This window comes from Micromonospora sp. CNZ285 (assembly GCF_004637285.1).
Map to the genome: position 1 here is coordinate 1976934 of NZ_SPQD01000001.1, position 56482 is coordinate 2033415.

Below are 56482 nucleotides of genomic sequence, written 5' to 3' on the forward strand. Positions count from 1 at the left end.
AGCTGGTCGTCGCGCTCGGCGTGCCGGCCGAGCCGCGGTGGCTCCGGGAGGCCCGCCACGCCTGGGCCGCGCTGCCCGCGCCGGGACGCGTCCGCACCGCCGTGGTGCCGGTGTGGCGGCGCCCGTGGGTGGTGCTGGGGCGGGACACGTTCGCCGGGGACGTGCTGGCCCGGCTCGGTGTGCGCAACGGCTGGGCCGGGGACGCGGAACGCTATCCCCGGCCCAGCCTGGACGAGCTGCGCACCCGGGCGCCGGAGCTGGTGGTGCTGCCCGACGAGCCGTACCGGTTCACCGCCGACGACGGGCCGGAGGCGTTCCCCGGTGTGCCGGCGGCGCTGGTGTCCGGCCGGCACCTCACCTGGTACGGCCCGTCGCTGGCCGAGGCCCCGGCGCTGCTGGCCGCCCAGCTCGCCACCGCGGGCCCCACCTGACCGGTGAGGCCCGGGTGCCGGTGCTCAGGCGACAGGGGTGGCGTGCACCGGGTCCAGCTCCATCAGCGTGGTGTCGTCCACGTCGTACCCGATCGCGTTGTGCACCGCGACCACGCCCGCGACCTGCGCGGCGAGACGGCCCGCCAGCTCGACGGCGCTGCGCCGGTCCAGCCGCCCGTCCATGGTGACCTCGCCGCCGCGGACCTGGACCGTGACCAGGCCGTCGCGCACCGACAGCACCCGGCGCAGCACCTCGTGCACGACCTCCTCGCGGATCTCCGCGTCGGTACGCAGGTGCACGCGCAGCAGGTCACCGCGGGTGACGATGCCGGCGAGCCGGCCCAGGTCGTCCAGCACCGGGAGCCGCTTGACGGCCTCGTGGTCCATCAGCCGGGCGGTCGCCGCGAGCGACGCCCGCTCGTGGGTGGTGACCGCGGGCGCGGTCATCAGGTCCCGGGCGACGAGCGCGCCCGCCTTCTCCCGCGCGGTACGGCGGCGCCGTCCCTCGAAGACCCGCCGCTCGTCCGGGTGACCGGACCGCTCCACCTTGTGCAGCAGGTCCGCCTCGGAGATCACCCCGAGCACCCGGCGGAACGAGTCCACCACCGGCACACCGCTGATCCGCTGCCGCACCAGCACGTCGACGACCTCGCGGTACGGGGTCTCCTCCGTCACCGTGGCGACGTCCCTGGTCATCACGTCGGTAACCTGCCACGTCCTCATCACGACCTCCTCGTGCCGGGTCTCCACCTGCGACGGTAGGCCGCCGGCGTACGGCCTGGTCAGGGGCGGCGGACCGGCCGCGAGGGGCCGACCGGACCGGGTACGGACGGGACCAATGACCCGGTCACGAGGGCACCTCTCGGCCCTGCTCCCGGACGCCGCGCGGCGGTGGAATGAATGTGCCACCGGGAAGCGCGGTGCGAGGCACAGGAAGGGACGTGGACACCATGACCGCGACAATCGAGCGGACCCCCGCCGTCAAGCGGACCCCCGCCGCCACCATCGCTCCGGCGGCGCACACCGAGACCACCCGCCAGAAGGCCACCCGGTACGTCTGGGCCGGGCTGCGGCTCGCCCTGGGCTGGGTGTTCCTCTGGGCCTTCCTCGACAAGATGTTCGGCCTCGGCCACGAGACCCCGGCGAAGAACGCCTGGATCAACGGCGGCAGCCCCACCAAGGGCTTCCTCGGGCACGCCGTCGAGGGACCGTTCGCGGGCATCTACCAGAACCTGGCCGGCGCGGCCTGGGCGGACTGGCTGTTCATGGTCGGCCTGCTCGGCATCGGTGTCGCCCTGATGCTCGGCATCGGCATCCGGGTCGCCGCCGTCGCGGGCGGTCTGCTCCTGGTCCTGATGTGGACGGCCGTGCTGCCCCCGGCGAACAACCCCTTCATGGACGACCACCTCATCTACGCGGGCCTGCTGGCCGGCCTGGCCCTGGTGGGCGCCGGCAACACCCTCGGCCTCGGCCGGGCCTGGGCGAGGCTCCCCCTGGTCCAGCGTCTCCCCTGGCTGAAGTGACCAGCTCGCCCCGGGGCGGGCGTCGCCGACAGGCGACGCCCGCCTCTTTCGTGTCCCCGCCACGCCGGTGTGCGGGGACCGGCGCGTATCGGCCGGTCGCGATCCGGCAGGATCGACGGTGACCACACCGTCAGCACCGAGGAGACCCGCTCATGGACAAGCCCCAGATCGGCCCGATCGAGGGCGCGCCGCCCGCCGATCTGGTCGTCGAGGACATCACCGTCGGCGACGGCCCGGAGGCCCGCGCGGGCCAGCTGGTGAGCGTGCACTACGTGGGCGTGGCCCACTCGAACGGCCGCGAGTTCGACGCCTCGTGGAACCGGGGTGAGACGTTCGAGTTCCCGCTCGGCGGCGGCCAGGTCATCGCCGGCTGGGACCAGGGCGTCGTGGGCATGAAGGTCGGCGGCCGGCGCAAGCTCACCATCCCGCCGCACCTGGGCTACGGCGCCCGGGGCGCGGGCGGCGTCATCAAGCCGAACGAGACGCTCGTCTTCGTGGTGGACCTGCTCGGCGTGCGCTGAGCGCGACACCTTCCCGTCGGGCCGCCGGCTTCCGGGCCGGCGGCCCGGCGCATGTCCGGGGCCGCCCGACTTTCGCCCGGGCCGGCGTGTGCTTCTGACCTGCCACGTGCGCCCCGCCTGCAGCGTGCACCCGGGCCGCCGCCTGTTCAGGCCGCGCAGGCCACCAGCTCGCGAGGGCGGCCGGGGAGATCCTGGGCGCGGCCGGGCAGGTCCGCCGCGCGGTCGGGGAGGTTCTGGGCGCGGTCGGTGCAGCGCACCGGGAGCACCCGGTGCAGGCCGGTCACCCGCAGCACCCGGGCCACCACCGGGTCGGGGTCGGTGAGCACCAGCTCGCCACCGCGGGAGCGGACCCGCAGGTGGGTGGCGACCAGCGCGCGGACGCCAGCGGCGGAGAGCAGCCGGACACCGGACAGGTCGACCCGCAGCACCGGCCGGGCCGGCGCCGCCCAGAGCGCGGCCCGGAACGCCGTCACGGTGGCGATGTCGATCTCGCCGACCGGTCGCAGCTCGACCGCCTGGTCGTGCACGTCCATCGCCACGAAGAAGCGCTCACCGCTGTGTACCATGCGGCCAAACCTACCCGCGCCCACCGACATTTCCGGACCTCACGGCGGGGGTTCCGGGTAGTGTCCGGGAACCGACCCCGAGCCGTCTCAGGGTCATCCCGCAGCCGCGCCGCCACGCCGCGCGGGAAGCGGCGAAACGCCGTCGGGGACTGCCCTGCGCGACGCCACGGGGCCACAATGAGCCGATGGTCGTCCCCCGCCCACGTGCCCCACTGCTGATCCGGCCGGTCCGCGAGCCGGCGACGGTGCCGCCGCCGCTCACCGGCCCCTGGTCGCCCGCTGACACCCGCCTCGACCGGGCCGACCTGCTGCCGCTGCCGGCCGGCGGGCACGGCCCGGAGGACGTCGTGGTCGACGGCGACGGCCGGGTGGTCAGCGGCGACGAGGACGGCCGGCTCTGGTGGTGGCCGGCCGACTCCCCGCCCGGCACGCCGCCGACGCTGCTGGCCGAGACCGGCGGGCGGCCGCTGGGCATCGAACGCGATCCGGTCGACGGCGGGCTGCTGGTCTGCGACGCGTACCGGGGGCTGCTGCGGGTCGACCCGGCCGGCCGGGTGCACGAGCTGACCGGGACCGCGCCGCCGGTGCACCTGGCCGACAACGCGGCGGTGGCGCGTGACGGCACCGTCTACTTCACCGACTCGTCCGACCGGTTCCCGCTCTCGCACTGGAAACGCGACCTGCTGGAGCACCGGCCCAACGGGCGGGTCCTCGCGTACGACAGGCGCACCGGGCGCACCGACGTGGTCGCGGAGGGGCTTTACTTCCCCAACGGGCTCGCGCTGACCCCGGACGAGTCGGCGCTGATGCTCGCCGAGACCGCCACCCACCGGCTGCTCCGGGTGGACCTGCCGAGCGGGCGGACCACGGTGCTCACCGACCTGCCCGCGTACCCGGACAACATCTCCGCGGTCGGCGACGGCACCTACTGGGTCGCGTTGCCCAGCCCTCGGCTGCGCGCCATGGAACGGCTGCTGCCACACCCCCGGGTGCGGCAGATCGTGGCCCTGCTGCCCGGCGCGGTGCAGCCGCAGCCGCGCCGCTACGGGCTGGTCGCGCTGGTCGACGGCACCGGCCGGGTGCTGCGCACGCTGCACGGCCCGAGCGGGGCGTACCCGATGGTCACCGGCGTGCGGCAGCACGGCCGCCACCTCTGGCTGGGCAGCCTGACCGCGACCGGGGTGGCCCGGGTCGGCCTGGACTGAGCACGACGCGGGGCCGGCCCGCGCGGACGCGGGCCGGCCCCGTGGCCGTTCCTCCCCAGGTTCAGCCGCCGCTGTTGCTCCGCGAGGGGGCCGGGGCCGGTGACGACCCGCCGGCCACCGCGCCCGGGTGCGGCGTGGCGCTCTGCGTGGGCTTCAGCCCTGCCGGTACGGGCAGCGCGCTGCCCTTGGCGAACTCGTCCCAGCCGACGTTCCAGGCGGTGAAGCCGTTGCCCTGGTCGAGCTTCACCTCGGTGCCCTTGACCGTCACCAGGTCACCGACCTGCGTGAAGCCCATCAGCCAGTCCGCGGCGGTGGCCGAGACGTTGGTGCAGCCGTGCGAGACGTTCGTGCTCCCCTGGTCGCCCTCCGACCACGGCGCCGAGTGGATGAACTCGCCGCCCCAGGTCAGCCGCTGGGCGTCGTCCACGTCGACCACGTAGCCGCCGTTCGGTTCACCCCGGGTGTCGAAGGTGGTGTGCTCGTGCTTCTCCATGATCACCATGGTGCCGCTGGACGTCGGCGTGCTCGCCTTGCCCAGACTCACCGGGATCTTCTTGAGCACCTTGCCGTCCTGGTAGACGGTCATCTGCTTGGTCCCGTTGTCGATATCGAGCGTCACCTGGCGGCCGACCTTGGCGCTCGCGACCCGGTCGGAGTCGCCGATCGCGTCCTTGCCGATGGGCAGCCCCTGCAACGCGCTGCGCACGCTGATCTTCGTGCCCGGCTTCCACCGGTCCGGCGCCCGGAACTCGGCCTGCTTGCCGTCGGCCACCCAGGACCAGGTGCCCGGCTGCGGCGGGTCGGTCTTCACGAACAGCCGGCGCTGGACGTCCGCGCGGGCCTCCTTCGGAATCGGCGGGTCGAATCCGAGCACGACCGGCATCGCCGTCCCGTACGTCTGATTCGGCCGGAAATACAATTCGCTGGTGACGGCCGGTTTGGTGGATTTGGCCATCGTCGTGAACGTCGTCTTCTGCGTGGCGGTCCTGCCGGAATCGCCGGTCGCGGTCACCTCCGCGGTGTACGTCCGGGAATTGGCGAGCGGCCGGTCCGGCACCCAGCCGGAGCCGTCCTCACGCGGCTGGGCCGGCACCGCGTTTCCCTTGTCGTCGGTCAGCTTGACGGCTGTCACCTTGCCGTTGCTGACCTTCGTCCCCACCTCCGCGCTGATCGGCACGTCCCGGGTACGGTCGGCCGGCGACACGGAGACCGACGGCGGCGCAGCCTCGGCCCGCTTCGCCACCGACTTCGGGCCGGCGGTACACGCGCCGACCGCCAGCGGCGCGGCTGCGACGGTCATCGCGAAAAGCGTCAGTCGGCGCCTCGCAAACATATTTCGCCCCCCATTTCCGAACCCTCTCGCCCACATTCTGTAGGCCCGGGATCGCGCCGTGGCACCTTCGGCGGAATTGCTCGGAAACAGCTGCGCGAATTGTGCCCGCCAGGTAATTCCCGTCCCCGCCTGCGCCACACGCGCCCTCCGCCCGGTCCCGCCCTCTCCCGGTCGATCATGAAGTTGGCGGCGCATGGCGTCCGGTTCGTCCCCGCCAACCTCATGATCGACGGGGGTGGGTACGGGCGGCGCGGGCCACCCGTCACCCGCCCCACTGGCGCGATCTTGCAGTTGCGGCCCTCAGGAAGGGTGCGAATCGAGCATATCGAGGGCAGTAAGTGCAAGATCGCGAGCGAGAGGCAAGGGTGGTGGGGTGGGGACGCGCGCGGCCCCGGCCCCTGGAGGGGGCCGGGGCCGCGGGGCGGGCGGGTCAGACGTTGGCTACCAGGAGAGCGGGCTGCTCGACGCAGTCCGCCACGTGGCGCAGGAAGCCGCCGGCCACGCCGCCGTCGCAGACGCGGTGGTCGAACGTGAGGCTGATCTGGGTCACCTTGCGGACGGCTAGCTGCCCGTCCACCACCCACGGCTTGTCCACGATCCGGCCGACGCCGAGCAGCGCCGCCTCCGGGTGGTTGATGATCGGCGTGGAGCCGTCCACGCCGAACACGCCGTAGTTGTTGAGTGTGAACGTCCCACCGGTCAGCCGCGCCGGCGGCAGCGTGCCGGCCCGGGCCGCCGCAGTGGTCTCGGCGAGCGCGGCGGCCAGCTCCCGGGTGGTCAGTCGCTGCGCGTCGCGCAGCACCGGCACGACCAGGCCCCGGTCGGTCTGCGCGGCGATGCCCAGGTGTACGCCCGCGGACTGGATGATCCGCTGGCCCTCGGTGTCGACGTGCGCGTTGAGCTGCGGGTACCTCCGCAGGCCGCTGAGGCAGATCCGGGCCAGCAGCGCCAGGATGCTCACCGGCGTGTCGGGGGTGGCCGCGTTGATCGCGGCGCGCGTCTCCAGCAGGCCGGTGGCGTCCACGTCGACCCAGATGGTCACCTCGGGGATCTCCCGCCGGCTGCGGGAGAGCTTGTCGGCGATCACCTTGCGGATGCCGGTGAGCGGGATGACCGTGTCCCCGTCGCCGGCCGGGGCGAGCCCGACGTGCGCGGGCGGGGCGTCCGGCACCGCGGCCAGCCGGGCCGCCGGAGCGGGGGCGGCCATGGCGGCGTCCAGGTCGGCCCGGCGGATCACGCCACCCGGCCCGGTGCCGTGCAGCGACGCCAGGTCGATGCTGTGCTCCTTGGCCAGCCGCCGCACGATCGGCGAGATGACCAGCGGCGCCGACTGCGTGCCGGTCTGCGCCGGCTCCGCCGTGCGGTCCGCCGAGGCGGCCGTGCCGTTCGGAGCCGACAAGCCGGCCGAATCCGGGCCCGCCGGACGCGACGAGCCGGCCGGAACCGGAACCGCCGGAGCGGGAGAGCCCGCCGGGGCCGGAGAGCCGGCCGCCGGACCGGATGCGGGGTCCGCCGCGACCGGCGTACCGGGCTCGGGAGCCAGCGCCAGCCGGGGCCGGCGCCGCCGCCGGCCCGAGCCGCCGTGGCCGGTGCCGTACCCGATCAGGACGTTGCCGGACCCGGCCCGCTCCTCCTCGCGGTAGGTGGCGTGCGGGTCGGGGGCGTCGTCGAGCGGGGCGATGGTGATCAGCGGCTGGCCGACCGGGCGCACCTCACCGGCCGCGCCGTGCAGGGCCACGACCCGTCCGGCGTACGGGCACGGCACGTCGACGACGGCCTTGGCGGTCTCCACCTCGACCACCGTCTGGTCCACGGTGACCACGTCGCCGACGGCGACCCGCCACTCGACGATCTCCGCCTCGCTCAGTCCCTCGCCCAGGTCGGGGAGAAGGAAGTCGCGGGTCCCCACAGCCGTGCTCATGCCGCCACCCACCGCGTGTCGGGCTGGTCGTCCCACTGGAGCCGGGCCACGGTGTCCAGCACCCGGTCGACCGAGGGCAGATGGGTGTGCTCCAGCATCGGCGCCGGGTACGGGATGTCCAGGCCGGACACCCGCAGCACCGGGGCGTGCAGCGCGTGGAAGCAGCGCTCCTGCACCCGGGCGGCGATCTCCGCGCCGACGCCGGCGAAGCCCTGCGCCTCCTGGATCACCACGCACCGGCCGGTACGGCGGACCGAGGCGGTGACGGTGGCGTCGTCGAACGGCACGATGCTGCGGACGTCGACGACCTCCAGGTCCCAGCCCTCCTCGCGGGCGGCCTCGGCGGCGGCCAGCGCCACCGGCACGGCCGGCCCGTACGCGATCAGCGTCGCGTCGGTGCCGGGACGGCGCACCACGGCGCTGCCGATCGGCGCGGTACGGGCCGGCAGGTCCGCCTCGGCGCTGGTGAAGTAGAGCTTCTTGGGCTCCAGGAACACCACCGGGTCGGGGTCGTCGATGGCGGCGCGCAGCAGCGAGTACGCGTCGTCCACGGTCGCGGGCGTGACCACCTTCAGGCCGGGGGTGTGCGCGTAGTACGCCTCGGACGAGTCGCAGTGGTGCTCCACGCCGCCGATGCCGCCGGCGTACGGCACGCGGATGACGATCGGCACGCTCAACGCGCCGCGGGTGCGGTTGCGCAGCTTCGCCACGTGCGAGGCGATCTGCTCGAACGCCGGGTACGCGAACGCGTCGAACTGCATCTCGACGACCGGCCGCAGCCCGGACATGGCCAGGCCGACGGCGAACCCGACGATGCCGGCCTCGGCGAGCGGGGTGTCGAAGCAGCGCTTGTCGCCGAACCGGGCCTGAAGCCCGTCGGTGATCCGGAAGACGCCGCCGAGCTGGCCGACGTCCTCACCGAAGACGAGCACGCGGTCGTCGTCGAGCATCGCGTCGGCGAGCGCCGCGTTGAGCGCCTTCGCCATGGTCATGGCGGCCATCAGGCGTCCCCCTCCGCGTCGGCGGCCAGCTCGGCCCGGACCATCTCGCGCTGCTCGACGAGTTGCGGCGTCGGCTCGGCGTACACGTGGTCGAACAGGCTCAGCGGGTCCACTGTCGGCTGGACGTCCATCCGGCGGCGCAGCGTCGCGGCGTACTCCTCGGCCTCGTCGGCGACAGCCGCGACGGCGGCGTCGTCGAGGACGCCCTTGGCCCGCAGGTACGCCTCGAGCCGGGCGATCGGGTCGCGGTCGCGCCACGCCTCGACCTCGTCGGCGTCGCGGTAGCGGGTCTGGTCGTCGGCGTTTGTGTGCGGCTCCATCCGGTACGTGTGGGCCTCGATCAGGTAGGGGCCCTTGCCGGCGCGGGCGTGCGCGACGGCGCGCTCCAGCACCGCGAGGACGGCCACCGGGTCGTTGCCGTCGACCTGCTCGCTGGGTACGCCGTAGCCGACGCCCTTGTAGGCGAGGCTCGGCGCGGCGGTCTGCCGGGACAGCGGCACGCTGATCGCGTACTTGTTGTTCTGCACCAGGTAGACGACGGGCGCCTTGAACACGGCGGCGAAGTTGATGCCCTCGTGGAAGTCGCCCTCGCTGGTGGCGCCGTCGCCGATGAACGCCAGCGCCACCGTGTCGCGCCCCTGGTACGACTCGCCGTAGGCCAGCCCGGCGGCGTGCACGCACTGGGTCGCGAGCGGCGTGCACTGCGGCGCGGTGTGGGTGGCGGCCGGGTCGTACCCGCAGTGCCAGTCGCCGCGCAGCAGCGTGAGCACCTCGACCGGGTCGAGGCCACGGGCGGTCAGTGCCATCGACTCGCGGTAGGTGGGGAACACCCAGTCGGTGTCGCGCAGCGCGAGGACGCCGCCGATCTGGCACGCCTCCTGGCCGCGGGCGGACGGGTAGACGGCGAGGCGGCCCTGCTTGGTGAGCGCGGTGGCCTGCACGTCGAAGCGGCGGCCGACGACCATCCGCCGGTACATCTCGCGCAGCGTCTCGACCGGCGGCTCCGGGTAGTCGTCGCGGGCCGGCAGCGGGGTCCCGTCGGGTTCGAGCAGCCGGACCGGCTCCCGCTGCGGCATGAAGCCGGCCGACGGGTCGGGTGCGGCCGGGGTGGACTTCCGGCGGGTGCGCGGGGATGCCCTGCGGACCGCCTGGGGTGTGGTCGTCACGGCGGGGACCTCCTGGACGTGTGGTGGCCCTATGCTCCCGGTCGTGGATGATTGACTCAACATCCGGGATGAACGCGGGACGAATGGCACAGGAGGGTGGCTGAGGTGAGCCAGGAGACCGGCGCCACACCGGGCGCGGCGGGCGGAACGGGACGTTCGGCCGGGCCGCTGGACGAGGTGGATCGGCGGATCCTGCGCGAACTGGTCCGGGACGCCCGCACGTCCATCCGTACGCTCGCCGAACGGGTGCACGTCTCCCGCACCAACGCGTACGCCCGGGTGGAGCGGCTGCTGCGCGACGGCGTGCTGACCGGGTTCACCGCGCGGGTCGCGCCGGAGCCGGCCGGGCTGGGCACGTCGGCGTACATCGCGCTCACCATCGAGCAGAACACCTGGCGGGAGGTCTCCGCCGAGCTGGCCCGGGTGCGCTACATCGAGCACGCGGCACTGCTCAGCGGCGAGCACGACGTCCTCGCCCTGGTCCGGGCGCCGGACAACGCGACGTTGCGGGACGTGGTGCTGGACCGGGTGCAGAGCATCGCCGGGGTGCTGTCCACACGTACCTGGCTGGTGTTCGAGGAGTTCGACGGCACGCAGAGCCCTTGGGACTGACCGCCTCAGCGTTCCGGCGGCGACTCCAGCCCTTCGGCGTCGGCCCGCTCCAGCAGCGGTTCCAGCGAGTACCGCCGCCCGTCCAGCCCGGCGTGCGGGTCACCACGCCCGGCGAACCGCGCGGGCATGCTGAGCACGTCGAAGTCCTCCGGGCGGGCGTCGTCCAGCTCGGACCACTCCAGCGGCGCCGAGACCAGCGCCGCGGGCGTCGGCCGGATCGAGTACGCCGAGGTCATGGTGTGGTCGCGGGCCATCTGGTTGTAGTCGACGAAGACCGGCCGGTCCCGTTGGTCGCGCCACCAGGTGGTGGTGACCAGGTCGGGCAGGCGGCGCTGCATCTCCCGGCCCAGTGCGAGCACCGCCCGCCGGCACTCGCCGAAGCTCCAGCGCGGCTCGATCGAGACGTAGACGTGGATGCCGCGCCCGCCGGTGGTCTTCGGGAAGCCCTCCAGGCCCAGCTCCGTCAGGAACGCGCGTACCTCGTGCGCCACCGGCACCACCTGCGCGAAGTCGACACCCGGCATCGGGTCGAGGTCGATGCGCAGCTGGTCGGGGTGTTCCACGTCGTCCTTCGACACCGGCCACGGGTGGAACCGCAGCGTGCCCAGGTTGGCCGCCCAGATCACCACCGCCAGCTCGTTCGGGGCGACCTCGTCGGCGGTACGCCCACTGGGGAACGTGATGTGCGCGGTGCGGACCCAGTCGGGCGCACCCGCCGGGAGCCGCTTCTGGTAGAACGCGTCGCCCTTGTTGGTCTGCCGGGTGGCGACCTTCGCGCCCTCGAACACGCCGCGCGGCCAGCGTTCCAGCATGGTCGGCCGGTCCCGCAGCGCGCGCAGGATGCCGTCGCCGACGGACAGGAAGTAGCTGATCACGTCCAGCTTGGTCAGCCCGCGCTCCGGGAAGTAGGGCTTGTCGGGGCTGGAGACGCGGACCAGCCGCTCCCCCACCTGGATCTCCTGCGCCGCCGTGGTCGCCACCGTCACACCGTAGCGACCCGGCCCGGTCGTGGGGACCGGCTCACCGGGACTCCGCCGTCACCGACAGCCGGATCCAGGCGTCCACCCAGGCCCGTACCACCGGTTCGCCGGGGTCGGCGCCGAGCGCACCGGCCAGGCCGGCCAGGGTCGCGCCGCAGCGGTCCAGGCCGACCGCGGCCAGCCCGGCCGCCGTCGCGCGCAGCCGCTCCGGGAACCCGGCCGGCAGGTGCCGCAGGCCGGTGTGCGCGGCCTGCGCGAGCAGCGCCGACGCCGTACCGAGGACGGCCGCGACCGGGTCGGGCCGGGCGTCGACCGCGCCGGCCAGCCGGCCGTCGCCAGCCCCGGGTGCCAGATCGGGTACGACCACCGCGTCGGCGACCACCGCCAGCGGCTCGACGACGAGCCCGTCGGCGCCCCGGCGCACCGTCCCGCTGACGTAGCGCGGCGGCCCGTGTGTGCCGTCCAGCGCCGCCGCGAGCGCGTCGAGTGCCCCCGGGGCGGCCGCGTGGTGGGTGGCGGTGACGGTCGCCGTGCCGCCGTCGGCCCCGGTCACCGTGGCGTGCAGGCGCTGCTCGCCGGCCGCGTACCCGATGGCGCGCACCTCGCCGAGCGCCAGCACCCGCACCGACTCGGCGGCGGTGCGGGGACGCAGCAGCCGGGGTGGCCGCCCGGCCAGCTCGGCGGCGAGCGCGTCCGGGTCGCGGGCGAGCAGGCCGGGCGGCAGGCCGGACCACTCCCCCGCGCCGGGCGTGACAGTGGTGCGGGCCAGCCGGCCGGCCGCGATCCGGAGCCGGTGCGCGGCGCTGCGCACCGCCGACTCGGAGACCACGTTGCCGGTGGCGAGCGCGCCGAGCGTGGCGCCGGTGACGCGCCGCCCGGCCAGTTCGTGGCCGGTGGGCGGGCCGTCGTCGGTGACCGGGTAGGCACGGCTCAGCACCAGCACCGAGACGGCCGCCGGGTGGGCGAGCACCACGTCCACGCCCACCTCGCCTCCACTCTCCCGGACCCGGGCGCCGAGGCCGGTCAGCCGTACCCGCCGCAGCGGCGTCTCCGCCGGCTCGTGGGTGCCGAGTACGCGCTCCGCCGGGGTGGCACCGGCGTTGACGACCGCGCGCCGCCGGGCGGGCAGCTCGGCGAGCAGGTCGGCGAACGTCTCCGGCCGGTACCGGGCGCCGCGCGCGGCGTACGCCTCCAGCTGCCCGGACAGGTCCTCCACGGCGAGCAGCGGCCAGCGCAGACCGGCCGCGTCGAGGTCACGCCGGGCGGCGGCGAGCCGGGCGTCCACGCCGGAGCCCAGGTGCGCGGCCCCGGTCAGCAGCACGTCGGCGGCCAGCCCCACCGCCGCGTCCAGCGCCGGATGCTCCGTCACGGTGGCGGTTCCGCCGACGCGTACCTGCGCCTCGGGACGGTCCGGGTGTTCCCGGTCGGCCGCCCGGCACGCCCACACGGCGAGCGCGATCGCCTCGCCGCCGTCGTCGGCCGCGTCGCCACGCGCGTACCCGATCTGGCGGGGCACCAGGAAGCGGACCGTGCCGGTGGGCAGCTCCACGCGCGGCACCGGGTCGGCGGGGTCCGGCCGGTGGACCACGGCGGCGTAGCCGCGCCGCAGCCGCCGTCGCGCGGCCGTGAGCGCCGGCGCGCCGATCGCGGCGGCCAGTTCCTCGTCGGTGACGTCCCCCGGCGACCACCGCCACGGCTCGCTCCCGGCTGTGGCGTCCTCCCGGCCCGGCGCCGCGTCCCGGCCCGACCTGGCCGCGTTGCCCGGCGCGGCCTCCTGGTCCGGTGCGGCCTCGCCGTCCGGCGCGGCCTCGCGGCCCGGGGCGTCGGCGTGCGTGCGCTGGTAGGTCAGCACGACGGCGAGCAGGTGCCGGCACACGCCGGGCGCCGGGCAGGAGCAGGTCCCGGTCGCGAGGCCGCCGCCGATGGGCAGCGTCACAGTCACCCCGTCCGGGTACGCGGCACGCACCGCGCCGCCGGCGTCCTCGGTGAGCATCGGCCGCTCACCGGCGTCGACCTCCTTCGTGGCGCGCTTCACCAATCCCCTGTTGCTCAGCGCGGCCAGCACGTCCGGGGTGAGCGCGATCAGGTCGTCACGGGTCATCCGGTCCCCCTACCGGCCCACGTGCTCGGCCACGAACGCGGCCAGCTCGCCCGGCGTCATCGCGCCGACCGCCGCGCCCACGTCGGCCAGCCGCTGGGCGGTGGCCCGGTCGTACGCCGGGTCGGCCTCCTCGTCCAGCGCCGCCAGGGCCAGCACGTGCGTGCCCTGCTCCACGAGCTGCTTCACCGACCGGACCAGACGTCCGGCGTCGCCGCCCTCGTAGAAGTCGGACACCAGCGCGACGATCGCCCGGCGCGGGTTCTCCACGAGCTGCGCGCCGTACGCGACCGCGCGGGCGATGTCGGTGCCGCCGCCGAGCTGCACCTTCATCAGCAGCTCCACCGGGTCGTCCACGTCGGAGGTCAGGTCCACCACGTCGGTGTCGAACGCGACCAGGTGGGTCCGCACGCCGGGTAGCCCCCACAGGCAGGCGGCGGTCACCGCGGCGTGGATCACCGAGCCGAGCATCGAGCCGGACTGGTCCACCAGCAGGATCACCTGCCAGCGGTCCAGGTGGCGGCGGGTACGGGAGAAGAAGTGCGGCTGCCGGACGTGCAGGCGGCGCTCGTCCGGCCGCCAGTGCGCCAGGTTCGCCCGGATGGTCCGGCGTACGTCGAAGTTGCGGGCCTGCCGGAACCGGCTGGGGCGTCGCGCCCGGGGCCCGGAGAACGACTGACGCACGTCGGCGGCCAGCCGCTCGACCAGTTGCCGCACCACCGCCTCGACCAGCTTGCGGGCCAGCCGCAGCACCTGCGGGTCCATCAGGTGCTTGGTGCGCAGCACCGCGCGCAGCAGCGCCGGATTCGGCTCGACCCGGGCCAGCACCGCCGGGTCGGTGACGACCTCGTGGATGCCGTACCGCTCGACCGCGTCGCGTTCCAGCCGCTGCACCGTCTCCTTCGGGAACAGCCGGGTGATCCCGTCCAGCCAGTCCACAGTGGTCAGCGCGGACGGGCCGGACCCCCCGCGCCGCACGTCGCGGCGGCCGAGTTCGGCGTCCCGGCCGTAGAGCCAGTCCAGCGCGGCGTCCCGGCCGGCCGCCTCGGCCGACAGGCCGCCCAGGCTGTCCTGCGCGGCGTCGCCGAGCACGAGCCGCCAGCGTTCCCGCATCGGGTCGGTCACGTCCGCTCCCCCTCCCACAGCCCCTCCCGGGCCAGCACCGCGTCGACCCGCTCCTCCAACGCGCGGGCGGCGGCCACCAGCAGCGGGTCGGCGTCCAGCCGCAGCAGGTCACCGGGCGGCGCGTCGCCACCGTGCAGCGCCTGCACGTGCCGGGCCACCTCCGCCCGCTCGCGGGGCGGGAACCAGCCGAACGCCTGCCGCAGCGCGGGCAGCGCCACCAGGAAGTCGTGCGCGCCCATCGCGGCGAGCAGTTCGTCCACCACTGTGAGCAGCGCCGCGTCGCCGCTGACCACCTCCTCCCGGGCCAGCGCGAACAGCCCGGACAGCCAGTCGCCGAGCGTGTCCGGCGCGGCCACGGCCCGGACCGCGCGGGCCGCGTCCGGCACGTCCTCCAGCGACCAGGCCAGGCCCAGCGCCGCGCCGCGCAGGTCCGGCGGGGCCGCCGGGTCGGCCGCCACCCGCCCGGCCACTGCCAGCGCGCCGTCCCGGTCGAGCCCCAGCGCCGGGCCGGCGTGGCGGACCGCGTCCCGGACCGCGACGAGCGCCGTGAGCCGGCCCGGGTCGGCCGGCGCGGCCGTGGCCCGCACGCCCTCGACGAGCCAGAGCGCCCGGCGTACGGCGGCGGTGATCAGCGCGCCGAGCGGGGCGGTCCCGGCACTGCCGAGCAGCCGGTCGTGCCGCCACAGGGCCAGTGCCACGGCCAGCGCCCGGCCCAGCGCCCGCAGGTCGGTGACCGAGCCGGTGGCACGGGCGATCGCGGTGAGCGTCCGGGTGGAGTGCTCGGGCAGCCCGGCCAGCGCGGTGTCGAACAGCGTCGTGGCGAGCGCGTCGACGTCCGCGCCGAGCAGCGTCACCCGCTCCTCGATCCGGGCGGTGACGGCGTCCAGGACGGTCGGCCCGTACCCGCCCGCCTCGATCACCCGGGCGAGCCGGTCCGCCGACGGCGCGGGCGACCAGCGTTCGGTGAGCAGCGCGTCCGCGCCCACCCGGGGGCCGCGTTCGCGGACGTGACCGGGTACGTCGAGCAGCCGCAGCCGGTGCAGCAGGCGGCTGCGGGCCAGGTCGTCGGCGACTGTCAGGTCCAGTTCGGCCGCCTCGTGCGGATCGATCCGGTGCCGTGCCAGCTCGGCGTCGACGTCGTGGACGAGCGGCGGCAGCGGCGTGTCCGGGTGCAGGCGGCCCACCCGGTCGCCACTGAGCGCGGCCACCATCTCCACCACCACCGGGTGGGCGCCGGGTGCCAGCGTGCCCCGGGTCGCCCACGGCAGCGGCTGGTCGAGCGCGTCGGTGACCAGCGCGGACACCAGGCCGTCGAGCACGTCGACGCGGCCCGGGTGGGCGTGGCCGCGCAGCCGGGCCAGGCCGTCGGCCATGCTCCGGGCGGCGATCAGGTCGGCGGTGGAGACGGGCTGCCGCCGGGCCCTCAGCCGGGCCGCCACCGCCTCGGTGAGCGCCTCCGCGGCCCGGCGCGGGCCGTCCTCCCAGACCCGCTGGTAGTAGGCCGGTGACGGCATCCCGGACTGGTAGCCGACGAACGCGTCCAGGCGCCGGAACGAGTACGGCACGAGGTAGCTGCCCGCCACCGCGTCGGGAGCCGGGGTGGGCACCTCCGGCCAGTCGTCCTCCTCCGGGCCCGTGCCGTCCGGGCCCGTGCCGTGCCGATCGGCGCCGTCCGGGCCGGCGGTCAGCCGGACCAGGGCGGGACGGTGGAAGCCGCCGGTCACCACCAGCACCGGCCGGCCCGCGGCCCGGCGGCGGGCGGCGCGTACCCAGCGGGCCATGTACGCCTCCCGGGCGGTGTCGTCCGCCCCGGCCGCCGACTCGCCGCGCAGCACGTCGAAGTACGTGTCCAGGCGCTCGGCCAGCCCGTCGTCCGGGCCGATCTCGAACAGGTGGTCCCAGAGCGCGTCCACGTTGTCCACGGCGAGCGTGGCGCACAGCCGGCGGACCGCCTCGGCGTACCGCTGGTCGGCGTCGGCGTACCGGTTGGCGCGGTCGGACAGCGCGGGATGCCACGCGGGCAGGTCGATGAAGCGCAGCTGCGCGCCCACCTCCCGACCGGCGGTCAGCGCCACCCACTCCGGCGAGTACGCGCAGAACGGGCTCCAGGAGGCGTGCCGCCGGGTGCCGTCGCGGTGCGCGGTGAACACGGCGATCGGCAGCTCGTGGTCTCCCAGCAGCTCGTCCATCCGCCCGTTCAGGTCCGCCGGCCCCTCCACCAGCACGTACGCCGGGCGCAGCCGCGCCACCGTGGCCGCGACCAGCCGCGCGCAGGCCGGGCTGTGGTGCCGGACACCGAGGAACGTGACGCCGCCGGGCGCCTCGACGGCGCTCACCCGGGCAGCAGGTGCCGGGCGTCGTGCACCGCCCGCCACTGCGCGCCGGAACGGCGGGACACCTGCTGCTCCAGGTAGCGCCGCAGCCGGGCCAGGTCCTCCGCGTCGTCCTTCGCGGCGGTGCCGGCCAGGCAGGCGACCAGGTCGGCGGCGTCGCCTGGTTCCCCGCGCAGGAACCAGCCGCGCAGCCCGACCGCGTGCGCCACCGACACCGCCTCGGCGGTGCTCATCACCGCCGACAGCCGCTCCATCGCGTCGCCGCGTTCGGTGATCCCGGTCCGCAGCTCCCGGAACGTGGTGACCAGCACCTCCAGCAGGTCGCGCCGGGGCGGCGCGGTCACGCCGGAGCGGCGCAGCAACTCGCCCGCCTCGGCCTCGACCAGTTCCAGCTCGGTGCCGAGGTCGGGGATCGGGAAGACGGTCTCGAAGTTGAACCGCCGCTTCAGGGCGGCGCTCATCTCGTTGACGCCCCGGTCCCTGGTGTTCGCGGTGGCGATCACGTTGAAGCCCTCACGGGCGAACACCATGGCGTCGGCGCCCGGCAGTTCCGGAACGGCGAGGACGCGGTCCGACAGCGGGGAGAGCAGGCAGTCCTGCACCTCCAGCGGGCAGCGGGTGATCTCCTCGAAGCGGACCACCCGCCCCTCGGCCATGCCGCGCAGCAGCGGCGCCGCCACCAGGGCGCGCGGCGACGGGCCGTCGGCGACCAGCAGCGCGTAGTTCCACGAGTAGCGGATCTGGTCCTCGGTGGTGGCCGCGCCGCCCTGGATGGTCAGCGTGGAGTCGCCGCTGACCGCGGCGGCGAGCAGCTCCGACAGCAGCGACTTGGCGGTGCCCGGTTCGCCGACGAGCATCAGGCCGCGGCTGGTCGCCAGCGCCACCAGCGCCCTGTCGATCAGCGACGGGTCGCCGACGAACTTGCGGCGGACCCCGGCGGCCGGGTCGCCGAGGATGAACCGGCGCGCGGCGCGCAGGCTGAGCCGCCAGCCGGGCGGGCGCGGGTCGCCGTCGTTCGCGGCCAGCGCGGCCAGTTCGTCGGCGTACCGCACCTCGGCCGGGGGACGCTGGGCCCGCTCGGCGGCCGGGTCGAGCGCGGTCACCGGGTCACCTCCGCCAGGTCGCGCAGCACCTCGGAGAGGGTGACGTCGTCCAGGTCGCCGAGGCGGACCTTGCCGTCGCGCTGGAACCAGCCGCCGTACGGCACGTCGTTCACCCAGATCGCCTCGATCTTCTGGTCGGGAAACATGTCGACGATCCCGACCGCGATGCCGGGGTCGAGGTCGATCACCACGGCCCGGCCACCGGGGGCCTCGCGTTCCAGCCAGCTCTGGATGCCGGCGTCCTGCGGGTCGCCGCGCCGCCAGCCCCGCCGTTCCAGGCTGAGCAGCCGCCCGGCCGGGACCGTGACACCCGCGTGCCGCCGCAGCAGCGTCTCCGCGCGCTCGGTCGCGTCCAGCCGGTACACCTCGCGGCCGAGCTGCGGGAACGGCTGGAGGATCTCGTAGTCGGCGAAGACCTCCGCCCAGGCCGGCACCGCCGCGCCGAGGCTCAGCGGGTGCGCGATGGCCACCGTGGCGTCGTCCGGCAGCGTGTACGTCTCGTCGTCGACGTCGGCGAGCGTGCGGTCCTCGGCGACCCGGAACGCGGTGACCGCCTGACCGGCATCGTCGACTGTGGCCCAGACCAGCCGGCGGACGACGTGCCACAGCAGCGGGTGGGACAGGAAGTAGCGGCGGAAGTCGGCGGCCGGCCAGCGCCGCCCGGTCACCATGGCCGACTCGAAGCGGCGGATCTGGTCGGCGGCGAGCGTGCGGACGTCCTTCTTCAGGCCGGCGAAGCGCTTGTGCGCGGCGGGCGCCAGCGTGGCGTCGTCCCGGACGCCGGGCTTGGGCAGGTCCTTGCGGCGGGCGCCGGCGCCGTCCACCACGTACGGCTTGAGCTGCTCGTCGAAGCCGACGGTGAACCGGCGCGGCCCGTAGTCGAGGACCAGGCTGCCGTCGGCGTCCAGCCCGAGGTCGGGCACCAGCCGGTCGCCGAGCTGCTCGGGCGTGAGCCCCAGCCCGTCGGCGACCTCGGTGACCTTGCGCGCCGCCTGTTCCCGCAGGCCCCGGAACTTCACCTTCTGCGAGATGCCGTAGAGGTGCATCAGCGCCACGTCGGTGCCGATCTGCGCCAGCACCTCCAGGCCGGTCACCGCCCGGGTGTGCTGGCTCTCGCCCGGCCAGGCCCGCACCAGCGGCGCGAGCCGCCGGGCGGTCGAGTCGTCGCCGAGCAGCCCCAGCGCGGTGAACGCCCAGCCGTCCTTCGACGGCGCACCGGCGCTCTGCCAGCTCTCGAACAGCGCCCAGACGAACTCCGTGAGGGAGTCGGCGTCGCACGTCGCGCGGACGACCTCCACCCCCGGGTACGGCTCGCCGGGTGCGGAGATGGCGAGCATCGTGCAGAGGTGGCGTACCGCGTCGGCGGGCAGCGCCGCCGAACGGTCCCGCAGCAGCACCTGCGGCAGCACCGCCGGGTCCAGCCATGCCGGCAGGATCGGCATCCGGGCCGGGAGCTGGGCCAGCGGGTCCGCGTCGAGCATCGCCGTGGCGGCGGCGAGCGCCTCCTCGCCGTGCTCCCGGGCCACGCCCAGGAGCACCTCGCGGTGCTCCGCGGCGACCAGGCGCAGCGCCCGCTCGGCGGCCCGGCGGCGCGGGCCGGGCGTGCCCAGGGCCGCCGGCAGCAGCGCCCGCACGGCGTACTCCGGGTGCCGCCGCAGCCAGGACCGGGCGACCGGGCGGACCGTCTTGAGCCGGTCGAGCCAGTCGGCCATCAGGTCGGCGACCTCGCCGTCGGCGTACGGCAGCAGCACCTCGCCGACGCTCTTCGGCGCGGTGCGGGCCAGGTGCAGGGCGGCGGGCAGCGCGTCCAGTTCGTACCGGCCGGCGAGGCGGGTCATCCACCCGTCGGCGCCCCAGGACTCGTCGGGACGCCAGGCCGGCAGCAGCGGCCGGGCCAGTTCCTCGGTGGCCCGGACGAAGAAGTGGATCGCCGCTGACGATCCGGCTCGCCCGGCGGCGACCTCGGCGGCCAGCACGGTCAGGTCGTCGCCCCGCCACCAGCCGGACCAGCGGGGCACGACCGCGGCCCACCGCTCCCGCTCGCCCGGCAGCCAGGCCGTGGCGGACCCGGCGGGAGCGGCCAGTCCGTCCACCACCGGCGGGGTGGACCGTGGGCGCCGGACCGACCACGGCGGGGACACCAGCACCGGCGGCAGCCGGTCCGGCCCGGCGACCGGCAGCGCGGACGCGTCGTCGCGGATCCGCTCGACCCGTTCCCGCCCCGCCGGATCCAGCGCCGGCAGCGCCGCCTCGACGGCGGCCGGATTGGCCAGCACGTGGGCACGCAGCAGGGTGGCGGCCTCCCGCGCGGCCGGGCTGCGCCCCTCGGCGGCGGCGGACAGCAGGCGCACGCCGCGCACCGGGAAGCGGCGCAGCATCTCCGTCATGGCGGGCGGGACGTACTTGCGGTCCAGCCGGTCGAGCAGCACCGTCATCGGCTCGTCGCCGGGCAGGGCCGCCAGCAGCGACACGATTCGCTGCCGCCCGTCGGCGCCGACGTGCTCGTGATCGAACCATCCGGCCAGCACCGGCGCGATCGGGGACCCGACCGCCGCGGTGGCGGTGATCATCGACACCTGGTCGTACATCAACCGGTAGACCGCCAGGTGCCCGCCGAGGGCGTGGATCGCGTCCACCTCGTCGACCGCGCCGAGCAGCAGCTCGGCGAGCAGCGGGCCCCCGTCGCGCGCCACGTCGGCGACGTCCCGGGCCACCCACTCCCGCTCGGTCGGCAGCAGGAACGAGGTGACCACCCGCGCCGCCAGCGGCCCGGACCGGTACGGGACCAGCGCGGCGCGGGCCGCGGCGTAGTCGTCGTCGCCGGCCGCCGCGAGATGCGCGCGGACCCGGCGCAGCACGTACTGGCGCAGGCGCCAGTGGCCGTAGTTCTCCGACTTCTCCGCCCCGGTGCGGTTCAGCGGAAGCGGGGACATCGACCCGGCGGCGGCCACGGTGATCTGCTCGGTCGCGGCGACCGCCGCACCGGCCGGGCCGAGATCGGCGACCAGCAGGTCACCGAGGGCCAGCCCCTGCTGGTCGCGCCCGTGATAGCCGAGCGCCATGGCCACCGCTGCCACCAGCGCGGCACCGCCCAGCGGACCGGGCTCGCCGTCGAGGTATCCGCGCAGCGCCGGGCCCAGCTCCGGGTCGGTGGTGGCCCGGGCGGTGGCGTCGACCTGGCCGGCCACCGAGTCCAGCACCTTCCGCCCGGCGGCCCGGCCCTTCGCCGCGCTCGGCAGGGCCGGGCCCGGTGCGCCGCCCCGGCGCGCGGCGAGCATCCGTCGCCAGCCGGCCGGAACCTCGAACGCGTCCTCGTCCGGCAGCTCGCCGGCTTGCGACGTGGCCGACGGCGTCCCGGCCGGGGCGCTACCGGCCGGATCGACGCCGGCCGCTTCCGGGTCGCGGCTCGGCGCAGTCGGCTCGGCGGCGGGCGTTCCGGCGTGCCCGGCGGGGGACGCGGCGGTCGTCTCGGCGTACCCCTTGCGCAGTTTCTCCGCGATCAAGCGGTCGGCGTGCGCGGCGGCCTCGGCCGGCGAACCCAGTTCCTTGACCTGGGTGCGGCCCTGCGCGCCGATCGATCCATAGCGGACCGTGACCGTCGCGTCGCTCTGCCCGACCTCCCAGAACTTGGCCGAACCGCCGCCCACGAACTCGAATCTGCGCACACCGTCTCCTTGATCGCCCGCAGTGTGCGGGGACCATAACCGGCCCCACCGACACCCGTGACGCCGCCGGGCGCGCTACTCGCTCCGCAGTGCCGTCGCGGTCCGGGTCCGGGCCGCCCACCCGGCCGGCAGCAGCGCTCCGAGCAGGGCCGTCAGCGGCCCGCCCAGCCCCAGCGCCGCCAGGAGGACCGGCCCGTACACGTCGAGTAGACGCTCCGGCAGGTGCAGTCCGCCGTTGGCGGCCATCGCCGGGACGACGAGCCGTTGCATCGCCACACCCGCCGGTACGCCGAGCAGCCCGCCGACCAGACCGACGCCGGCGACCGAGGCGACCACCATCGCGATCGTCTGGCCCGGCGTCATGCCGAGCGCCTTGTGCACACCCAGATCGTGGACCCGGTCCCGCAGGTCCAGGACGAGCATGTTGAGCACGCCCAGCGCGGCCACCGCGAGGAGCAGCAGGGTCAGCGTGGCGGTCAGCCCTTCCACGACCAGCAGGAGCGGGTCGGTCTCCGCGCCGCTCGGCCGCGCGGTGAGGCCCCGGCCGGCGAGCGCGCCGGTCAGCTCCTGCGCGTAGGCGCCGGCGTCGGTGTCCGGGGCGAGCGCGATCCGGTACTCGAACGGGTTCCGGCCGTCGGGCGCGGCGGTACCGGTGAACACCGCCATGGCGGACTCGAACACCTCGCCGACGATGCGCAGGCGTACCGGCGTGCCCTCGATCCGGACCGTGACGGTGTCGCCGATCCGGGCTCCGGTAGCGGTCAGCAGGGGTCCGCCGACGACGGCCTCGCCGGGTGCGGTGAACCAGCGTCCGGACACCATCTCGAAGCCGTCCCACGCCGCGTCGCCGATGATCGTCGTGGCGGAGACCGGGTCGGCGACGCCCGCGACGGCGCCCGGTGCCTGCGTGAGGCCGTACCTGGCGCGGGTGCCCGGCTGGGCGTCGATCGCCGCTCCCACCGCCGCCGGGTCGGCGGTGGGAGCGGCGGCCGGCCCGGCGTCCGGGTCGCCGTTCACCGTGACGTCAGCGACGTCCTGGGTGAGCGCGGTCTGGATGCGCAGCAGCGACGCGGCGAGCCCGGTCGCGAACGTCACCGCCGCCGCGCCCGTCGCGACCGCCAGCAGGATCGCGACAGTGCGCGCCGGCCGGGCGAACGGGCGGGCCAGGCCGAGACCCACCGGCCTGGCCACCGGCAGCCGCGCCGCCAGGCGCAACGCCCACCGGCCCCGCGCCGGACCGGACGCCCGTCCGACCGCGATGGCGTCCACGGTACGGAGCCGGCCCGCCCTCAGCGCGGCCGTCCACGCGGTCAGCGTCACCACCGCCAGCACCCCGCCGGTGGCCAGGACGGTCACCCACCAGGCGATGGTGGTGTTCGCCGAACCGTAGACCTGCTCGGTCCCGGCCAGCACCGGCAGCGCGATCAGGTTGCCGGTGACCGTCCCGGCGACGGCACCTGCGGCGGCCGGGACCATCGTCTGCGCGACGTAGGCGCGGACGATGCCCGCGGGCGTGCAGCCGAGCGCCTTGAGGATGCCGATCCGGCGGGTGGCAGCACCGACCGTCCCGGCGACCACAGTGCCGACCACCAGCAGCGCCATCACGATGCCGAGCAGCGCGAACGCGACGAGGAACGGCACGAAGACGGCCGCGTCCTCGACGGCCTGCTGCCGCACGTCGAGCCAGGATCGGGCGCCGGTGACCGCGCCGGAGGGCAGCGCCGCGACCACGGCGTCCCGTCCGGTGCCGACCTCCGTCGCGGTGCGCGCGTCCGCGAACCGGTAGAGCATCTGGTACCCGTCCGCCGTGTCCGGCCCGTCGAGTACGCCGACGGCGGACGGGAGCACCCAGGCGCCGGCGGTGTCGCTGATCGACCGGGCCGTGCCGACCACTGTGAACTCGGCGCCGCCCGGTGCGGTCAGGCGGGAGCCGGGCGGCAGGCGGACGGCCCCGCCGCTCAGCACGATCTCGTCCGGACCGGACGGCCACCGCCCGCCGGCCAGCTCGACGCGGTCGACGGGGCCGCCCGGATCGGCGCGCGCGACGACTGTCAGCGGCGGTGTCCGCATCCCGCCGCCCTCCGTGAAGGCGACCACAAGCACCCGGTACGGACCGGCGGCGGCCACCACGCCCGGTGCGGAGGCCGACGCGGCGAGCTGTGGTTCCGTCACCGCACCGGAGTCCGCCCGCACGGTCAGGTGCGCTCCTCGCTGGGCCGCGAACGCGTCGTCGAAGGGCGCCTGCGACGCGACGAGCAGCCCGGCGCCGAGCACCGTGGCGGTCACGGCGGCGGCGGTGACCAGGCCGACGACGACTGTCTGCACCCGGCGGCGCCGTACGCCGGACCGGACGACGCGGCGCAGCCCGCTCACCGCCGCACCTCGACCCGGCCGTCGCGCAGGCGGATCGTACGGCCGGCGGACGCCTCGGCCAGCCGCAGGTCGTGGGTGACGAGCACGATGGTCTGGCCGCTGCGGTGCAGTTCGTCGAGCAGGCGCCGGACGTCCTCCCCGGAGGCGGTGTCCAGCGCGCCGGTCGGCTCGTCGGCCAGCAGCAGCGCGGGCCGGTTGACCAGGGCGCGGGCGACGGCGACGCGCTGCCGCTCACCGCCGGAGAGACGTCCCGGGTACGCGTGCGCGTGCCGGGCGATGCCGAGCGAGTCCAGCAGGGAGGCCGCGTGTGCGCGTGACGCGCGGGCCGGCGCGCCGGCGAGTTGGGCGGGCAGCAGGACGTTGTCCAGCACGGTGAGGTCGTCGAGCAGGTTGAAGAACTGGAAGACCAGGCCCACGTGTGCGCGCCGGAACCGGGCCGACGCGGCCTCGCCGAGCCTCTCCAGCCGGGTGCCCGCCACGGTCACCGTGCCGGCGTCCGGCCGGTCCAGAGCGGCGAGCAGGTTGAGCAGTGTGGACTTCCCGCTGCCGGACGGTCCGAGCACCGCCACGCACTCGCCGGGCCGGACGGTCAGCGACACGTCGTGCAGCGCGGGCGGCCCTTCGCCGTAGCGGCGGGTCACCCCGCGTACGTCGATCACCGGATCGGTCATGTGTCGCCCCTTGCGGTCAGGCCTGTCGACTGGACGCCGTGACGTTAGGTGCGGGCCGCAGGTCGGGGCATCGGTCCGGCGACGCACCGCCGTACCGCCGGAGGTGGATCTTCGTCCGGGGTCATCCCTGCGATGTAGTCGCAGTGCACACCGTGGCCGATGCCCCGGCCGGCGTACGGCGGCGAGAATGTGGCTCGTGAGAGGCATCGTGGCGACCGGACCGCTGCCGAGGCCGGGCTGGCGCGCGCTGCTGCTCGACGCGGCGCTGGCGGGTGTGCTCGGGCTGGTGTGCTTCCAGACCGCCACCGACGACGTCGGCGTCCCGCCGCCGCCGTTGCCGCCGCCGCTGCCGCTGCCGCCGTTGGCGGTCCCGCCGGAGGTGCAGCCGGCGCAGCCCGGGTCGACGCTCGGGGCACTGCTGCTGGTCTTCGTCATGTGCGCGCCGCTGGTGCTGCGCCGCCGGTATCCGCTCGCGGTGCTCTGGGCGACGATGGCCGCCGCGTCACTGGTGCTGGTGACCGACGGGGAACGGCAGCCGGCCCTGTACCCGTGCGTGGTGCTGACCTGCCTCGTCGCCGTCTACAGCGCGGCGGCGCACAGCCCGTACCGGCTGCCGGTGCTGGCGTCGGTCCCGGTGGTGGCGCTGCTCGCCCTGGGCCTGCGGGAGCTGATGGTGGTCACGGTGCCCGCGGACCGTCTTCCGTTCGTCGTGCTGGCCCCGCTGGTGGCCGCCGCGGGCGGCCACCACGTGTGGCGGCGACGGGCGGGCGAGGACCGGCGGCGGCTCACCGCCGAGGCCCGCGCCCACGAGCAGGCGCTGCGCGACGCGGTCGCCGGTGAGCGGGCCCGCATCGCCCGCGAACTGCACGACGTCGTGACGCATCACGTCAGCGTGATGGTCATCCAGGCCGGCGCCGCCCGGACGGTGCTCGCCGCCGCACCGGATCAGGCACGGGAGGCGCTGCTCGCCGTCGAGTCGACCGGGCGGTCCGCGCTCACCGAGCTGCGGCACGTCATGGGCCTGCTGGCGGAGTCCGAACCGGACGACCCGGAGGACCCGCAGCCCGGCATCGACGACCTGCCCGAACTGGTCGAACGCATGCGTGACGCCGACGTGCCGGTACGGCTGACCATCTCCGGCGAGCGCCGGCCGGTCACCTCCGGTGTCGGGCTGACCGCCTACCGGGTGGTGCAGGAGGCGCTGACGAACATGGTCCGGCACGCGCCCGGCACCGCCGGCACCGTCGTCGTCGAGTACGCGCCGGAGAGTCTGCGGATCGAGGTCGGCAACACCGAGCCCGGCGTACCGGCCGCGACCGGCACGACGGGCGGGCGCGGCCTGATCGGGCTGCGGGAGCGGCTCGCCGTCTACGGTGGGACGTTGCGCGCCGGCGCACGGGCGGGCGCCGGCTACCACGTCGAGGCGCTGATCCCCTGGGAGGCGACATGACGGTACGGGTGGTGGTCGCCGACGACCAGGCGCTGGTCCGTACCGGGTTCCGCATGATCCTCACGGCCGGTGGGGTGGACGTGGTGGCCGAGGCGGCGACGGGCGCGGAGGCGGTGGACGCGGTCCGCCGCACCCGGCCCGACGTGGTGCTCATGGACGTGCGCATGCCCGAGCTCGACGGTCTCGAGGCCACCCGCCGCATCCTCACCGGGGCCGTCGCGGCGCCCCGGATCATCATCCTCACCACGTTCGACCTGGACCAGTACGTCTACGCGGCGCTCGCCGCCGGGGCGAGCGGCTTCCTGCTCAAGGACGTGACGCCGGAACACCTGGTGGCGGCCGTACGCATGGTGCAGGACGGCGACGCGCTGCTCGCACCGGCCATCACCCGCCGGCTGGTGCGGCGCTTCGCCCGCCGCGACCCGCAGACGGCGACCGTGCACCGCGACCTGGCCACGCTCACCCGGCGCGAGACCGAGGTCCTGCGCCTGCTGGCCGGCGGCCTGAGCAACGCCGAACTCGCGGAGGCGCTGCACCTGTCCGAGGCGACGGTGAAGACCCACGTCGCCCGCATCCTCGCCAAACTCCGTCTGCGCGACCGGGTCCAGGCGGTGGTGGTGGCCTACGAGACGGGCCTCGTGAGTCCCGGCTCGCTGGAGGACTGACCGGTCCGGCGACGGTCGTCACGTGCTCAGGTGATCAGCAGCGCACCGACGACGATCAGCGGCACCGAGACGAACAGGAAGATGCCGACGCCGGTGAGCACCCGCCCGCCGCCGCCGTCCTCCCGCTCCGGCGCCAGGCCGAACGTGGAGCGGGCCGGCAGCATGCCGATGCGGCTCAGCGTGAGGTCGCCGGTCATCCCGATCACGGCGCCGACGATCATGAACGCCACGCCCAGCCGGTGCGTGAAGTCGCCGCCGCCGACCGCCACCCAGATGCCGACCGCCGCCGCGATCACCACGGCGGCGATCAGGAAGAGCACCAGCGCCTCCCGCAGACCCCGCACCACAGTCGCCATGTGCGCCTCCCTCCGGCCCGGGCCGTCCGTCCCGCGTCGTGGGACATTGTGCCGGGTCGATGCACGGCGGCGCAGTCCCGCGCCCGGCCGGTCCGGCACGGTTATCCCCGGTCGAGCCCGGGTACCGGGAGCCGCATGGCGGAGTTGGGATCGCTCTGGATCGTCCGGCACGGCGAGAGCACGGCGAACGTGGCGGCCACGGCGGCCGAGACGTCCGGCGCCGAGCTGATCGACCTCAGCCACCGGGACGCGGACGTGCCGCTGTCGCCGACCGGCGAGGAGCAGGCGCGGGCGACCGCCCGCTGGCTGGCCGGGCTGCCGGAGTCGAGGCGGCCGGACGTGGCGGTGGTGTCGCCGTACCTGCGTGCGGTGCGTACGGCCGAGCTGGCGCTCGACGGCACCGGGATCCCGGCGAGCGTCGACGAGCGGCTGCGCGACCGGGAGCTGGGCGTCCTCGACGGGCTCACCGCCCACGGCGTGACCCGGCGCTACCCGGAGGAGGCGCAGCGGCGTACCCGGCTCGGCAAGTTCTACTACCGCCCGCCCGGCGGCGAGTCCTGGACCGACGTGGCGCTGCGGCTGCGGGCGCTGCTCGGCGACCTGCGCCGCGACCACGAGGGGGGCCGGGTGCTGCTGTTCGGCCACGACGCGCTGGTCTTCCTGCTGCGCTACCTGGTGGAGGGGCTCACCGAGGCGGAGCTGATGGCGCTGACCCGCGAGCACGTGATCGCCAACTGCTCGGTCACCGCCTGGCACGCCGACGACGCCGGCCGGCTCGTGCCGGAGGTGTTCAACGACGTCACCCACCTGCACCTGCAGGGGGCGAAGCCCACCAGGGAGGACGAGGTCAATGCCGAGCCGGTCTGACGTGATCACCCCCGCGCTGCTGCGGGACTGGGCGCTGCCGGTGCCCACCGGCGGCAAGGAGGCGCGCGGCACCGTGCTGGTGGTCGGCGGCTCCCGGTTCACCCCCGGCGCGGTGCTGCTGGCCGGGGTGGCAGCGCTGCGGGCCGGCGCCGGCGTGCTCCAGCTCGCCGCGGCCGAGTCGACTGCCGCCTCGCTGAGCATCCAGGTGCCGGAGGCGCTCGTGATCGGCCTGCCGGAGACCGGCGACGGCGCGGTCCGCGGCGACCCGGGCGACCTGCTCCGCGGCCTGGTCACCGAGGCCGACGTGGTGGCGGTCGGACCCGGCCTCACGGACATCGAGGCCACCGGGGAGCTGCTGCGCCTGGTCCTGGACGCGGCCGGCCGGGAGACCGCACTGGTGCTCGACGCGTACGCGCTCGGCGCGCTCAGCCACGCGCCGGACCTGCTGGCCGGGTCCGGCCGCAAGGCGGTGCTCACCCCCAACCTGACCGAGGCGCGGCACCTGCTGGGCCGCGATCCGGGCGACGACCTGGACGCCGAGGCGGTGGAACTGGCCGGCCGGTACGACGCGGTCGTCTCGCTGTACGGGCACATCGCGACGCCGGACGGCCGGGCCTGGCGGGAGGAGAGCGGGGACGCCGGGCTGGGCACCTCGGGCAGCGGTGACGTGCGGGCCGGGCTGCTCGCGGGTCTGCTCTCCCGGGGCGCCGACCCGGCGCAGGCGGCCTGCTGGGCGGCGTTCGCGCACGCGGTGAGCGGGCAGCGGCTGGTCCCCCGGTACGGGCGGATCGGCTTCCTCGCCCGGGAACTGCTCGACGAGATCCCCTACACGATCGCCACCGTCTGACGATCCACTTCACCGGGCTCCCGCCACGTGTAACACGCCGGGAGGCGGTGGCGCTGGTCCGGGCGAGGCCGGTACTTCGCCGTGCCTCCGCCCGGACCGCAGCCCGCTCAGGGGTGCGGTCCACCCGCACGAACCCCTGGGAGTCTGTGTGAACAACCTCCGTCGCAAGACACTCGCCGCGGCGTCGGCAGTGACGCTCGGCGCCGGGCTCGCCCTCGTCGGCGGCACGGCACCGGCCGCCGCGGCCGTCGGACCGGAAACCTCGTACATCGTGCTCGCCCCGCAGGGCAACAGCACCGCCAAGGCCGCCGCCCGCGTGGCGGCCGCCGACGGCACCGTGGTGGCCGCGTACGACAAGATCGGTGTGCTGGTCGTGCGCTCGTCCGCCCCGGACTTCGCCACCCGGGTGGCGGGCGCCGGCGTCGAGTCGGTCGCCTCCACCGCCGGCCTGGGCACCGCCCTGGACGAGGGCGAGACGGTCGAGGTGCCGGCCGCCGCCGTCGCCGCGGCCACCGGCGACCCGACCGCCGAGCCGCTCTACAACCTGCAGTGGGACATGCCCCAGATCCGCGTCCCGCAGGCGCACGCCGTGACCGGCGGCAGCCCGTCGGTCGTGGTGGGTGTGCTGGACAGCGGCATCTCCAGCAGCCACCCGGACCTGGCGACCCAGATCGCCAAGGACAAGAGCGCCTCCTGTGTGGGCGGCGTCCCGAACACCGCCGAGACCGCGTGGAACCCCACCACGAGCGACCACGGCACCCACGTGGCGGGCACCATCGCCGCCGCCGTGAACGGCGTCGGCGTCACCGGTGTCGCCCCGGGCGTGAAGGTCGCCGCCGTCAAGGTCGTCAACGACGACGGCTACATCTTCCCGGAGGCCGCGGTCTGCGGGTTCATGTGGGCCGCCGAGCACGGCTTCCAGCTCACCAACAACAGCTACTACATCGACCCGTGGGAGCTGAACTGCCGCAACGACGCGCGTCAGCGCCCGGTGTGGAAGGCCGTGCAGCGGGCCCTGCGCTACTCGCAGTCCCAGGGCGTGCTGCACGTCGCGTCGGCAGGTAACTCGAACTACGACCTGGCCCACAAGATCACCGACACCGGCAGCCCGAACAACGGCACGCCGGAGGAGCGCGAGAACCTCACCAACGCCTGCCTCGACCTACCGGCCGAGGCGCCGGGCGTGGTGACCGTCGCGGCCGTCGGCCCGACCGGGGAGAAGAGCTACTACTCCTCGTACGGCCAGGGCGTGATCGACGTGACCGCGCCGGGTGGCGACACCCGGTTCCGGACGCAGGGCGCCCGCTCGACGTCCGCCGACGGCATCCTGTCCACCACCTTCAACACCGTCACCCGCACCAACGGGTGGGGCTACAAGCAGGGCACCTCGATGTCCGGCCCGCACGCCACCGGCGTCGCGGCGCTGGCGCTGTCCGCGCACCCGGGCATGAGCCCGGGCCAGCTGGCCTCGTTCCTGGAGCGCACGGCGGTCGCGAAGTCCTGCCCGTCGGGCGTCTACAACCCGGTGCCGCTGATCCCGGCGGGCCCGAACGCGTACGACGCGACCTGCTCCGGCGGGAACCGTAACGGGTTCTACGGCGCCGGCGTCGTGGACGCGTACAACGCGGTGAAGTAACAGGTATCCGCGTGGACCGGGCCCGGCGAGCACGCCGGGCCCGGTCTGTTTGTCCTGGTGGGGCGCCGGGTAGGGGGGCACCGTCAGCCGACTTAGGAGGTAACCGGTGTCCACCGATGCGATCGTCCTGCTCAAGGAGGACCACAAGGAGATCCGCCGCCTGTTCAAGGCCTTCCAGGAGGCCGAGGAGGGACCGGCGAGCAAGCGCGGGAAGATCGTCGGGCAGATCCTCGAAGCCCTCACGGTGCACACCTACCTGGAGAACGAGGTGATGTACCCGGAGGTCCGCAAGCTGGTGCCCGACGTCGAGGACGACGTCCTGGAGTCGTACGAGGAGCACCACGTCGCGGACGTGCTCTGCTTCGAGCTGTTCACGATGGACGCCGGCGACGAGCGGTACAACGCCAAGACGACGGTGCTGATCGAGAACGTGCTGCACCACATCGAGGAGGAGGAGCAGGAGTGGTTCCCGAAGGTCCGCGAGGCGCTCGGCCGTAACCGGCTCCAGGAGATCGGCCGGCGGATGCTCGACCTGCGCCCGAAGGCGCCGAAGACGCCGACCGCCCCGAAGGCGCTGAAGAAGTCGCTCGACGCCGTGGTCGCCTGACACCGGCACCGACGCGAGCGGGACCGCCCCTCGGTGCAGGGGCGGTCCCGCTCGCGTCGGTGCTCAGTCGCCCGAGCCGGGCTCGGCCATCCTCCGGTGCTGCCCGGCCTTCAGCCGGTCCGGAATGATCTTGCCGGCGGCCACCTGGATCTTGTTGACCAGCGAGCCGGCGGCGACCTTGTGCTCCCCCTTCATCAGCGCCTCGAACGCGCCCTCGGCCACCGTGCGGGGGTCGTCCTTGGGCCCCTGGCCCACCCGGGTGCCGGTCATGTCGGCCCGGCCGAAGAATCCGGTGTCGGTCGGGCCCGGCATCGGCGAGGTCACCGTGACGCCGGTGTCCTTCAGCTCGTTGCGCACCCCCTGCCCAGGGCGGTCACCTCCCCGGCCAGCCGGGTGACGCCCTCGGGCGTGGCCAGGTCCACCCGGACCGGGTACACCTCCGGGCCGCCGTCGCGCCGCAGGTCACCGGCCGCGCGTTCGATCGCCGCGTCCTCGGCGGCGACCACCACGTCGTACCCGTGCTCGACGAACTGGACCGCCAGCTCGTACCCGATGCCGCTGGACGCGCCGGTCACCACGGCGAGCGGCCGTCCGGTGCTCGGTGTGGTCATGGTCGTGCCTCCTCTCCCCCGGGCCGGGTCGTGGCCGGCCTCCCCACGGTGTGCGCCGGGACGGGCGGCCCAACCCCGCAGGTCCCGGCCGGGCCGGTAGGATCGGCACGGGCCGTGACTGGCGCGTGGAGATGGAGCACCATCGGGGAGCGGCCTCGTCATGAGGACGCATGCCGAGCGCCTGGGCCTTCCGCACGTCACCTGGAGGTCGCATGTCGCGCAACGCCGAGTCCACCGCCTTCCGCAGCGCGCTGGAGGTCGTCCGCGGCGTCGAGCCGCGCGTGGCCGACGCCATCGCCGCGGAACTGGCCGACCAGCGCGAGTCGCTCAAGCTCATCGCCAGCGAGAACTACGCGTCCCCGGCGACGCTGCTGGCGATGGGCAACTGGTTCAGCGACAAGTACGCCGAGGGCACGGTCGGGCGCCGGTTCTACGCCGGCTGCCAGAACGTCGACACCGTCGAGGCGCTCGCCGCCGAGCACGCCCGGGAGCTGTTCGGCGCGTCCCACGCGTACGTGCAGCCGCACTCGGGCATCGACGCCAACCTGGTCGCGTTCTGGGCGATCCTGGCCGACCGGGTCGAGTCCCCCGCGCTGCGCAAGGCGCAGGCGCGGCAGGTGAACGACCTCACCGAGGCCGACTGGTTCGCGCTGCGCCGTGAGCTGGGCGACCAGCGGATGCTGGGCATGTCGCTTGATGCCGGCGGTCACCTCACGCACGGTTTCCGGCCGAACATCTCCGGCAAGATGTTCGACCAGCGCAGCTACGGCACCGACCCGGCCACCGGCCTGATCGACTACGATCGGGTGGCCGAGGCGGCCCGCGAGTTCAAGCCGCTGATCCTGGTCGCCGGCTACTCCGCGTACCCGCGGAAGGTCAACTTCCGGATCATGCGGGAGATCGCCGACTCGGTCGGCGCCACCTTCATGGTCGACATGGCCCACTTCGCCGGGCTGGTCGCCGGCAAGGTCTTCACCGGCGACTTCGACCCGGTGCCGCACGCCCACATCGTCACCACCACCACGCACAAGTCGCTGCGCGGCCCGCGCGGCGGCATGGTGCTCTGCGGGCCGGAGCTGGCCGACCAGGTCGACCGGGGCTGCCCGATGGTGCTCGGCGGGCCGCTGCCGCACGTGATGGCCGCCAAGGCCGTCGCGCTGGCCGAGGCGCGCCGCCCCGACTTCGCCGACTACGCTCAGCGGATCGTGGACAACGCGCAGGCGCTCGCCGACGGGCTGCTGCGCCGGGGCGCGACGCTGGTCACCGGCGGCACCGACAACCACCTGGTGCTCATCGACGTGTCCGGGTACGGCCTGACCGGCCGGCAGGCCGAGCAGGCGCTGCTGGACTCGGGCATCGTCACCAACCGCAACTCGGTGCCGCAGGACCCGAACGGCGCCTGGTACACCTCCGGCATCCGCATCGGCACCCCGGCGCTGACCACCCGGGGCCTCGGCGCCGCCGAGATGGACGCCACCGCCGAGCTGATCCACACCGTGCTCAGCCAGACCACGCCCGGCACCGGCCCGGACGGCGCACCGTCGAAGGCGAAGTACGTGCTGGACCCGGCCGTCGCCGAGTCGGTCGGCAAGCAGGCCGCCGACCTGCTCACGCCGTTCCCGCTCTACCCGGCGGTCGACCTGGGCTGAGCACCCGACCGACACGAAGCGGCACCCCGGGAGAAGGAGTCTCCCGGGGTGCCGGCGGTTCAGGGGTCAGCGCAGCGGGCGCTTCAGGTGGTAGCGGTGGACCTCGGTGCTGCCCTGCACGTTGTTCACGTCCTCGGCGGCGGAGACCAGCTCCCATCCCTCCCGGCCGACCCGGTTGAGGTGCGCGATCGCGGTGTCGCCGTACGCCGTCACGTCGGTGCGTGACCCGTCCGGGCCGTACCACACGAACGAGACGTGGAAATTGCGACCCTGACCCTGATACCGACGAACGAGCAACGCGTACTCCCAGGCAACCATTCGTCCATTATCAACAGACGAACGGCGTCAGGAAACACGCACTGTGGCGGAACCCTGACACTGCGGCGTCACCTCGGCCGTCATGGTGTCCGTGACCAGCGCGGCCAGCCGGTCCAGGCCGACATCGATCGACTCCGGTGTGACGGCGCTCACCGACAGCCGCAGCGCGTTGACCGGCGTGCCCGCGTCGTAGAAGTGCGCCATCGGGGTCCAGAGCACGCCGTACTCGCGCGCCGAGCGGTGCAGCAGCGCGTCGTCGACAGCGAACGGCACTGTCACCACCACGAAGAACCCGCCCGCCGGCACGGTCCAGGAGACCGGCCCGCCGGCCGGGAAGCGCCGGGCCAGGCCGTCGGCCAGGTGGCGCAGGTTGCGGGCGTACGCGGCCCGCTCCCGCACGTTCGCGGCCACCAGCGAGCAGTCGTGCGCCAGCAGCGCGCCGCCGATCACCGCCTGGCTGATCGGCGACGTGTTCACCGTGACCATGCTCTTGATCTTCGCGAGGTGGTCGGCGAACGGGACCACGGTGCCGTCCGCCTCGCCCACCCGCTGGTCGGCGACCACGTAGCCGACCCGGGCGCCGGGCAGCACGGTCTTGGCGAACGAGCCGAGATAGACCACCCGCCGTGCGGTGTCCAGCGCCTTGAGGGTGGGCCGCCGGTCGGTGCCGTCGGCCGGGAACAGGCCGTACGGGTTGTCCTCGATCAGCAGCAGGTCCTCCTCGGCGGCCAGCTCCAGCAGCCGCCGCCGCTGCGCGGTGTCCATGCTGACGCCGGACGGGTTGGCGAAGTCGGGCATCACGTAGCAGCCCCGGGGCCGCAGCCCCTCCGCGCGGGCCCGGCGCACCCCGGCGCGCAGGTCGGCCAGGTCGACGCCGTCCGGCCCGCCGGCCACCGGGCGCACCGGCAGGTCGACCAGGCGGGCCGCGCCGGTGAGCCCGACGTACGTGGGCGCCACCGCGAACAGCACGTCGGCCGGGCCGGTCCGCAGCGCGCGCAGCACCAGGAACATCGCCTCCTGGCAGCCGACGGTCACCACTATCGACTCCGGGTCGACGGTGAGCCCCTCGTCCACGGCGAGGTGCCGGGCGATCAGGTGGTGCACGATGCCCTTGGTGCGCCCGTACTGCAGCAGCGTCCGGTCCACGCCGGCCCGGTCCAGCCCGACGTCCTCGGCGAGGTGGCGGCGGAAGCGGTCCAGGTGCGTGTGCAGCAGCGCCGAGTCGAAGAACTCCTCGTACGGCCGCCCGGCCGCCAGCGACACCGCGTCCGGGTAGTGCTGCGCCACCTCGTTGAGGAAGTTCATCGAGTTCAGCGCCGGGTCGCCGACACTGCCGTGCAGCGCCGAGACGGCCAGGTCGACGGGTTCCACGTCAGCCTCCGATCCGGGTACGCAGCCGCCGGGCCGAGGCCGGGTCGGGGCAGCCGCTGAGGATGAGGGCGTCGCGCAGCTCCGCCGCGAGCAGCGCCAGTGCCGCCTCGGCGCCGGCCCGGCCACCGGCGGCCAGGGCCCAGAGCAGCGGCCGGCCCAGCAGCACGCCGTCCGCGCCGAGCGCCAGCGCGCGCAGCACGTCGACACCGCCGCGGATGCCGCTGTCCAGCAGCACCGCGCACCGCCGGTCGACCGCCTCGACCACCTCGGGCAGCATGGCCGCGCTGGCCGGGGCGGCGTCGAGTTGCCGTCCGCCGTGGTTGGAGACCACCACGGCATCCACGCCGGCGTCCGCCGCGCGGACCGCGTCGCGCGGGTCCAGGATGCCCTTGACGAGCAACGGCACCCGGGTACGCTCCCGCAACCACTCCAGGTCCGCCCAGCTCAGCGCCGGGGCGAAGACCGCGCCGGTGTGCACGGCCACCGCCGAGACGCCGGGTGTGCCCTGGTGCGCCAGGTCGTCCCGGCCGCCAGGCAGGTTCGCGGCGGTGACGTGCGGCGGCAGCGCGAACCCGTTGCGGGCGTCGCGCAGGCGCCGCCCGAGCACCGGCACGTCCACTGTCACCATCACCGCCGCGCAGCCGGCCGCCTCCGCCCGGTCGAGCAGGTCGGCCACCAGCGCCCGGTCACGCAGCCAGTAGAGCTGGAACCACACCGTCGCGCCGGTCGCCGCGATCTCCTCGATCGGCGTGCTGGACAGCGTGCTCGCCACGTACGGCACACCCGCCGCCCGGCCCGCCGCCGCGAGCCCCGGCTCGCCGTCGGGGTGCAGCAGCCGCTGGTACGCCATCGGCGCGACAGCCACCGGCAACGCGGCCCGGCCGCCCGGCAGCACCGCCTCGGTGGACGGGTCGTCCACCCCGGCCAGCATCCGGGGCAGCACCGCCACCCGGTCCAGCGCGGCCCGGTTCGCCGCCAGGGCGGTCTCGGTGCCGCTGCCGCCGTCGACGAAGTCCCACACGTCGGCCGGCAGGACCGCCCGGGCGAGCGCGGCGAACTCGGCCAGACTGGCCGGCGGCACGAACCCGTCCGCCGGGTCAGCCATGGTCGGCACCCGTCGCCACGTGCGCCGGGTCGAGCCCGAACGCGCGGCGCAGGAAGGCGGCGGCGCGTTCCTGTGCCTGCCGGCCGGCGTCGAACACGCCGGGCATGGCGAAGAACCCGTGCACCATGCCCGGGTAGTCGTCCGTCTCGGTGGGCACACCGGACTCGCGCAGCCGAGACGCGTACCGCAGGCCCTCGTCGCGCAGCGGATCGTGCCCGGCGGTGATCACGAACGCCGGCGGCAGACCGGACAGGTCCTCGGCGAGCAGCGGCGACGCGAGCGGGTGGGCGGCGTCGCCGGGGTCGGTGAGGTAGTGGCCGCGGTACCAGCCGACCGAGTGCCTGTTGAACAGCATCGGGTCCTCGTCGTCGCCCGGCCGGTGCCCGGGCCGCTGGTCGGTGTTCGGGTAGACGAGCAACTGGGCGGCGAGCCGGGGACCGCCGTCGGCGCGAGCCAGCAGCGTCACCGCGGCGGCCAGGTTCCCGCCCGCGCTGTCCCCGCCCACCGCCAGCCGGTCGGCGTCGACGCGGAACTCGGCGGCGTGCGCGGCGAGGTGCCGCAACGCGGCGTGGCAGTCCTCCACCGCCGCCGGGAACGGATGCTCCGGGGCGAGCCGGTAGCCGACGGTCACGGTCTGGACGGCGGCCAGGTTGACCAGCCGCCGGCAGATCCCGTCGGCCGTGTCGACGCTGCCGAGCGTCCAGCCGCCACCGAAGAAGTAGACGAGCGTGGGCAGCGGACCGTCGCCGTCCGGCCGGTGGATCCGCACCGGCAGCGGCCCGGCCGGGCCGGGCACCGTCGTGTCGCGTACCTCGGCGACCGGCTCGACCGCGCCGGACCCGGCGCGGATCGCGGCGAGGTCGGCGGCGCGGGCCTCGGCGAGGGTCTGGGTGTAGAGCGGCACGGTGCCGGCGGCGGCGCGCGCGGCCCGCCACGCGACCACCTGCGGATCGAGTGTCATCCGGCCTCCCCGGTGGTGACGAAGAGTTTGTCGATTCCGCGCAGGAACAGGCTCCCGCTGTACGTGTAGGGCTGGGTGACGGCGAGCCGCGGGAAGCGCGCGAACAGGCGCGGCAGCGCCAGGCGGCCCTCCAGCCGGGACACCGCCGAGCCGAGGCAGAAGTGCAGCCCGACGCCGAAGGCCAGCGACGGCGGACCGGCGCGGTGCGGGTCGAAGCGGTCCGGGTCGGGAAACCGGGCCGGGTCACGGTTGGCGGCGGCGATCAGCAGCAGCACGTTGTCGTCGCGGCTGATCGGCACGCCGCCGAGGTCGACGCCGGCCGGCGCGGAGCGGGCCAGGAAGTGCACCGGACTCTCCATCCGCAGCACCTCCTCCACGCAGCCCCGCGCCAGCTCGTCGTCGCCGGGCAGCGCGGCGGTCACGTCCGGGTGGTCCAGCAGCAGCGGCAGGCCGTTGCTGAACATGTAGACGGTGGTGACGAAGCTGGCGTTGAACAGCACGATCAGGTTGCTGATCAACTCCTCCTCGGTGAGGTCGACGCCACCCGCGTCGAGCACCTCGACCAGCCCGCTGATCAGGTCGTGGCCCGGCGTGCGGCGGCGGTGGGCGATCAGGTCCCGGTAGTAGACCCGCAGCTCCTCGGCGGCCTGGTTGGCCCGAGCCAGCCGCTCCGGCGTCTTGCCGGACACGTCCATGTACTCGTCGATCCAGTCGACCCGCTGCCGGTACCAGGTCAGGTCGGCCGCGGGCAGGCCGATGAACTCGGCCATCACCAGCGCCGGGACCGGGTACGCGAAGTCGGCCACGAAGTCCACCTCGTGCCCGTCCGCGCCCGCCTCGGCCAGGTGGTCCAGGCGTTCGGCGACGATCCGCTCGATCACCGGCTCCAGCGCGCCGAGGCGGCGCGGGGTGAACGTCTTGGCGAACACCGCGCGCATCCGGGTGTGGTCCGGCGGGTTGACGAACATCATCGAGGTGAGGAACGTGCGCAGGATCTCCTGCTCCTCCCAGCCGGGCGGGAAGCCCTTGTACCAGCCGGGATCGCGCAGGATCTGGTCCACCACGTCGTACCCGCCGGCGACTGCGCTCACGGTGCTGTGCTCAGCCCGGGCCGGAACGGCGTTTATCGGCCCGTGCTCGTGCATTGCCGCGTAGAAGGGGTAGGGGTTCTGCCGGCCCTGTTCGCTGTAGAGGCCGGTCAGGATCTCGCTGATGTCCACTGTCTGTTCCTCCCCAGGAAAACGGCGGCGGGGGCGGCGTCGTGTCGACCGCCGCCCCCGCCCGGTGTCACAGTCCGAGCAGCTTCAGTGGTACGGCGTTCGCCATCACCGCGGCGCCCGTGTCGTTCGGGTGGATGTGGTCACCCGAGTCGTACGCCGGCAGCAGCCGGCTCGGCTGGGCCGGATCCCGCATCACCGCGTCGAAGTCGACGATGCCGTCGAACTCGGCCCGGCCGGGCCCGCGCAGCCAGGTGTTCACCGCCTGGCGGGTGGCGTCCTTCTCCGGGGTCCACACGCCCGGCCCGCCGTTGCCCTCGTACGGCATGAGCGTGCCGGCGATGCTGGTCAGGCCGCGCGCCTGGACCTGCCGGTTGAGCTGGCGCAGCGCGGCGATGATCGCCTCGGGGCTGTCGCCGTTCATCCAGATGTCGTTGATGCCCAGGTGGGTGATGACGGTCCGCACCCCGGTCTGCGGGAACACGTCCTCGTTGAGCCGGGCCAGCGCGTTCGGCCCCAGCTCGTAGTAGCCGGGGAAGTTGTCCGCGCCGGGCTCGGGGCCCTCGTGGTTGAGCCGGTTGCCGGCCAGGCTGAGGTTGAGCACACCCGGCGTACGCGGCTCCGGGCGGGCGTCGATCAGTCGCTTGGCCAGCAGGTCGGACCAGCGCTGATCGGCGTTGACGGTGCTGCCGTTGCCGTCGCTGATGGAGTCACCCAGCACCACCACCGAGCCGGGCGTGGCCTTGCGTTCCACGTCGATGCCGGACAGGAACATCCAGCAGCAGTTGGGCCGGATGGTGAAGCCGGTGCCCTCGGCCGCCGAGGTGAGGTCGGTGGCGCCGATGAAGTTGGTGACCCGGGACTGGCCGTGGAACGTGACCGGCCCGGTGAGCACCGGGAAGTACAGGGTGACGACCAGGTCCTCCTGCTCGGCCACCGGGAACGCCACCGGGTCGCTGAGCAGTTCGGCGCCCTTGTTGATGGTCGCCGAGCCGGCGCCGGAGAACGTCAGCTGGCGGACGCTCGACGGGACGATGTCGGACAGGTCGTCGGGGGTGGCGGTGTTCGGCCGGGCGATCGTGGCGCGGCCGACCTGGACGGCCTGCTCGCCGTACAGGTTGGTCAGCCGCACCCGCAGGCGCGGGCCGCCCACCGAGGTCTGCACGGTCATCCGGATGCTCTGGTTGTTCAGGCCGGTGTTGGTCAGGCCCACTGTGTTCCCGCGGGTCACCGCGGCGGCCCAGGTTCCGGCCCACTCGGCGCGCCCGTGCCCGGCGCGGTCGTTCCCGGTCGGGCCGGCGCTCGCCGTGACCGCCGGGGTGGCGGCGATCAGCAGCGTGACGGCTGAAGCTATGACGTGCCATCTCTTCGGGGTCGGCATCGATCCTCCATGGTCGGCAGCCCCGGGCGTGACGCGGTCGGCGGCACCGGCCCGGGCGATGGACCGGAAACTAGCTTCCGGCTGTGACGAGCGTCAATCAACCTGATCGACATGATCAAATGCCCGCGGGACGGGACGCAGCGACGATCGGCTCTGTCCGCCGTGGACCGCGGCTGCCTAGGCTCGGGGCTGGCGGCGGTGCGGTCGCCGACCCTGGCACCTGCCGTCTTGTCCCGGCCCTGACCTGGCCGGACGCCGCTCGCGGACCATGATGGGGGCTGCCCGATGACCGACCGGCCGAACTATGTGCACGAGGCGCTGGAGCTGTTCGCCGGGTTCGGCGACCGGGAGGCGCTCGTCGGCGGCGGACGCCGCCTCACCTACCCCCAGGTCGCCGCCGAGGTGCGCGGCCTGGCCGCCGCGTTGCACCACCACGGGGTACGCCCCGGCGCCGCGGTGCTGGTGATGCTCGGCAACACGGTCGAGGGGCCGCTGCTGCAACTGGCCCTGCACCTGCTCGGCTGCCGGAGCATGTGGGTCGCCCCGGTGACCTCGCGGCGGGAGGTCGACGAGTTCGTCGCGCTGTCCGCGCCGGAGGCGTTCGTCCACGACCCGCGGGACGCGCAGGCGGTGGAGATCGCGGCGGGCCTGTCCGGCGTACCGGTGCTCTGCCTCGGTCCCGGCGGCGCCGGACCGGACCTGACCGCCCAGGCCGCCGGGCCGGTCGCGGAGCCGCCCGCCGGGGTGCCCGCGCCGGAGTCGTTCCTGCAGACCAGCGGCACCACCGGCACGCCGAAGCTGGTGCACCACCGGGAGAGCTTCTACCGGCAGGTGCTCGCCCTGGCCGCCGACTTCCGGGGCGCCGGGTTCCCGCTGCTGCGGCACCTGTCGCACTCCCCGATGTGGCTGGCCAGCGGCCAGATCACCACACTGTTCAACCTGTTCACCGGCGGCGTGCTGTTCCTGCGCGAGCAGTGGGACCCGGCCGCGTTCATCGCCACCGTGGACGCCGAGCGGCTCACCTCCACGTTCGTCACCCCGCCGATGCTCTACGAGGTGCTCGACCACCCCGACCTGCCGGGCGCCGACTTCTCCGCCATGTTCATGTTCAACGTGGGCGCCGGGCCCGCCGCGCCGGCCCGGCTGCGCCAGGCCATCGCCCGCTTCGGCCCGTGCCTGCGCATCGTGTACGGACTCAGCGAGGCGGTGGTCATCTGCGCGCTGCCGGGGCTCACCGAGGACCCGGAGCACCCGGAGCGGCTGCGGTCCTGCGGCCGTCCGTACGGCGACGTGACGGTCCAGATCCGCGACGCCGACGGGCGGGTGCTGCCGGCCGGTGAGGACGGCGAGGTCTGGGTACGCACCAAGCTGAGCTTCGCCGGCTACCACGGCCGGCCGGAGTTGACCGCTGACACGCTCGTCGACGGCTGGGTCCGCACCCGCGACATCGGGCACCTCGACGCCGACGGCTACCTCTACCTGGTCGACCGGTTACAGGACCGCATCCTCACCCGGCAGCGCAGCTGGCCGATCTACTCCCGCCCGATCGAGGACGTGCTCGCCGGCCACCCCGAGGTACGCGCCGCCGCCGTCATCGGCGTACCCGACCCGGTGGCCGGGGAACTGCCGCACGCGTACGTGGTGCCCGCGCCGGACGCGTCGGTGACCGGCGACGAGCTGATCGCGCTCGTGGTCCGGGAACTGAGCGAGACGTGGGCGCCCGGCGCTGTCGAGTTCGTCGACGCGCTGCCGCTGAACCGGTCCGCGAAGGTGGACAAGCGCGCCTTGCGGGCCCGGTACGCGGCGGCCCACCCGGCCGGCGCCGACCCGATCGGCAGTCCGGCGTGAACCCGCGCCGGGAGTTGTACACCCTGGTCGGCGCCGACCTGCTGTCCAACCTCGGCACCCGGATCTCGGTGGTCGCCATCCCCTGGCTGGTGCTGGAGACCACCGGCAGTCCCACCAAGATGGGGCTCGTCGCGGCGGCGGAGACGCTTCCGTACATGCTCTCCAGCGCGCTGGCGACCCCGTGGGCGGACCGGTTCGGGGTACGCCGTACCTCGGTGTTCGTGGACGCGGCGAGCGCCGTCGCGATGGCCGTGGTGGCGCTGGCGCCCTGGCTCGGCTTCGGCACGCTGCTGGTGCTGGTGGCGATCGCCGGCGGGCTGCGCGGCATCGGCGACCGGGTCAAGCACGTGCTGTTCAAACCGGCGGCCGAGCGGGCCGGGGTGCCGCTGATCCGGCTCACCAGCGCCTACGACGGCCTGGCCCGGGGCATGACGCTGTTCGGCGCGGTGCTCGGCGGCCTGCTCATCGACTGGGTCGGGCTGACCCGCGCGATCTGGATCGACGCGGCCACGTTCGCGGTCTGCGCGCTGCTGATCGGCGTCCTGGTCCGGCCACCGGCACCGGCGCAACCGGCGCCCCGGGAGCCCTACCTGCGGGCGCTGCGCGGCGGCTTCGCGTACCTGCGCACCGACCGGACGCTGATGATCATGCTGATCGTGGTCTCGGTGTCGAACATGTTCGCCAACGCCAGCGTCGCGGTCTGGATCCCGCTCTGGGTCAACCAGGTGCTCGGCGACCCGGCCGGATTCGGTCTGCTGCTGGGCGTCTTCTCGGCCGGCGCGCTGCTGGGCAACCTGCTGTTCACGATGTTCGGCACCCGGCTGCCGGCCGGGACGACGTTCGCGCTCGGGCTGACGCTCAGCGGCGCACCCCGGCTGCTCGCGCTGGCGCTCAGCGACGACCTGGTCGTGGTGCTCGTGGTGACGTTCCTGTCCGGCATCGGCATCGCGGCGGTCAACCCGCTGCTCGGCGCCGCCCTCTACCAGCGGGTGCCGGGCGAACTCCAGACCCGGGTGCTGGGCATCTCCGGATCGGTGGCGTTCCTCGGCCTGCCCGTCGGCGCGCTGCTCGGCGGCTGGTCGGTGGCGCTGCTCGACCTGACCCCGGCGCTGCTGGTGATGTCTGTGGTCTGCCTGGTGCTGACCGTCGGACCGCTGCTGCTGAACCGCGCGTCCCGCCGTCCGGCCACGGAACCCGCCACGCCCACCCCGGTCTGAGCCCGCCGGTCCGGGCCACGGTGTCGGGGTCGGCGGTAGGGTCGGGGCCATGGCGACCTGGGACGACGTGCGGCGCATCGCGCTGGCGCTGCCGGAGACCACCGAGCGACCCACGTTCGACCAGGCGCCCGCCTGGCGCGTCCGCGACAAGTCGTTCGTCTGGGAACGGCCGCTGCGGCGCGGCGAACTCGAGTCGCTCGGCGACGCCGCGCCGGACGGCCCGATCCTCGGCGCGCGGGTGCCCGACCTGGGCGCCAAGGAGGCGCTGATCGCCGACGACCCGGCGGTCTACTTCACCACGCCGCACTTCGACGGCTACCCGGCCGTGCTGGTCCGGCTCGACCGGATCGGCGTGGACGAGCTGACCGAGCTGGTCACCGAGGCGTGGTATGCGCGCGCCCCGAAGCGGCTCGCCACCGCGCACCGGGCGGAGACCGCGTGACCGGCCCGGTGGAGGCGATCGTCTTCGACATGGACGGCACGCTCGTCGAGTCGCACGCGGTCGTGCCCGCGGCGTACCGGGCGGCGGTGCGGGCCGGCGGCGGCCCGTCGTACACCGACGCCGAGGTCATCGCCGGCTACTCGATCGGCTCCCCGGCGGACCTGCTGACGCACCTGCTGCGGCGGCCGGCCTCCGGCGGCGACCTGGACCGCTATCACGCCGAGCTGGATGCGCTCGCCGGGCGGGTACGCGTCTACCCCGGCGTCGCGGACGCGCTCGCCGCGATCGCCGCCCGGGTGCCGGTGGGCGTGTTCACCGGCGCGAGCCACCGGGCCGCCGAGATCCTGCTCGACCGGGCGGGCCTGCTCGGTCACTTCCAGGTCGTCCTCGGCGGCGACCAGGTCGACCGCCCGAAACCGGCTCCCGACGGCGTGGAGGCGGCCTGCCGGCACCTCGGCGTGCCGCCCGGCCGCGCCGCGTACGTGGGTGACTCACCACTGGACGTACGCGCCGCCCGGCACAGCGGCGCCGTAGCGGTGGCAGCCGCGTGGGGCCACCAGTACGACCCCGGCGAACCGGCCGACCTCAGCCTGTCCCGGCCCGGGGAGCTGCTGGCCCTGCTGCCCTGAGCGCGACGGCCACCGCCTCCTCCGGCGAACCGGCGTGCACCGGGCCGGGCACCGGGCCGCCGTGGGCGTCCACGATCCGCCACCCGCCCAGCACCACCACCGGGATGCCGCCGCGCCGCATGCCGAGGGCCACCTCGCTGAGCGTCCCCCAGGAACCGCCGATCGCGATCACCGCGTCCGCGCTCCACACCAGGATCGCGTTGCGGGCCTGACCCATGTTCGTCACCACGCTCGCGGACACCTCCGCCGCGCCGGGATCGGAGCCGTCGCCGGGACGTATCCCGATCACCAGGCCGGAGCGCGCCCGTGCGCCCGCGGCGACGGCGGCCATCACCCCGCCGCCTCCACCGCAGAGCACCGTGACGCGACGCTCGGCCAGCAGTTCACCCACCCGCCACGCGGCCGCCGTATCGTCCTCGGTCGCCGCCTCCGGACCGCACACCGCCACCTGCATCCGCACCCCTCCATTCCGGACGCCGCTGCCGTCCTTGTCGCGCCGCCACGCCGCCCCTTCCCCCACTGTCGCGGTGCTGCTGGCCGCCGTGGCGCCCCTTTTCCCGCTGACGTGGCTCGGCTAGCCTGCCGGGCATGCCATCGACGTTGACCGAGGCGACCGACCCGTGGTGCCTGCGGCCGGGAGAGGCCGCCGACCTGCTGCGCGGGCACCCGTGGCGCCGGTTCGTGGTGCTGGGTGACAGCGTCGCGGAAGGACTGTGCGAGCCGGCCGACGGCTATCCGGACCTCCAGTGGGCCGACCGGATCGCGGCCGAGCTGCGCGCGATCCGGCCGGAGCTGGCCTACCTGAACCTGGGCCGGCGCGGGCTGCGCGCGCACGAGGTCCGGGCCACCCAGCTCGCCGACGCGTTGGCCTTCGAGCCGGACCTGGCCCTGGTGGTGTGCGGCGGCAACGACGCGTTCCGGTCCGCCTACGACCCGGACGCGGTCGACGCCGAGCTGACCGCCATGATCACCGCACTACGGGAGGCGGGCGCGGACGTCATCACTGTGGGCATGTTCGACGTGTCGCACAGCCCGGCGGTGCCGGACGCGCTGCGCGCGGGCCTGGGCGAGCGGATGCGCCGGCTGTCGCGGCACACCCGGGGCGTGGCCGAGCGCCTGGGCACACTGCACGTCCACCTGACCGACCATCCGCTGGTGGCCGACCCGTCGCTGTACAGCAGCGACGGCCGCCACGGCAGCGCCCGCAGCGACGCGGTAGCCACCGCCGAAACCCTGAAGGTCCTCTCCACCCACCTCCCCCACCCCTGACCCCCTCCCCTAAGGCGTGTTTTATAAGCCGGTCAGAGCCACTCGCAGATGATGGCGATGGTCAGGCTTGCCTGGAACCGGACGGCCAACTTGTCGTAACGGGTGGCCACGCCGCGGTGGCGCTTGAGCCGAGCGATGCCGTTCTCGACGGCATGTCGCATCCGGTACAGGTCTCGGTCGAACTTCGGCGGGCGCCCGCCGCGGCTGCCCTTGGCTTTGCGGTGGGCGTCCTGGTCGGTCTTGCTCGGGATGCACGCCTTGATTCCGCGCTTGCGCAGGTAGGCGCGGTTTCCGCGGCTGGTGTAGGCCTTGTCGGCCAGGACCAGGTCGGGGCAGGTGCGGGGCCGGCCCACCCCAAGGCGGGTCACCTTGATACGGCGCAGGACCGGGATGAACTGCGGGCTGTCACCACGGTGCCCGGCGGTCACCACCATCGATAGGACCTTCTGTCCCTGCTCACAGGCCAGATGCGTCTTGGTGGTCAAACCGCCGCGAGATCGTCCGAGGGCGTGATCGGCAGGTTCGTCGTGCACGCCGCCGGGTGACTCTTTCTGCGCGTGGCCGTCGGTGCGGGCGCCAGCGGCGTGCTGGTGGGCACGGCTGGTCATCGAGTCCACGCTGACCGTCCAGGTGATCCGGCCTTGCGCATCGCCGGCGGCCTGGGACGCGGCCAGGATCTTGTCCCAGGTGCCGTCGCGCTGCCAGCGACGGAACAGGCCGTAGACCGTCTGCCAGGGGCCGTACTCGGTCGGGACGTCACGCCAGGGCGACCCGATCCGGATCCGCCACCTGATCCCGTCGATGAGCTGCCGTTTCTCCCACTTCGGCGGTCGGCCCTTCACCGACGCGGCAGGCAGCAGCGCAGCAAGCCGCTGCCACTGAGCGTCGGTGAGGTCGTGCCGCCTCGTCACCGCTAAGGTGGCCACGAGGTCTCCGGTATGAAGTTCTTGCTTGGTCGCAGAACCAGATACCGGAGACCTCTTCAGTTGTCGATCACCGCCACGCCGCGACCTTCACCGGCCACTACGACTTCTGAAACACGCCTTAGCGGGCCCCATTTCGGCCCCGCCCGGTCCCCACCCCGGCTCGCCCCGACGATCATGAAGTTGACGGCATCGAGCGTCCCTTTTATCCCCGCTAACTCCTTGATCAACGGGGTGGAGGGTGGGGCCGGGGGCGGGAGGCGGGAGGGTGGAAGGGGGTCAGTCGGTTAGGAGGATGCCGGTCAGGAGGACGCCTCTCGCCAGGTTGAGGACCTCGTCGCAACCCGGGTAGCCGACCCGCGCGAGCGCGCCGGACCCGGTGCGGTCGAACAGGTACGGGGCGAGGCTGTACGGGACGTCGGCGGTGACCGTCTCACCGGTCTCGATCTGCACGAAGTCCATCGCCACCCGGTCCGCCTCGTGGTAGCGCTGCAGGATGTTGCCGCCCTCGGCGATCGCCGCGCGCACCCCGTCCGCCCACGCCACAGCTGTCATCTCCCGGCCGATGAGCACGCCGTGCCCGGCCGAGCCACCGGCCGGCTTGGCGACCAGGTCGGCCTGTTCGGTGAGCGCCCGGTCGAGCTGGTCGGCGGTGAGCGCCACGGTGTGCGGCACGTACCGGCGGATCAGCGTCCGGTCGTCCTCCGGCAGCAGGTCCAGGTCGTCCCAGAGCCAGGCGTAGTTCAGCTTGTTGCTGAGCAGCCAGGCGGCGCTGCTGACGAACATCGGCAGTGTGCCCGCGGCGAGCGCGCCGGCCACCGCGTCCAGCCCGGCGCTGGGCGTGACCCGGTTGGGCACGAACAGCCGGAACAGGGCGTCCACCGGGGCGCCGCCGACGACCAGCCGGTTCTGCGCGTCCAGCGTGGCGGTGGCGACCGGGGCGATGACCAGGTCGATGCCGAACGGGCGGGCCTGGTCGATCAGCGGGGACAGGATCCGGATGAACGTCTCCGGGTCGTCCAGTCCCGGGTAGTCGGCGTCGAAGTCCATCAGCAGCGCCACCCGGGCGCCGTCGGGCAGGCCGAGTGTGTCCCGGATGGCCACGAACCGCTGGTCCAGCAGGGACGGCGCGGGCCGGGCGCCGTCGAGCAGGTCGTGGGTACGGTACAGCTCGGCGTACCGCTGGATCACGGTGTCGGCGTCGAAGCCGCCGCCGAGGCTGCTGTCGATGTTGTACTCGACGATGCAGGGCACGCCGCCGGAGAACAGCACGTCCGGCCGGTACGCGGCGAGCAGCCCTTCGTGCAGTTCCTCGTCCGGGTCGAGCAGCCGGGTCTCGCCGTCCGGCACGTCGAGCAGCAGGCGCAGCTCACCGGCGGTGCGGGCGCGGCGCCGGCAGGCTTCGAGGATGAGCTGGGCGATGCGGTCGCAGACCTCGTTCAGCTCGCGGAACGCGTCGGCGGTGAACACGGGCGGGCGGGCCAGCCGCCACTGCTTGTTGTACGTGGCCCGGCCGTGGAAGATCTTCTCCCACGCTTCGGCGCCGGTGGTCACCATCGCGGTACGGGTGGACTCGGGCAGGTCGGTCCACGCCTGGCCGAGCGGCGGCCACGTGTAGTTCGGGTCCATCGTTCATCCGTCCTTGAGGGTCAGTTGGATGGCGGCGGTGAGCTGGTCGCGGCCGGGTTGCACGGCCCGGTCGAGGGCTGGCGCGAAGGGCAGCACCGCGCCGTCGGGGCGGGTGACCCGGCGGGGTGGCGCGGCCAGCCGGACCCGCTCGACCACCGTGGCGATGATCTCCCCGGCGATGCCGCAGGAGCGGTTGCCGTCGTCGACGACGACGAGCCGCCCGGTGCGGCTCACCGACTCGACCAGCCCGTCCCAGTCGAACGGGTAGAGCGTGCGGGGGTCGAAGACCTCCACCGACGCCTGGCCGGCGAGTCCTTCGGCGACGGCGAGCGCGTCGTGCACCAGGTGCCCGACCGCCACCACTGTCACGTCGGTGCCGGAGCGGCGGACGATCCCGCGGCCCAGCGGCACCGGCGCCGGGTCGGTCACGTCGGCGCGCAGGTCGAGGGCGCCGGCCGGGGCGAAGACCACCACCGGGTCGTCGCAGCGGATCGCGGAGACCAGCAGCCCGTACGCGTCGGCCGGGGTGGCCGGTACGACTGTGGTCACCCCGACGTGGGCGAACAACGCGTACGGGTGGTCGGAGTGCTGCCCGGCCCAGCCGGTGCGGGAGCCGGAGCCGGGCACCACGTAGGTGACCGGCACCGCGCACTGGCCGCCAGTCATCAGCGGGAACTTGTGCGCGTGGTTGACGATCTGCTCGAAGACCAGGAACAGCAGCGACGGGATCTGGAACTCCACCACCGGGCGGGCCCCGGCCAGCGCCGCGCCGGTGGCGAAGCTGGTGAACGCCTGCTCGGACAGGGGTGTGTCGCGGACCCGTTCCGGGCCGAACTTCTTCAGCAGGCCGGTGGTGACGTTCGCGGCGGCCACCCGGATGTCCTCGCCGAGCACCACGACCGACTCGTCGCGGGTCATCTCGTCGGCGAGCGCCCGGGTGAGCGCCCTGCGGTAGGAGAGCCGGGGCATCAGCCACCTCCGGTCCGGGCGGTGAGCCCGCTGGCGTACAGGTGGTCCAGGGCGGTCGCCGGGTCGGGGTGCGGCCCGGCGAGCGCGAAGTCGACGGCGGCGTCCAGTTCCGCCTCGACGGCGGCGTCCACCTCGGCCCGCACCGCCGGATCGAGTCGTGCTCCGGCGATGTCCACCGGATCGCGGGACCGTCCCTCGGCCACCTCCTCCGGCGGCCGGTAGTCGAGGCGTACCTGATGTTCGAAGGTGTGGTGGGCGTCGAAGCGGTAGGTGCGGGCCTCGACCAGCTCGGGGCCGCCGTCGGCGCGCATCCGCGCGACGGCGGCGGCGGTGACCTCGCGTACCGCCTCGGGGTCCTGCCCGTCGACGACGGCCGCCGGCATGCCGAAGGCGGCGGCCCGCCCGGCGATGGTGCCGGCGACCGCGCCGTCGACCGGCATGGTGGTGGCGTAGCCGTTGTTCTCGCAGACGAACAGCACCGGTATCCGCCAGAGCGCGGCCAGGTTGAACGCCTCCAGGAGCATGCCCTCGTTCACCGCGCCGTCGCCGAAGAACGTGGCGCCGACGATGTCGGCGCCGCGCCGCCGGCGCTCCCACACCGCTCCGGTGAGGATCGCGCCGGCGGCTCCGACGATGGCGTTGGCGCCGAGGACGCCGACGCCGAAGTCGGCGGCGTGCATCGACCCGCCCCGGCCCCGGTTGAGCCCGGTGACCCGGCCGCACAGTTCGGCCAGCATCCGGGCCGGGTCGGCGCCCTTTGCGAGCACGTGCCCGTGCCCGCGGTGGGTGCCGGTGACCAGGTCCTCGGCGCCCAGCGCCGCGCAGACGCCGGCGGCGATCCCCTCCTGACCGAGGTACGGGTGGATGCCGCCGACGATCTCCCCGGCGCGGACCAGCTCGATCGCGCGTTCCTCGAAGCGGCGGATCAGCCGGACCGTCCGGTAGAGCCGGAGCGGGTCGGAGCCGGTCACGCCGGACGGCCCTCCTTGACGGCGGCGAGGATGTCGTCCCAGAGGCGGGCGCGGGCGGCGAGCGCGGCGTTCACCGTGTCGGCGCACTCCTGCCACTTGGTGTCGTCGTCGCCGCACAGGTCGGCCAGCATCTGCATGGCCATCGGGGTGTGCTGCTCGCCGTCGACCTCGATGTGCCGCTCCAGGTAGTCGACGAACTTGTTCAGCCGGTTGCTGCGTTCGTTGACGGCGACGACCTGGGTGAACATCTCCGGGATGAGGTCCTCGCGGCCGAACGCGAACGCCGCGGCCTGGCAGTGCACCGGGGTGGTCTCGATGATCCGCCAGGTGGTGCCGGCGAACGCGGCGGACGCCGCGGGGACGCCGGCGGCGCCGAGCGCCTCGGTGACCGGGGTGCCGTCGCGCAGCAGGTCGACCAGCTTGTTGACGGCCGTGGTGTCGGCGCCGGCCTCGGTCATACCCTGCACGTACAGCTCGAAGTGGCTGATGTAGCCGTCGCCGAGTTCGTCGCTCTCCTCGACCATGACGATGTCGTTGATGAGGCGGCGGCTGCCGGTCGGGCCGGTCGGGATCCACGGCACCGTGACGCAGGTGAGCTGCCGCTGCAGCGACTTCAGCAGGGACATGAAGTCCCAGACGGCGAAGACGTGGTGCTCCATGAACGTGACGAGCGCGTCGTGGGTGTCGAGGTTGGCGTAGAGGGGGTGCTTGACCACCACGTCGCGGCGCTCGGTCACCGCCCGCTCCAGCCGCTCGATGCCCGGGTGCGTCTTACCCCAGTCGTACCGTGACATTGTCAGCCTCCCTGCTGGGCGCGGTCGCGCCAGATGACCGGGCAGTAATCGGGGTCCGCGTAGTCCGGCCGGCCCTCGTGGGTGCGGCGGACCAGCACGTCGTGGTTGTACGCGGCGAGCGTGCCGTCGGAGAGCGGATACTCCCGCCAGGCGTTGTCGCCGTCCTGCAGGTGCAGCGAGATGGCCCGGCGGGGCCGCCCGCTGACGTTCGCACCGCTGCCGTGGTAGGTGCGGCAGTGGTGGAAACTCATGTGTCCCTTGGGGATCACCATGGGGATCTTGCGGATCTGCGCGCCGTTGTACGCCGCGTTCTCGGCGAGCATGGCTTCGAGCTGGTCGCGGTCCCGGTCGGCGAAGTGCCGGACCACCGTGTCGTCGGCGCCGATCTCCCGCCAGCGGTGGGAGCCGTCGACCATGGTGATGGTGCCCATCTCCTCGCCGCAGTCGTGGAACGGGATGAACGCGGTGAGCATGTTCTCCGACGACGAGGACGCCCAGTAGTGCTTGTCGAAGTGCCAGGGCACGATGTTCGACGGCTCACCGGCGATCGGCGGCTTCCAGATCAGCGTGGACTGGAAGATCCGGATCTCGGCGGCCCGGGCCAGCCGGGCGGCGACCGCTCCGATCAGCGGCTTGCGCAGGATGCGGGCGATGCCGTCGTGCTCGTGGTGGACGTAGTCGTTGTGCCGCTGCACATCGCCCTTCGAGGGCTCCCAGTAGGCCAGCTTCGGCGGGCGTACCGGCAGGCGGCGGTCGCGTTCCCCGGCGTAGTAGCTGTCGGTGGCGGCGACGAGTTCGTCCACCTCGTCGTCGGTGAGCAGCTTCTTCGACAGGTACCAGCCGTGCTCGGCGTAGTGCCGGACGTCCTCGTCGGAGGGCAGCAGCGCCTCCTCCTCGGCGGTCAGCCCGGGATCGATGGTGGTCATGCCGAGCCGGCCCGGCATGGCCTCACGGCCCTCGCTTCGCTCGGTGCGTTCACTCATGCCCCAACCCCTCCGGCCGCGACAGCGGGGGTCGCCCCCGCCGCGGCCAGCTCGCGTTCCTTCGCTTCGTAGAGCGCCTTGATGTTGCCGCTGCCGAAGGTGCGCGCCCCGCGCCGCTCGATGAGTTCGAGGAAGAGCGTGCGGCGCACGTGCATCGACTCGGTGAAGATCTGCAGCAGTTGCCCGTCGTGGTCGGAGTCGACCAGGATGCTCAGCTCGCGCAGCCGGTCCACCGGCGCGTCCAGCCGGCCGACCCGCTGCTCCAGCCCGTCGTAGTAGGCGCCGGGCGTGCTGGCGAACCGCACCCCGCGCCCGGCGAGCGCGCCGACGGCGGTGACGATGTCGTCGGTACGCAGGCCCAGGTGCTGCACCCCGGCGCCGGCGTGCCAGCGCAGGAAGTCCTCGATCTGCCCCGGCCGGGCGCCGGTGTCCGGCTCCAGCAGCACGAACGTGACAGTCCCGGACGGGCTCTGCACCACCTTGGAGTTCATCGCCTGACCGGCGACCTCGATGTGCTCGGTGAAGATGTCGGCGAAGCCGAACACCTTCTCGTAGTGCGCGACGGTCTCGCCGAGCTGCCCCGGCGGCACGCAGATCGCCAGGTGGTCCACCTCGGCGAGCAGCGTGTCCGTGCCGTCCGGCGCGGGCACCGGCTCGATCGCGCCGGGCAGGAACACACCCGGGTCGCCGCGCCGCTCGACGAGGCGGTGCACCACGTCGCCGAAGCCGCCGACCTCGGCCACCACCACCTCGGCGTCCGGGCCGGTGAAGGTGCGCGGCGGGCTCAGCGCCGTCGCGCCCCGATCGACCAGTTCCGCGTACGCCCCGGCGGCGTCGTCGACGGCGAGCGCCACCACGGCGATGCCGTCGCCGTGCCGGTGCACGTACGTGGCCGCCGGGTGCTCGGCGGACAGCCCGGTGGTCAGCAGCAGCCGGATGCCGGCCTGGGCCAGCAGCAGCGAGCGCTGCCCGTCCAACCCGGTCTCCGGACCGCCCTGCCCGCACAGCCGGAAACCGACGGCGTTGTCGAAGTAGAAGGCCGCCTGCCGGGCGTCCCCCACGTACAGTTCGAGATGATCTATCCCGTTGATGGTCATGGGCTTCCCCTGTTCCCCCCGTGATCGCGACCCGGACGGACGCCCGGGATTGGAGTCCGGTCAGCCCGCGGCCGGGGTGGCGGCCCGGCGGGCCGGCCCGGAGAGCCGGCGCAGGAGCAGACTGACGTTCTGGCCGCCGAACCCGAACGAGTTCGTCAGCGCGTGGCCGGCCCGGGTGGGCCGGGGCACGGCGCGGACGTGGTCCGCCTCGCACTCCGGGTCCGGGTCGTCCAGGTGGTAGGTGGGTGGCAGCAGCCCACTGTCGAGCGCCAGCGCGGTGGCGGCGGCCTCCAGCACCCCTGACGCGCCGAGCAGGTGCCCGGTGAGCGCCTTGGTGGAGCTGACCGGCACACCGCCGGTGCCGAACACCGCGGCCAGCGCGATCGTCTCGGCGACGTCACCGAGCTTGGTGCCGGTGCCGTGCGCGTTGACGTACCCGACGTCGGCGGGCTCGACGCCGCCTGCCGCCAGGGCCCGGCGCATGCACGCCGCCGCGCCGGCGCCGTCCGGCCGAGGCGCGGTCGGGTGGTACGCGTCGGTGTTCGCCCCGAAACCGGCGACCTCGGCGTAGCCGCGCACACCCCGGCCGTCGGCGTGCCCGGCGCGCTCCAGCACCAGCAGCGCCGCGCCCTCGGCCAGCACGAACCCGTTGCGCCGCTTGTCGAACGGGCGGCTCGCCTCGGTCGGTTCGTCCCAGCCCCGGGCCAGCGCCCGGGCGTTGCCGAACGTGTCGGCGAACGTGCCGAACAGCGGCGCCTCGCTCGCCCCGCACACCACCACGTCGGCCTCGCCGGCGCGGATGAGGCGTACCCCGTCGGCGACGGCCTGGGCGCCGGACGCACAGGCCGTGCCGACCGACGAGCTGTAGCCGCGGATGCCGTGCGCGATGGCGATCCGCGCCGACGGCATGTTCGGCAGGATGCCGGTGAGCAGGTACGGGCTGACCGCCGCCCGGCCCCGGGCGGCCCGCGCCAGCACCTGGCCCTCCAGCGTGGACATCCCGCCGACACCGCCGACGATCACCGCGATCCGCTCCGGGTCGACGTCGCGGCCCACCTCGATGCCGGCGTCGGCGAGCGCCTCGGCGGCGGTGATCAGGGCGAGCAGCACCACCCGGTCGAGCACCTTCGTCTCCGGTCCGGAGGCGACGCTGCGCGGGTCGATGTCCGGCAGCACCCCGGCCACCTCCAGGCTGCCCGCCGCCGGGTGTCCCTCGGGCGGGCGGCGCAGTCCGGACCGGCCGGCGAGCAGCGCGTCGAACGTGTCCGCCACGCCGCGCCCGGCCGGGGTGAACAGGCCCATGCCGGTGATGACGGCGGTCACGACGGCACCTCGGTCAGGTAGCGCTCGCGCAGCGCCACCTTGCGGACCTTGCCGGTCACGGTGACCGGGATGTCGTCGGCGCGTACCGGGACGATCCGGCGCAGCGTGGCTGCCACGTCCGGGCCGAGAGCGGTACGGATCCGTTCGGTGCGGTCCGCGTCCGGGTCGGCGCCGGCGGCCAGTTCCAGCAGCACGTCGGTGGTGACCGTGCCGTCGTCCGCCTTGACGATCACCACTGTGCAGTCGGTCACGTCGGGGCAGGCGGCGAGGATGCGTTCCTCGGACAGCGCGGTGAAGAACCGCTTCCCGTCGCCGACCTCGACCGAGTCGACCGCCCGGTCCAGGTGGTAGTAGCGGCCGTCCTCGTCGGCGTACACCAGGTCGCCGGTCAGGTACCAGCCGCGCAGCCGGAACCGGTACGTGGTGACCGAGTCGTTCCAGTAGCCGCGGAACAGCGACGGCGAGTCGATGCCGAGCCAGCCCACCTGCCCGGCCGGCAGTTCGTTGCCGTCGGCGTCGAGCACGGCGACCTTGGTGAACCGGTACGGGCGGCCGACGCAGCGGCCGTACCGGTCCGTGTCGGTGGTGTGGGTGATGTGGAACATCGAGTGGCCCATCTCGCTGGAGCCGAGCCCGTCGATGAACACCGACCCGGGCACCCGGGTCACACCCTCCCGGGTCACCACGTCGCGGGAGCCGACAGCGACCAGCCGCCGGACGTGCGGCTCGTGCGAGCAGTCGCCGGTGTTGAACCACAACCGCACCGAGTCGAGGTCGTAGCCGGACAGGTCGAAGCGGGCCAGCTCGGCCCAGGTGACGGAGAAGCCGAACACGCCGTCCGGGCGCCACCGCTGGATCGCGTCGAGCACCCGCTCGCCGCCCTGCTCGGAGAGCAGGAACATCTCCGCCCGGTTGCCCAGCGCCTGGTTGACCATGAGCACGGTGGCGGTGTGCGGCGCGGGCAGCGCGTTGAGGATGCGTGTGGTGCCCTGCGCCTGCGGCATGGACAGCAGGTGGCGGGTGGCGGCGAACAGGCTTGCGTGCGAGTGCAGCACCGCCTTCGGCACGCCCGTGGTGCCGGAGGTGTGGGTGATGACGATCGGGTCGTCCGGGTGGTGCCGGTAGTGCGCGGGCGCCGCGTCCGGGTCGCCGGTGCCGGCTTGCGCGGGCTCGCCGAGCATCGGCGCACCAAGGTCGTGCCCGGCCAGCGCCTCGGCGTGCGCGGCGTCGGCGAGCACCCCGGCGGCGCGCAGCCGGCGGATGTACTCGGCGGCGATCTCGGGGCGCAGCCTGCCGTTCATCAGCGCCGGGACGGCGCCGAGGCGGGCCAGCGCCAGGAACGACAGCACCATGTCGGCGGCCGTACCGGCCCAGACGGCGACCGGGTCGCGGGGTTTCACCCCGCGTTCGTGCAGCCAGGCCGCCCGGGTGGCGACCATCCGGTCGAGCCGGCCCAGGGTCAGCGGGGTCTCGGCCGGGTGGCCGTCGATCTCGGTGTCGAACGTGAGCCCCGGCCCGTCCGGGTCGGCGCCGTGCGCCAGCACCCGGGCGAGCACGTTGCCCGCGCCCAGTTCCGCGTCGGCCGCGAGCGCGCCGCGCAGTCCCTTCGTCCTCATTGACGTGTTCCCTCCCCCAGCAGCACCGCGGTCGCCTCGCCCGGCGTCCCGTCCGGTGCCAGTTCGATCAGGATCAGCAACGCCTGTGCGGCGTCGCCGTCGTACAGCAGCAGGTCCGCCTCCGCCTCCCCGTCGGCCCGCGGGTCGCCGGTCGGGCTCAGGCACACCACCGGCCCGTCCAGTCCCCAGCGCGCCGCGACGTGCCCGGCCACGCTGTTCGGCACCGACTGGAAGAAGAACAGCGGCCCGATCCGCCCGCCCGCGGCCACCGTGGCGCGGACGTGCGCCGCGCCGGCGGTGTCCCCGCCCGCGCTGACCAGCACCACGGCCGTCCGGTTGCCGGGCGGCAGCGGCCCGTCGCCGTACCGCCGGGCGAGGCACCGCTGCGCCACCGCCGCCACCAGCGGATGGAACGGCGAGTGCACGAACCCCGGCACCCCCGCCGGCCCCGCGCCCTCGTCCCCCGCCTCGGGCCACCGCGCCTCCGCGAGCACCACGACCCCGTTGCGCGATCTTGCAGTTGCCGCCCCGGGCGCGGGCGTTGTGCCCGATTCGCCGGGGCCGGAAGTGCAAGATCGCGGGGAGCCGGGGTGGGGGTGGGGGGTGGGGGCGGTCATGCGGTGCTCACCAGGAGTGCGGTGTTGGCGCCGCCGAAGGCGGCGTTGAGGGTCAGGGCGTGCGCGGTGCGCGCGGGGCGGGGTGCGTCGCGGATGACGTCCAGCGGGCACTGCGGGTCGGGACCGAGCCAGCCGGCGGTGACCGGCAGCTTGCCGTGCCGCAGGGCCAGCACGGTGACGAGCAGTTCCAGCAGCCCGGACGCCTCCAGCGCGTGCCCGTGCACCGACTTGGTGGAGCTGACCGGCAGCCGCCCGGCGCCCTCACCGAACACCCGGGTCAGCGCCGCCGCCTCGGAGGCGTCGCTGAACGGGGTGCCGGTGGCGTTGGCGTTGACGTAGCCGATCGCGTCCGGAGGCAGCCCGCCCCGGCGCAGCGCCGCCTCGACCGCCCGGGCCAGCCCGAGCCCGTCCGGGTGCGGCTGGCACGGGTGGTACGCGTCGCCCGCCCGGCCCCACCCGGCCACGCTCGCCAGCGTCTCGGCACCCC

Annotated in this window: 52 protein-coding genes and 1 riboswitch (2 of these 53 only partly in view); of the genes, 17 read left to right on the top strand and 35 right to left on the bottom strand. The window is 74.4% G+C overall.

From position 1 onward, the window contains the following. A protein-coding gene (locus tag CLT75_RS09130; RefSeq protein ID WP_135240388.1) for a helical backbone metal receptor crosses the window boundary here: on the top strand, positions 1–431 show its 3' portion. 292 nt of this gene lie to the left of the window's left edge; 431 of the gene's 723 nt are visible here — the last part of the coding sequence; the start codon falls outside the window, past its left edge; the stop codon is at positions 429–431. Positions 432–455: 24 nt separating this feature from the next. On the opposite strand, the gene CLT75_RS09135 is transcribed toward CLT75_RS09130, so the two are convergent. Then, on the bottom strand, positions 456–1154 hold the full coding sequence (locus CLT75_RS09135) for a CBS domain-containing protein (RefSeq protein WP_135240389.1): 699 nt from the start codon (positions 1152–1154) through the stop codon (positions 456–458). 218 nt (positions 1155–1372) lie between these two features. Here CLT75_RS09135 and CLT75_RS09140 point away from each other — a divergent pair, with 218 nt between their 5' ends. Further along, entirely contained in the window at positions 1373–1954 is a 582-nt protein-coding gene (locus tag CLT75_RS09140; protein ID WP_435153826.1) for a hypothetical protein, read from the top strand. 152 nt (positions 1955–2106) lie between these two features. Beyond that, a complete protein-coding gene (locus tag CLT75_RS09145; protein ID WP_013286592.1) occupies positions 2107–2475 on the top strand; it encodes an FKBP-type peptidyl-prolyl cis-trans isomerase in 369 nt (122 codons plus the stop codon). Positions 2476–2621: 146 nt separating this feature from the next. Here CLT75_RS09145 and CLT75_RS09150 read toward each other — a convergent pair whose 3' ends face one another. Beyond that, the gene (locus CLT75_RS09150) at positions 2622–3041 is read right to left on the bottom strand and encodes an STAS domain-containing protein (protein ID WP_135240390.1); all 420 of its coding nucleotides are present in this window, start codon (positions 3039–3041) and stop codon (positions 2622–2624) included. 185 nt (positions 3042–3226) lie between these two features. Between CLT75_RS09150 and CLT75_RS09155 the strand changes: the two genes are divergently transcribed. After that, entirely contained in the window at positions 3227–4246 is a 1020-nt protein-coding gene (locus tag CLT75_RS09155; protein ID WP_135240391.1) for an SMP-30/gluconolactonase/LRE family protein, read from the top strand. A gap of 61 nt (positions 4247–4307) precedes the next feature. Here CLT75_RS09155 and CLT75_RS09160 read toward each other — a convergent pair whose 3' ends face one another. The 4 genes from CLT75_RS09160 to pdhA all read right to left on the bottom strand — a co-directional run bounded on the left by CLT75_RS09160 (position 4308) and on the right by pdhA (position 9700). Then, positions 4308–5579, bottom strand: coding sequence for a L,D-transpeptidase (locus tag CLT75_RS09160; RefSeq protein ID WP_209310297.1), 1272 nt, complete (start codon positions 5577–5579; stop codon positions 4308–4310). 430 nt (positions 5580–6009) lie between these two features. Then, the gene (locus CLT75_RS09165) at positions 6010–7500 is read right to left on the bottom strand and encodes a dihydrolipoamide acetyltransferase family protein (RefSeq protein ID WP_135240393.1); all 1491 of its coding nucleotides are present in this window, start codon (positions 7498–7500) and stop codon (positions 6010–6012) included. Next, a complete protein-coding gene (locus tag CLT75_RS09170) occupies positions 7497–8501 on the bottom strand; it encodes an alpha-ketoacid dehydrogenase subunit beta (protein ID WP_135240394.1) in 1005 nt (334 codons plus the stop codon). Before CLT75_RS09170 ends, CLT75_RS09165 begins: the two co-directional genes overlap by 4 nt. Further along, the gene (gene pdhA, locus CLT75_RS09175; RefSeq protein WP_167797001.1) at positions 8501–9700 is read right to left on the bottom strand and encodes a pyruvate dehydrogenase (acetyl-transferring) E1 component subunit alpha; all 1200 of its coding nucleotides are present in this window, start codon (positions 9698–9700) and stop codon (positions 8501–8503) included. The genes CLT75_RS09170 and pdhA overlap by 1 nt, the downstream gene beginning before the upstream one ends. 72 nt (positions 9701–9772) lie before the next feature. On the opposite strand from pdhA, the gene CLT75_RS09180 reads away from it, so the two are divergent. Next, entirely contained in the window at positions 9773–10279 is a 507-nt protein-coding gene (locus CLT75_RS09180; protein WP_013286599.1) for an Lrp/AsnC family transcriptional regulator, read from the top strand. A gap of 5 nt (positions 10280–10284) precedes the next feature. Here CLT75_RS09180 and CLT75_RS09185 read toward each other — a convergent pair whose 3' ends face one another. The 8 genes from CLT75_RS09185 to CLT75_RS09220 all read right to left on the bottom strand — a co-directional run bounded on the left by CLT75_RS09185 (position 10285) and on the right by CLT75_RS09220 (position 24627). Beyond that, entirely contained in the window at positions 10285–11265 is a 981-nt protein-coding gene (locus CLT75_RS09185) for a non-homologous end-joining DNA ligase LigD (RefSeq protein ID WP_135240396.1), read from the bottom strand. A 34-nt stretch (positions 11266–11299) separates the two neighbouring features. After that, on the bottom strand, positions 11300–13360 hold the full coding sequence (locus CLT75_RS09190) for an SWIM zinc finger family protein (protein WP_135240397.1): 2061 nt from the start codon (positions 13358–13360) through the stop codon (positions 11300–11302). Positions 13361–13369: 9 nt separating this feature from the next. Continuing rightward, on the bottom strand, positions 13370–14482 hold the full coding sequence (locus CLT75_RS09195; RefSeq protein WP_135240398.1) for a VWA domain-containing protein: 1113 nt from the start codon (positions 14480–14482) through the stop codon (positions 13370–13372). After that, positions 14479–16818: a DUF5682 family protein gene (locus tag CLT75_RS09200; RefSeq protein ID WP_135240399.1), complete on the bottom strand. Its 2340-nt coding sequence runs from the start codon at positions 16816–16818 to the stop codon at positions 14479–14481. Before CLT75_RS09200 ends, CLT75_RS09195 begins: the two co-directional genes overlap by 4 nt. Then, positions 16815–17918 (bottom strand): AAA family ATPase, encoded by a 1104-nt coding sequence (locus CLT75_RS09205; protein WP_135240400.1) that lies wholly within the window; start codon positions 17916–17918, stop codon positions 16815–16817. Before CLT75_RS09205 ends, CLT75_RS09200 begins: the two co-directional genes overlap by 4 nt. Then, positions 17915–21583 (bottom strand): DUF4132 domain-containing protein, encoded by a 3669-nt coding sequence (locus CLT75_RS09210; protein WP_135240401.1) that lies wholly within the window; start codon positions 21581–21583, stop codon positions 17915–17917. Before CLT75_RS09210 ends, CLT75_RS09205 begins: the two co-directional genes overlap by 4 nt. 75 nt (positions 21584–21658) lie before the next feature. Beyond that, positions 21659–23956 (bottom strand): FtsX-like permease family protein, encoded by a 2298-nt coding sequence (locus CLT75_RS09215; protein WP_135240402.1) that lies wholly within the window; start codon positions 23954–23956, stop codon positions 21659–21661. Beyond that, complete coding sequence (locus CLT75_RS09220) at positions 23953–24627, bottom strand: ABC transporter ATP-binding protein (protein ID WP_135240403.1); 675 nt, start codon at positions 24625–24627, stop codon at positions 23953–23955. The genes CLT75_RS09215 and CLT75_RS09220 overlap by 4 nt, the downstream gene beginning before the upstream one ends. Positions 24628–24814: 187 nt before the next feature. Between CLT75_RS09220 and CLT75_RS09225 the strand changes: the two genes are divergently transcribed. Both CLT75_RS09225 and CLT75_RS09230 read left to right on the top strand, forming a co-directional pair. After that, complete coding sequence (locus CLT75_RS09225; RefSeq protein ID WP_135240404.1) at positions 24815–26077, top strand: histidine kinase; 1263 nt, start codon at positions 24815–24817, stop codon at positions 26075–26077. After that, positions 26074–26742, top strand: a complete 669-nt coding sequence (locus CLT75_RS09230; RefSeq protein WP_135240405.1) for a response regulator transcription factor — start codon at positions 26074–26076, stop codon at positions 26740–26742. Before CLT75_RS09225 ends, CLT75_RS09230 begins: the two co-directional genes overlap by 4 nt. Before the next feature lie 26 nt (positions 26743–26768). Here CLT75_RS09230 and CLT75_RS09235 read toward each other — a convergent pair whose 3' ends face one another. Continuing rightward, positions 26769–27098, bottom strand: a complete 330-nt coding sequence (locus CLT75_RS09235; protein ID WP_135240406.1) for a hypothetical protein — start codon at positions 27096–27098, stop codon at positions 26769–26771. Between the two features lie 135 nt (positions 27099–27233). On the opposite strand from CLT75_RS09235, the gene CLT75_RS09240 reads away from it, so the two are divergent. The 4 genes from CLT75_RS09240 (at position 27234) to CLT75_RS09255 (ending at position 31055) form a co-directional block, all read left to right on the top strand. Beyond that, positions 27234–27965, top strand: coding sequence for a histidine phosphatase family protein (locus CLT75_RS09240; RefSeq protein WP_135240407.1), 732 nt, complete (start codon positions 27234–27236; stop codon positions 27963–27965). After that, positions 27949–28812, top strand: a complete 864-nt coding sequence (locus CLT75_RS09245; RefSeq protein ID WP_135240408.1) for an NAD(P)H-hydrate dehydratase — start codon at positions 27949–27951, stop codon at positions 28810–28812. Before CLT75_RS09240 ends, CLT75_RS09245 begins: the two co-directional genes overlap by 17 nt. Positions 28813–28960: 148 nt before the next feature. Then, the gene (locus CLT75_RS09250; protein WP_135240409.1) at positions 28961–30448 is read left to right on the top strand and encodes a S8 family serine peptidase; all 1488 of its coding nucleotides are present in this window, start codon (positions 28961–28963) and stop codon (positions 30446–30448) included. 106 nt (positions 30449–30554) lie between these two features. Continuing rightward, positions 30555–31055: a hemerythrin domain-containing protein gene (locus CLT75_RS09255; RefSeq protein ID WP_135240410.1), complete on the top strand. Its 501-nt coding sequence runs from the start codon at positions 30555–30557 to the stop codon at positions 31053–31055. A gap of 63 nt (positions 31056–31118) precedes the next feature. Here the strand turns inward: CLT75_RS09255 and CLT75_RS33095 are convergent, their stop codons facing one another. Both CLT75_RS33095 and CLT75_RS33100 read right to left on the bottom strand, forming a co-directional pair. After that, on the bottom strand, positions 31119–31412 hold the full coding sequence (locus CLT75_RS33095; protein WP_486485103.1) for a Rossmann-fold NAD(P)-binding domain-containing protein: 294 nt from the start codon (positions 31410–31412) through the stop codon (positions 31119–31121). Beyond that, entirely contained in the window at positions 31397–31666 is a 270-nt protein-coding gene (locus CLT75_RS33100; RefSeq protein WP_486485104.1) for a Rossmann-fold NAD(P)-binding domain-containing protein, read from the bottom strand. Before CLT75_RS33100 ends, CLT75_RS33095 begins: the two co-directional genes overlap by 16 nt. A 104-nt stretch (positions 31667–31770) precedes the next feature. Beyond that, positions 31771–31860: riboswitch (ZMP/ZTP riboswitch) on the top strand. A gap of 18 nt (positions 31861–31878) precedes the next feature. On the opposite strand from CLT75_RS33100, the gene CLT75_RS09265 reads away from it, so the two are divergent. Next, positions 31879–33315, top strand: a complete 1437-nt coding sequence (locus tag CLT75_RS09265; RefSeq protein WP_135240411.1) for a glycine hydroxymethyltransferase — start codon at positions 31879–31881, stop codon at positions 33313–33315. A 66-nt stretch (positions 33316–33381) separates the two neighbouring features. On the opposite strand, the gene CLT75_RS09270 is transcribed toward CLT75_RS09265, so the two are convergent. The 6 genes from CLT75_RS09270 to CLT75_RS09295 form a co-directional block, all read right to left on the bottom strand. After that, positions 33382–33633: a hypothetical protein gene (locus tag CLT75_RS09270; protein WP_013286617.1), complete on the bottom strand. Its 252-nt coding sequence runs from the start codon at positions 33631–33633 to the stop codon at positions 33382–33384. 27 nt (positions 33634–33660) lie between these two features. Beyond that, positions 33661–35004: an aminotransferase-like domain-containing protein gene (locus tag CLT75_RS09275; RefSeq protein ID WP_135240412.1), complete on the bottom strand. Its 1344-nt coding sequence runs from the start codon at positions 35002–35004 to the stop codon at positions 33661–33663. A gap of 1 nt (position 35005) precedes the next feature. After that, positions 35006–36109 carry an alpha-hydroxy acid oxidase gene (locus tag CLT75_RS09280; RefSeq protein WP_135240413.1) on the bottom strand — a complete coding sequence of 368 codons (1104 nt, stop codon included), beginning with the start codon at positions 36107–36109 and terminating at the stop codon, positions 35006–35008. Continuing rightward, the gene (locus CLT75_RS09285; RefSeq protein WP_135240414.1) at positions 36102–37070 is read right to left on the bottom strand and encodes an alpha/beta hydrolase; all 969 of its coding nucleotides are present in this window, start codon (positions 37068–37070) and stop codon (positions 36102–36104) included. The genes CLT75_RS09280 and CLT75_RS09285 overlap by 8 nt, the downstream gene beginning before the upstream one ends. Next, positions 37067–38290 (bottom strand): cytochrome P450, encoded by a 1224-nt coding sequence (locus tag CLT75_RS09290; protein WP_135240415.1) that lies wholly within the window; start codon positions 38288–38290, stop codon positions 37067–37069. Before CLT75_RS09290 ends, CLT75_RS09285 begins: the two co-directional genes overlap by 4 nt. Before the next feature lie 67 nt (positions 38291–38357). Beyond that, complete coding sequence (locus tag CLT75_RS09295; protein ID WP_135240416.1) at positions 38358–39668, bottom strand: SGNH/GDSL hydrolase family protein; 1311 nt, start codon at positions 39666–39668, stop codon at positions 38358–38360. A gap of 285 nt (positions 39669–39953) precedes the next feature. Between CLT75_RS09295 and CLT75_RS09300 the strand changes: the two genes are divergently transcribed. From CLT75_RS09300 to CLT75_RS09315, 4 genes are read left to right on the top strand one after another with little or no spacing between them, the layout of a single operon-like run. Beyond that, positions 39954–41516, top strand: a complete 1563-nt coding sequence (locus tag CLT75_RS09300) for an AMP-binding protein (RefSeq protein WP_135240417.1) — start codon at positions 39954–39956, stop codon at positions 41514–41516. Next, positions 41513–42733, top strand: coding sequence for an MFS transporter (locus CLT75_RS09305; protein WP_135240418.1), 1221 nt, complete (start codon positions 41513–41515; stop codon positions 42731–42733). The genes CLT75_RS09300 and CLT75_RS09305 overlap by 4 nt, the downstream gene beginning before the upstream one ends. Positions 42734–42782: 49 nt before the next feature. Then, positions 42783–43175 carry an MmcQ/YjbR family DNA-binding protein gene (locus CLT75_RS09310; protein ID WP_135240419.1) on the top strand — a complete coding sequence of 131 codons (393 nt, stop codon included), beginning with the start codon at positions 42783–42785 and terminating at the stop codon, positions 43173–43175. Beyond that, positions 43172–43804, top strand: coding sequence for an HAD family hydrolase (locus CLT75_RS09315; protein ID WP_135240420.1), 633 nt, complete (start codon positions 43172–43174; stop codon positions 43802–43804). The genes CLT75_RS09310 and CLT75_RS09315 overlap by 4 nt, the downstream gene beginning before the upstream one ends. Here the strand turns inward: CLT75_RS09315 and CLT75_RS09320 are convergent. Then, the gene (locus tag CLT75_RS09320; protein WP_167796895.1) at positions 43761–44258 is read right to left on the bottom strand and encodes an SLOG cluster 4 domain-containing protein; all 498 of its coding nucleotides are present in this window, start codon (positions 44256–44258) and stop codon (positions 43761–43763) included. The two genes, CLT75_RS09315 and CLT75_RS09320, sit on opposite strands and share 44 nt — an antisense overlap. Positions 44259–44392: 134 nt before the next feature. On the opposite strand from CLT75_RS09320, the gene CLT75_RS09325 reads away from it, so the two are divergent. Beyond that, positions 44393–45073: an SGNH/GDSL hydrolase family protein gene (locus CLT75_RS09325; protein ID WP_135240421.1), complete on the top strand. Its 681-nt coding sequence runs from the start codon at positions 44393–44395 to the stop codon at positions 45071–45073. Positions 45074–45105: 32 nt separating this feature from the next. On the opposite strand, the gene CLT75_RS09330 is transcribed toward CLT75_RS09325, so the two are convergent. The 11 genes from CLT75_RS09330 to CLT75_RS09380 form a co-directional block, all read right to left on the bottom strand. Then, positions 45106–45999, bottom strand: a complete 894-nt coding sequence (locus CLT75_RS09330; protein WP_135240422.1) for an IS5 family transposase — start codon at positions 45997–45999, stop codon at positions 45106–45108. Positions 46000–46275: 276 nt separating this feature from the next. Further along, positions 46276–47625 carry a hypothetical protein gene (locus CLT75_RS09335; protein WP_135240423.1) on the bottom strand — a complete coding sequence of 450 codons (1350 nt, stop codon included), beginning with the start codon at positions 47623–47625 and terminating at the stop codon, positions 46276–46278. A gap of 3 nt (positions 47626–47628) precedes the next feature. After that, on the bottom strand, positions 47629–48594 hold the full coding sequence (locus CLT75_RS09340) for a transketolase C-terminal domain-containing protein (protein ID WP_135240424.1): 966 nt from the start codon (positions 48592–48594) through the stop codon (positions 47629–47631). Then, positions 48594–49565: a thiamine pyrophosphate-dependent dehydrogenase E1 component subunit alpha gene (locus CLT75_RS09345; RefSeq protein WP_135240425.1), complete on the bottom strand. Its 972-nt coding sequence runs from the start codon at positions 49563–49565 to the stop codon at positions 48594–48596. The genes CLT75_RS09340 and CLT75_RS09345 overlap by 1 nt, the downstream gene beginning before the upstream one ends. Continuing rightward, the gene (locus CLT75_RS09350; RefSeq protein ID WP_013286631.1) at positions 49562–50359 is read right to left on the bottom strand and encodes a DUF3050 domain-containing protein; all 798 of its coding nucleotides are present in this window, start codon (positions 50357–50359) and stop codon (positions 49562–49564) included. Before CLT75_RS09350 ends, CLT75_RS09345 begins: the two co-directional genes overlap by 4 nt. Positions 50360–50361: 2 nt before the next feature. Continuing rightward, the gene (locus CLT75_RS09355) at positions 50362–51285 is read right to left on the bottom strand and encodes a phytanoyl-CoA dioxygenase family protein (RefSeq protein ID WP_135243958.1); all 924 of its coding nucleotides are present in this window, start codon (positions 51283–51285) and stop codon (positions 50362–50364) included. Positions 51286–51338: 53 nt separating this feature from the next. Next, positions 51339–52439, bottom strand: a complete 1101-nt coding sequence (gene hppD / locus CLT75_RS09360; RefSeq protein WP_135240426.1) for a 4-hydroxyphenylpyruvate dioxygenase — start codon at positions 52437–52439, stop codon at positions 51339–51341. A 60-nt stretch (positions 52440–52499) separates the two neighbouring features. Further along, positions 52500–53762, bottom strand: a complete 1263-nt coding sequence (locus CLT75_RS09365; protein ID WP_135240427.1) for a beta-ketoacyl-[acyl-carrier-protein] synthase family protein — start codon at positions 53760–53762, stop codon at positions 52500–52502. Then, positions 53759–55378: a class I adenylate-forming enzyme family protein gene (locus CLT75_RS09370; RefSeq protein WP_135240428.1), complete on the bottom strand. Its 1620-nt coding sequence runs from the start codon at positions 55376–55378 to the stop codon at positions 53759–53761. Before CLT75_RS09370 ends, CLT75_RS09365 begins: the two co-directional genes overlap by 4 nt. After that, on the bottom strand, positions 55375–55875 hold the full coding sequence (locus CLT75_RS09375) for a beta-ketoacyl synthase chain length factor (RefSeq protein ID WP_135240429.1): 501 nt from the start codon (positions 55873–55875) through the stop codon (positions 55375–55377). Before CLT75_RS09375 ends, CLT75_RS09370 begins: the two co-directional genes overlap by 4 nt. Positions 55876–55991: 116 nt before the next feature. Beyond that, on the bottom strand, positions 55992–56482 hold the 3' portion of the coding sequence (locus CLT75_RS09380; protein ID WP_135240430.1) for a beta-ketoacyl synthase N-terminal-like domain-containing protein. Its footprint extends 640 nt past the window's final position; the window shows 491 of its 1131 coding nt (coding positions 641–1131); the start codon falls outside the window, past its right edge; the stop codon is at positions 55992–55994.

Bases quoted from the DNA above. Each gene is read 5' to 3' on its own strand.
- CLT75_RS09135 (WP_135240389.1), bottom strand. From the start codon at position 1,154: ATGAGGACGTGGCAGGTTACCGACGTGATGACCAGGGACGTCGCCACG.
- CLT75_RS09145 (WP_013286592.1), top strand. From the start codon at position 2,107: ATGGACAAGCCCCAGATCGGCCCGATCGAGGGCGCGCCGCCCGCCGAT.
- CLT75_RS09150 (WP_135240390.1), bottom strand. From the start codon at position 3,041: ATGGTACACAGCGGTGAGCGCTTCTTCGTGGCGATGGACGTGCACGAC.
- CLT75_RS09155 (WP_135240391.1), top strand. From the start codon at position 3,227: ATGGTCGTCCCCCGCCCACGTGCCCCACTGCTGATCCGGCCGGTCCGC.
- CLT75_RS09160 (WP_209310297.1), bottom strand. From the start codon at position 5,579: ATGTTTGCGAGGCGCCGACTGACGCTTTTCGCGATGACCGTCGCAGCC.
- CLT75_RS09165 (WP_135240393.1), bottom strand. From the start codon at position 7,500: ATGAGCACGGCTGTGGGGACCCGCGACTTCCTTCTCCCCGACCTGGGC.
- CLT75_RS09170 (WP_135240394.1), bottom strand. From the start codon at position 8,501: ATGGCCGCCATGACCATGGCGAAGGCGCTCAACGCGGCGCTCGCCGAC.
- CLT75_RS09190 (WP_135240397.1), bottom strand. From the start codon at position 13,360: ATGACCCGTGACGACCTGATCGCGCTCACCCCGGACGTGCTGGCCGCG.
- CLT75_RS09220 (WP_135240403.1), bottom strand. From the start codon at position 24,627: ATGACCGATCCGGTGATCGACGTACGCGGGGTGACCCGCCGCTACGGC.
- CLT75_RS09225 (WP_135240404.1), top strand. From the start codon at position 24,815: ATGTGGCTCGTGAGAGGCATCGTGGCGACCGGACCGCTGCCGAGGCCG.
- CLT75_RS09230 (WP_135240405.1), top strand. From the start codon at position 26,074: ATGACGGTACGGGTGGTGGTCGCCGACGACCAGGCGCTGGTCCGTACC.
- CLT75_RS09235 (WP_135240406.1), bottom strand. From the start codon at position 27,098: ATGGCGACTGTGGTGCGGGGTCTGCGGGAGGCGCTGGTGCTCTTCCTG.
- CLT75_RS09240 (WP_135240407.1), top strand. From the start codon at position 27,234: ATGGCGGAGTTGGGATCGCTCTGGATCGTCCGGCACGGCGAGAGCACG.
- CLT75_RS09245 (WP_135240408.1), top strand. From the start codon at position 27,949: ATGCCGAGCCGGTCTGACGTGATCACCCCCGCGCTGCTGCGGGACTGG.
- CLT75_RS33100 (WP_486485104.1), bottom strand. From the start codon at position 31,666: ATGACCACACCGAGCACCGGACGGCCGCTCGCCGTGGTGACCGGCGCG.
- CLT75_RS09265 (WP_135240411.1), top strand. From the start codon at position 31,879: ATGTCGCGCAACGCCGAGTCCACCGCCTTCCGCAGCGCGCTGGAGGTC.
- CLT75_RS09270 (WP_013286617.1), bottom strand. From the start codon at position 33,633: ATGGTTGCCTGGGAGTACGCGTTGCTCGTTCGTCGGTATCAGGGTCAG.
- CLT75_RS09280 (WP_135240413.1), bottom strand. From the start codon at position 36,109: ATGGCTGACCCGGCGGACGGGTTCGTGCCGCCGGCCAGTCTGGCCGAG.
- CLT75_RS09285 (WP_135240414.1), bottom strand. From the start codon at position 37,070: ATGACACTCGATCCGCAGGTGGTCGCGTGGCGGGCCGCGCGCGCCGCC.
- CLT75_RS09295 (WP_135240416.1), bottom strand. From the start codon at position 39,668: ATGCCGACCCCGAAGAGATGGCACGTCATAGCTTCAGCCGTCACGCTG.
- CLT75_RS09300 (WP_135240417.1), top strand. From the start codon at position 39,954: ATGACCGACCGGCCGAACTATGTGCACGAGGCGCTGGAGCTGTTCGCC.
- CLT75_RS09310 (WP_135240419.1), top strand. From the start codon at position 42,783: ATGGCGACCTGGGACGACGTGCGGCGCATCGCGCTGGCGCTGCCGGAG.
- CLT75_RS09320 (WP_167796895.1), bottom strand. From the start codon at position 44,258: ATGCAGGTGGCGGTGTGCGGTCCGGAGGCGGCGACCGAGGACGATACG.
- CLT75_RS09325 (WP_135240421.1), top strand. From the start codon at position 44,393: ATGCCATCGACGTTGACCGAGGCGACCGACCCGTGGTGCCTGCGGCCG.
- CLT75_RS09335 (WP_135240423.1), bottom strand. From the start codon at position 47,625: ATGGACCCGAACTACACGTGGCCGCCGCTCGGCCAGGCGTGGACCGAC.
- CLT75_RS09340 (WP_135240424.1), bottom strand. From the start codon at position 48,594: ATGCCCCGGCTCTCCTACCGCAGGGCGCTCACCCGGGCGCTCGCCGAC.
- CLT75_RS09350 (WP_013286631.1), bottom strand. From the start codon at position 50,359: ATGTCACGGTACGACTGGGGTAAGACGCACCCGGGCATCGAGCGGCTG.
- CLT75_RS09355 (WP_135243958.1), bottom strand. From the start codon at position 51,285: ATGACCACCATCGATCCCGGGCTGACCGCCGAGGAGGAGGCGCTGCTG.
- hppD (WP_135240426.1), bottom strand. From the start codon at position 52,439: ATGACCATCAACGGGATAGATCATCTCGAACTGTACGTGGGGGACGCC.
- CLT75_RS09370 (WP_135240428.1), bottom strand. From the start codon at position 55,378: ATGAGGACGAAGGGACTGCGCGGCGCGCTCGCGGCCGACGCGGAACTG.